This window comes from Paenibacillus sp. H1-7 (assembly GCF_022354825.1).
In the GTDB taxonomy this organism is placed as follows: Bacteria; Bacillota; Bacilli; order Paenibacillales; family NBRC-103111; genus Paenibacillus_S.
On the sequence record NZ_CP031168.1, the window covers coordinates 4609538 to 4667208 of the forward strand.

Sequence of the window (57671 nt, forward strand, 5' to 3'; positions counted from 1 at the left end):
CTAGTTCTTTCTTCCAAAAGCTAACTACTGTACAATCTTTTAAATGCATAGAAGCCCATTGGTTTTTTCGTTCGAAGCCAATTTCGTCCATCATCTTTATGGTTTCTTTTACATTAGAGTTTTCCACTCTTAATTCCATAGATACCGCACATTTCATGATATAGGACAGCTGCGTTATTTGGTCGTTGGTTGTTTCCTGTGTGTTCATCTTCGACTCAGCTCCTTCGTTCCTATTCACCATTATTTCCATTTATTGAGTAAAGTACTCCATAGAATTTATAGGACCAATGAGCCGATTTTTATACATATGTACAAATACACACTTATTGTGCAAATGTAGAATATTGGTTCATATAGTACAGCAAACATATGTTCCGCTTACAATAAATTCGTCTAACTGAAGTTATGTGTTGTCGGACTTCCGGTTTATAGGAGTGTTCATCCTGCCATTGATATTGTAGAACAATAAAAATAGCTCAGTCCGACGCACATCCAGACCAAGCTATTTTGCATCGAAGTTCTTGCGCCACTCCAGAGGTGTCTTGCCAACATGTTTGATGAACAAATCGTGAAAGCGGCTCGAGGAAGTAAATCCGATTTCGGAGGCGATGAACTCAACCGACTTGTCGGTATTTCTCAGCAGCCTTTTGGCTTCGTTCAAGCGAAGAGTGATGATGTATTGCTTCGGTGGTACACCGACCCGCTCCGTAAATTTTTTGCGGAAAATGCTTTCGGATAGAAAGCGGCGCGCCGCCAAATCGGCTATCTTCAAGGATGTAAAAAAAGTCCTGTGAATCTCTTGCAGTACGTCCTGGACCATCCGCTCGTCGCTATCCCCATCAGTAAGAGCTGGTTCCGAAGCGCTGAGCGCATTTGAATGATAGGTTAGCAGCAGTGTCTCTAGCGCATTGCGCATCAGATCGTCCGAAAATTCGTTCAGCCGCTCCCGCATGCCTTCCTCTTCCAATTGCAGCAATGCCGCTTTGGCTCTATGGAGATGAGTCCCGCATAATCGCGATTTCAAAATCTGATCCGGACGCTGCTTATATGCATGCTGAAGCAAATATTGGCAGTAGGCCGGGATTTCGCGGAAATCGTAGTGTACCGAGATACCTGCCCATGCTTTCAGGCACACGAATCCGTGATGAATGCCGGCTGGAATCAGGATCAGATCGCCTGCCGCGACCGATACGTTTTGACCCGCCGAAGTGTAATAGCCTTCTCCGTCAAGAATAAGCGTAATTTCGTCGGCACCGTGCGAATGAGAACGAAACAACCCTGCTCCCTGCTCTCCCGTAAAGCAATGAGGGGCGAAATGTTCGACGCTTTCCATAAATCCGTAGCTCATAGGGAATCCCATACCTTTAAAGTTAATGGCTTCCCCCTAATTGTAATGGATTCTGGACGCGCTTACAACTTCAGTTCAACCGGTACATGAGCCAAAATTGCGCGACCCCGTTGGGGAGTTCCTGCCAAGTCCCTACGCTTGCTCCACTGTCGATGCTGGCTCCGCCTACATCGAGTGCTTTGCCTGTCCGCACGTTTAGCAACTTACAATACCCGTTACCGGTGTCGACGAGTTTCCATTTTTGAGTGTCGAGTCCCTTATCCTCTGATACTGCCACTCTTCCCCAAGAAGCAGCTGGATCCATAACAGTCAGTGCTTTGCCGGAGTTTGAATTGATCAACGAATAAGTTTCGTCCAAGTTCTGGACTATTTTCCAGCGCTGTGCTGCCCCGCCGTCGGTATCACTCGACATCTGGGTCCAGGTCCCATCGGCCGTACCCGCTCCGGTCACATCGAGCGCTTTGCCGCCGTTGGGGTTAACGAGCTTATATTCGGCACCGGACATGACCAAGAACGTGTTACTGCCCGTTATCTCGATATAATCGATATCGATGGCATGTTTGCCCTTCGTGAATTCGATGACGTTATTGTAGCCCTTTTTCAGATTGATTTGAATTGAAGCGTTTGCGAACTGGTTGCTTCCCGTATGGGGGAAGGACATTGTCGTCTGCTGGCCGTACACCGAAACTTGTACTGTAGCATCAGGGCCGGCGGTGCTTGAATATCGAACCGATAATGTGTAGTCCCCTTCCTCCGGTACGATGACATCCTTGAGCCTCAAGGAGCTATTTGCATTATTCAGACGAACGATTTTACCTCCGGAAGCGGTTGCCTTGTCCTTCACTTCCGCTTTAACCGGAGTGCCTTCCTCCGCTTCTATCCGGTAGTCGCCGGACGGAACGGAAAGCGGACCGTTCGTCGGAACGCCGAAAAACGGAGAACCGTCATCGTTCCATGTAAAAGGCTGCACACGGGTCGGACGGGCGCCACAACCTTGGCCGGGACCACTGTTGCCGTGGTATACGATCAGATCTTGCGTGCCGTCCTTGGATTGGACGAACGAGTTATGGCCGGGGCCGAATACACCGTTTTCCGGAGATTTGGCAAATACTGGGTTCGCACTCTTCGTCCACGATGCGGGATCAAGCAAATCACTTGTATCGTTCGCAGTCAGGATACCGAGCGAATAATCGTCCTCCCAGCAGGCGCTCGCGGAATAAACGAGGAATATTTTTCCGTATCGTTTCAAGATGACTGCCCCTTCGTTTACCGGCATTCCTTTCTTTTCCCAGCCGTATTCGGGCTTCGTCAAAATCATGTTGTCGCCGTCCAATGTCCACGGATTGGACATCGGCGCAATGGCGATCGCACTTCCATGTGCGCCGGACCAATTCCCGTATGCCGCATACAGGAAGTACAACTGGTCGTTATGGTCAAATACCGTGCCGTCCAGACCAGCATACTGCGTATTCAGCTTTCCTTTGTCGGTCCATTCCCCCTGCAACGGATCCGGGGAATCATTCTCCAAGACGTACACTCCACGGCAATTATCTCCGCAGCCCGTATTCGCCGTATAATAGATGTACCATTTGCCTGCAATATAATGGATCTCCGGTGCCCAGATGTCTTTTAATCCGGAAGGGCGTGTCCATACCGTTTTCCGTTGTCCCAGATCGATTGCGGTCAGCGATCTCGATTTCCAAATATCCAATCTGTTGCCTAACGTGCGGGTAAAATAATAATATCCATCCTTATGCAGCATCACATAAGGGTCCGCACCGGCAGTATTGATCGGATTCGAGTAGGTCGAAGTGGATGCGGCGGACGAATCATCAGCCCCAAACGAAGTCAGAGTTAGCATAAGCATGAGAACAAGCGCCGTTAACTTCAAGCCGATTCCTTTAGCAGCGCGCATGAGTTCCGTACACCTCCGGCATATTAGGATGGTTGTTGCGATCGTGATCGAACAAGTACAATGATACACTGTAACCCGCTGTGAAAGTTACCGAAAGCGTTTGCTTAACGCGGTTAAACAAGCTGAAAATGAACCGGTTTCGACGGTCGAATTCGGTATCGACGATGGGGTATGTCGACAAGATTTTTCCATCAAAGGGGAATTGGTCAAAGAGTTTGAACCGTTCGCGCTCAATGAAGTCAACTTTCCGAAGGTGTACTGGTATTCAGTGATCTACACGCGGTCCTTATCTCCTTTGCACCAGCAAATGATCCAGTACTAATCCTGCCCTTTAACTTAATGACAGAAAGAGCAGTCGCCGCGGTGACAAACTGCTCTGGATGATTTACTTTATAACTCTTTACTTTCAGCATCAAGTGCATCCAAAACTTCATTCCTAATGTCTTGTGAAGGAAGTTCTCTAGATATAGCCCCCAAATTACGTGGCCACGCTTGTTCCCCACATACTAACTCATTATGATGATAACTAATTCGTCCGCCTCTCTCAAACAACTTAATAATGGGGTCATAAAGATCGTGAAACTGCAAAGCAATAGGAACTTGTTTGTCCACCACATATGCCCACTCAAGATAAAAAGTGCAAAGATACTCTGTTACCCAATCAACGTTGCCGTTAACTAATCCACTACATTCTTCTTTTACATGAAAGGGTATATTAAAATTAATTATTTCTGCTGCATTAAATACAGCACGTCTATTATCATCCTTGGAGTTGAAATCTAAAAAGAGATTACCTCTTCTAATAAATTCTGTTACTAAGATCGAATATGAAGGTTTGTCCTTGCCAGTACTTTCCCAATTGATGCTTTTTATTCTTTCTCTGACTTGTTCAAAGTTAAATTTCAAAATTTCCACCTCAAAATTCTGGAAACTTGCCGGATTGTGGTAGTGCTATCTTAACGCCTTTCCCAATTATTAGAAACATTTATGGCGATAATATATTAATTGTAGACCTTCAGTGGGTCAACTAAGGTTGTTCCTAGCTCCTCGTTTTCATTATGAGTTATTTATCGGAAAGTCCATCAATCGCTTGAACAGCTAGTTCCAACGCTTTAATTCTTCTTTCTAAAAGCGTTCTTTGCGGACTACCATCCTTTGACTTAACATAACTGTTTTCAATCGACGGAAATAAACCGGTAATAACATTGCGAGCTTCTGCTAGATCTTCCTGACTGTAATTATGGGGTTTTTGAATCCAAACGTTTTCTAGCGTGGCTAAGCCGATATTAACAGCTTTGAGTCGCTTCTTTACTAGGGTTGTACTAGTTCCGTTTTGAGTCATCTGGGACAAGGCATTCTCGAGTTTACTGATTGTCGATTGTAATGATTTTATAGCTTCCAATTTATCTAACTCCGTCATTTGTTTAATTACAATATCGTCTCTGTTCACCACTGCGTATCCTCCACTAACCCCACTTTTTTCACTTCGATAACACTATACCACATACTGGATAAACCTGCCGGTTAGTTCAGAAAACGGCAGCCGATCGCGGCTGCCGTCATAGGTTTATTATGCTAAGGTACCCGTTAGCTTAGTTTAAAAATGAAATGATATGCAGCTTAGTAGCCTTTATCTTGTAAGCTATTGTCGCATTAGCGGATCTTGATCGGACTATATTCTTGACACTCGACATGAAATTTGAAAAAGCATGAGCACGGTGCAATACCGAACTCATGCCGTTTGGAGCTTAACTATATTACTGTCTGAACTCAAGCTTCAAACCTACTGCTGACTGTAAAGCTTGTTCGCATCCCTAAGCAAAATTGCAGCTGCTGCTGCAGAAATATGTTTGCCGCTTTGCGCCTCCACTTCGTTAATGAAGCTGTCCAGGTTACCGTGTTCAAGCTTCTGCTCCAAGCTGTTCGCAATGCCTCCATTGTCGATCCAACCGTTTGCCCTAAATTTAACTATTACTGCTTTCAGCGAAGCGATACTCGTCTCTGTCGTGAATGGAACGGCGACACTTCTTGTATTGCCCGCCATATCCTTTGCCGTAATGTTCAATGTATGCGCTCCTAACGGCAATGTGTACAGCTGGATTACCGCTCCTTGTTGTACCGGATTGCCGTCAAGAGTAATGACGGTCAAGTCTGGATTCAATCCTGAACCGGTGTCCCCGACATTCACTTGAATCGTCAATTGCTCCGAATCGCTGTAACGTCCGTTGTTCACCGGTGCGATCGACTGAATCGCAGGACCGGTTGCGTCGTGCTGAATGTTTAACGTTTTTTCCGTTTCGGCGTTGCCATCCTTATCTTGCGAGTAATAATGGAACGTAAATTTTTCATCCTCGGTTATCGTGACTGGACCGGTGTACGGCAGCCATCCATACGTCGCTTGCGTAACGGTCGAACCGTACGTCGCACCGGTAACGGTCAGCTTATAAAAGGTCGAGGGTACGCCCGAGGAGTTGTCCGTTGCTTCCAGTCTTACACTGACAGCACCCGAATACCAGCCGTTTTGCTGCGTCCCTTCAACGACCGCCGTAGTAACCGGAGGAGTCGAATCCATTGGCGTCGCGCTTACCGGCGCTGTCGCCGGGCCTTCGCCAATTTCGTTGCTCGCTCTAACGATGTAATAGTATGTCTTGCCATTCTCTACTTCCTCGTCCGTAAAGCTGTTTGTGTTCAAATCGGAACCGATTTCTTCAAATCCGCCTGTCGCTGCCGTACTGCGGCTCACGTTGTAGGAATACGTTGCTCCCGTTACCGTATCCCAAGTGAGCGTTACTTGCCCGTCACCCGCAACGGCTGTCAAGCCTGTAGGCGCTGCTTGAGGAGGAGCCTTAGGCGTCGCGTTCACCGGCCCTGCTGCCGGACCGCCGCCACCAACGTTACCGGCTGTGACCGTGTAGTAATACGTTGTGCCGTTTTGTACACTTGAATCAGTAAAGCTGATCGAATTCAATTGAAGACCAACGATTGTGAATGGCCCGTTTGCCGACGTGCTGCGCTTTACGTCGTAGTACGTGGCTCCCGGAACTTTCCTCCAACCAAGCGTTACTTTCTTGTCTCCCGCTGTTGCGCTTAAACCCGCTGGAGCCGCGCTCGGCGACGGACCGCCTGTAACATAGTATATTTCTATTTCATCGATTGTAGGTTCAGCGCTGCTCTTAATCATGTTTAGCCGGAAATACTGGGACGTAACAGGAACAAAAACAAGCGTTTTATTCGCTCCAAGCGTTGTTCCCACCATACCTTCAATATCTGTATACGTCACACCGTCGTTGGAGTATTGCAATACGTACGACGATACTCGCGGGTATGAAATTTCTTTAATTACTACCTGATTGAATGTGGTAGACGTACCGAAATTAACCCCTAGATACTGGTTGTTGATGCCCGTTTTTACCGAGGACCAGCGGGAATTTGAGACGCTTCCGTCAAATGCCTTCCTCGGAATATATGTCGTACTCCATTGTGACGAAGCAAAGTACGATGCATCCGGTTTGCCTAAAGCTAAATTCACTAGCGTCGTTGCGCTAATGGTGCCGGCTGCCGATAGGTTGCCTGCCAAATCGATCGCTTTGACTTCATAATTGTACGTTGTTCCGCCGGTAAGACCATTGTCGCTAAAGGAAGTTGTATCTACCGTCGCGATTTTTGTGAGATTCCGGTATATTTCGTAGCCCGCAACAAAAACATCGTCTGTTGAGGCATTCCAGCTCAAATCGATTTGCATGTTGGATGGAACGGCAGCCTTCAAATTCGTGGGAGCAGTCGGCGCTTCCGTATCACGGCGATTCAGATCCCACGTCGTCGCGCTAACTGTGCTGCTCGCTGCGGATAAGTTGCCCGCCGCATCTTTCGCTTTCACCGTATAGCTGTATGCCGTTTCCGTATTTAGTCCTTTATCGGTGAATGACGTTGTCGTCGAAGTTCCGACTAACGTCCCGTTCCTGTAAATATTGTAGTTTCTTACGATTCTGTCGTCTGTTGACTCCGCCCAGCTCAAAATAATTTGGCTGCTGGAAGCCGCTACGGCTTTCACATTTGCCGGTACGGTCGGAGCGCCGGTATCGTTGTTATTGCTCAGTTTGTTTTTTGCCCAATAAAACCGGGATACGGATGCCATATCCATACTTGTGTTCGCTTTCATAACCGTGCCTGCCAAATCGTCATATTTATCTGGACGAAGCGGAGGCAAGAACAAATAGCCCGAACGAGGAGCTGAAGTTTTTGCACTGTTGCCCGAGCCGTCCGTTCCGTCAATACGGCCGGCGTAGTCGGTTGGCGAGCGCATAATGTTGTCAGCAAACGTGTTGGCAAACGGCTTCAGCATGTCTTCCGTAACACCGTAACGGCCGATCAAGTACGCCCGGTAAAAGCCCGCTACATCCAGTTGACCGTGGCTGGAGTCTTCAGGACTAACTCCAGGCCGAGGCAATCTTCCCGGATTATATCCCCATGAGTAAGATGGATTTCCTTTGTTACTAGGAACGATTGCTTTCGTCGTATCGTCTTTGAAAAACCAATCGATGTTTCTTTGAACGATGCCGTCATACTTAGTGACAAGAGACGGATTATCGCCCAAAATCTCATGAGCTGCCGCCAAATTTTGGAACGGATACAAAATCATCATAATTTGATTCCAAGGCATAACCCCGTTACTCATGTAAGGCGATAAGCCTGAAAAATAAAGCTTATTGTCTCTCGAAAGATCAATGAGATAAGGGAAAATAAATTCGTCAACAACGTATTCAGCTTCTCTAACGAACGTAGACGCGCGCTCCCGATAAGTCGCTCCGTGTCCATATGGATCGCCGTCAGGCACGACTGTATCTAAAATCCATGGCGTTTGCAAAATAAGTCTGCCCGTATAAGCCAAATGTCCGATCGAATCTCCCTGGGCGGAGTCAGCGGCAACTCCCCACTCTTCAACAGGGCCAGGCCATACCGGCGCAATCGTGCCCGTCCATATCGTTCTTTGTCCGTATGGAGCCGGAAGAATGTCGTTGCGCTGAGTTAAAAGTGTGCCCGTGAAATAAATCATCCGGTCGAGAATTTCCGTGTCGCCGGTTAATTCATACATCAGGCCGAGCGCTTTAATATTTTCACCGCTTTTTCCTTGAGCATATTCGGTCTGAAATCTTTCCGTAGTCGGATCCATTGGTGCGGCCCAAACCTTCGGCTTCTCGATCATCATGTGCTCTTTGAAGGAATTAATATCGTTCTGTGTGATAGGGCCGTGATATTCTTCGACCACCATCGCTCCCAAAGCTTGCGTTCCAGGCAAAAAACCGATACAACCGGCAATTAATGCACTGTACAGCAATTGCTTTTTGGGCAGTGCAGATACCCGACCGGAGGCGACCGCTAAGCGGGATTCCGAGAAGAGCGAAGTTTGCTTCCTTCCTATTATCCATACGAGCAATACACTAACACATACCATAATTACATAATACGTAAATATAAATACCACCCCTTGCTTACTCCATTGGCTGGAGCATTTTAAATTTGCGAGTTATAATAATAAACCACGGTTCCTTCGTTCGTGTCCTTCGATTTTCACAACCTTTCTTAACACAGTGTTTTAAAGCGCTTACTTCCCAAACATACCATTTCTTTCTATAAATAACTATGTCTATTCTTAACTGAAATAATGTTAATTTACTCCATTTGAATCTTTTATGCAGCCGCTTTAATATACGATGTGAAAAAACCACCCCATAGCCATGTTACAGGGCTGAGAGGTGGTATCGCTTTTAAATCATTATAAAAATAAATTTCTTTGCTCTACTGTTGTGCTTAACTGAACATTGTTTTCATGCAGCTGCAGGATGACAGTATTAGTTCCTACCAGTGTCAATTGTCAATGTGGCTACATACATATACTGCCATACTATTAGATTGATTGTGCCGTTTGATGAAGTACATTAAGCGGACGCGCCAGTCCCAAGTGCTCCCGAAGTGTCGAGCCTTCGTATGCTGTACGGAACAATCCGCGATTTTGCAGCTCAGGGATTACTTTATCTACGATTTCTGTGAGCCCGCCGGGATATATTTGCGGCATCAAGTTAAAGCCGTCGGCGCCTCCCTCCCTGAACCATCGCTCGATAAAATCCGCAAATTGCAGAGGAGTTCCGGCAAAGGTGACATGCCCCCTGGCGCCGGCTATGCGAAGAGACAGTTGACGGATGGTGAGATTTTCCCTTCGCGCCAGATCTACCATAACTTCGTATCGAGCCTTGTGCCCGTTAATGTTTTCCACGCCCGGCAAATCATCGTAAGGAAGTGGTCCGTCCACGGGATATTTAGTCAGATCTATTCCTAGCCATGAGGACAGCGAGCGAGCCCCCTGCTCCGGTGTCGTCAGGGCATGCAATTCCGCTTCCTTATCCCGGGCTTCCGCCTCCGTATCTGCAAGGACCGGACTGAGCCCTGGCATAATCTTGAGCTGATCCGGCGTCCTGCCGTATTTCGCCAGCCTCGATTTGACATCGCGGTAAAACCCCTGTGCATCCCCCAGTGTCTGCTGTGCCGTAAAAATCACTTCTGCCGTCCGTGCCGCAAACTCACGTCCTGTTTCCGAGGAACCGGCCTGCACGAGCACCGGATATCCTTGAGGAGGCCTTGGAATATTTAGCGGTCCCTGCACGGAATATGCCTTTCCTTTAAAATTAATTTCGTGCACTTTATTTTGCTGAATCTGTATACCGGCTCTCTTATCATTAATAAGCGCATCATCTTCCCAGCTATCCCATAGCTGCTTGACGACCTCGACGAATTCGTCCGCATACTCATAGCGTACAGAGTGCGCCGGATGCTCCGTCCGCCCGAAGTTGAAAGCCGCTGACCCCGCGCCAGTCACGATGTTCCAGCCCGCCCTTCCTCCGCTTATATGGTCGAGTGAGGCGAATTTCCGAGCCACATGAAATGGCTCGTTATACGTCGTTCCAACAGTCGCGATGAGACCGATGCGCTCGGTCACCATTGCGAGCGCGGATAACATCGTGAACGGCTCCAGCTTTCCGAAACGCCCCGTGTAGCCGTCAGCCAAAAACAAGGAATCGAGCAATCCACGTTCGGCGGTCTGCGCCAGCTCTTTATAATATTGAATATCGAAACCCCGTTCAGGCTGCGATTCGGGATGGCGCCAAGAAGATTCGTGATGGCCAGTTCCGGACAAAAAAGCGTTCAAATGCAATTGACGTTTAGACTTACTCATGACTACACCTCTCCTGATATAATATTATTAACTTTTTCAAAATATTGAGGCTCCCATTATTTCTTTGGTTATCCGTTAAAATTGTCGCGCCACTTGAGCAGCTTTTTCTCCAGAAAGCGCACCAGCGAATCTGAGCCCTTGCCAACAAACGCAAAAATCAAAATTCCTACAAAGACAACGGACGTTTGAGAAAACTGACGGGCATCCATGATCAAATATCCTATGCCTTCGCTTGAGCCCATAATTTCCGCAACGACCAAACCAAGCCATGCAACTCCGATCGAGAGACGAAGCCCTAACAGTACATTGGGCAGCGCCGCCGGTAATACAAGCTTCGTAATTTGTTTGAATCGGCTGAACTCCAAAACACGAGCGACGTCAAATAGTTTGGAATCGACATTGCGGATGCCAAGGAACGTTTGGACGTAAAGAGGAAAAAAGGCTCCTTTGGCGATAAGCAATACTTTGGAAAATTCCCCGAATCCAAACCATAAGATGAACAACGGTGTGATGGCAAGATGGGGAATGGTGCGCAGCATTTGAACAGACGGATCAACAGATTGCTCGAATTTGCGGAATAAACCGACTGCCGTGCCGAGCATCAATCCTAAACTTCCACCAATCAAAAATCCGACGGCAGCGCGCCAAATGCTGATTTCCAAATGCGTGAACAGCTGACCGCTGACCAGTAAATCGTAGAAAGCAAGCCATATTTCAAAAGGAGTCGGCAAAAGCGTCTTGGAAACAATACCCATCGAGCCGCAAATTTGCCATACTGCCAGCACTGTTACTGGCAGGATTGCTCCTCTCACAACAAGTTGCCATTTGCTTTCCCTTCTTTGCGTCTTGGTGCGCACCTCTTGAAGTGTAGGCACTTGATCCTCTATCCGCTTCTGCTGTATTCGGCTTTGTCCAGTCCCTGCTCCCGATCCAATGACCGTATCTGTCTGACTCATAAACTCACCCTTTCCTTGTAGATTAAATACCGGAGCTGTCTATAAGCTCTAGTTCTTCGACACGCTCGAATTCGCTCATCACCAGTTTCCGAAGCTCCTGAAACGACGACGACGTTTTCCTCCTTGGATATGGAAGATCGACTGAAATAATGTTCCGGATCGTACCTGGTCGTGCATTCATCACAACAACGCGGTTCGCAAGGAAGACGGCTTCATCAATATCGTGCGTGACGAGCACCATCGTCGTTCGGTTCGCCTCCCAAATGTTCAAGGTCACTTCCTGAAGGTGAGAACGAGTAAATGCGTCAAGTGCCCCGAAGGGTTCATCCAACAGCAGCACTTTCGGATTCCGGAGCAGTGCCCGTGCGATTGCCACCCGCTGCGACATACCGCCGGACAGCTCGCGGGGATATGATTTCTCGAATCCTTTCAACTTAACGAGTTCAATCAGTTCGTCCACTCTTTTGCGGACCGCTTCATCGGCAAGCGATAAATCGGCAGCTATGTTCTTCTCCACCGTCAACCAAGGAAACAAGCGGTGCTCCTGGAAAATAAATCCTTTATCGATGCCAGGTTTGGTCACTTGTCTTTGATCCAGAAGGACTTTTCCCTCATGATCCGTGTCCAGCCCGGCAATGATTTTCAGCAGCGTGCTTTTTCCGCAACCACTTGGTCCAATGACGGTAATAAATTCCCCTTGCTTGACGGCCAACTTAATGTCTCTGAGTGCTTCAATACGACCGCCATTCGGCGTCTGAAACCATTTGTGCGGTAAATCGATGTCAAGAGAAATGATGCTCATTGCCAAATCCCTCCCTTTGATTCACCAAGCAAAAAAGACTTCCTGTTTCGTTTAAAGGAACGAAGAGGAAGTCTCCAGTGGCCCGGTAGACATGGATGTAATTTTAAAATCGTAAATTCTAATTGAATTACTTGGTTATTAAAAATCTTATTGAGAATAATAGCACCCTGTTTGTGAATAGGTCAATACCCTTATTTGTAAAAATAAAAAATATTTCTCATTTTTCCCACTTGTATAATAGGATTAAAACTGCTAACATAATTTTCTAACAGCAACTATGGCCCATTGGTCCACCAAAGGCTCTCCCACTGCCGGCTTCAATCGTCTGGCGCGTGTGCGGAGTCTTTTTTAATGTTAAAGAAAGTTTCAGTTTGCCAAACCGACAACGAGAAATTTCATTACCAAGAAAAACTGCTGCTAAAGCGGGTCGCTCACCCTCGAAGGACTTCGATAGAAGTTTTTCTGATTTCAACACAAAATGATCTAAAAGGAGTCATGTACAAATGAAGACAAAATTGTTCAGAATCAGCTTCCCCTTCCTAACCATTCTTGTGCTGGGATTGGTACTTGCAGCTTGCGGAAAAGTAGGTTCAACCTCTTCAACAGAACCCGGCGGAACTCAAGGCATCTCGACTCAAGCAGATAATGTCAATGCCAAACCGAAGGAAAAAATCACTGTCAATATTGGAGTACAGGGCAAAACCGGGATTCTTGTTTATGCCCGTGAAAACGAATTTTTTGAAAAAGCTTTTGCAGCTGTAGGAGCTGATGTCAAGTGGAATGAATTTGCCAGTGGACCACCGCATTTTGAGGCATTGGCATCTGGTAGGCTCGATTTCGGCAGCGTAGGAGGCACACCGGTTATTTCTGGGCAGGTCGGCGGCATTGATTTCCGGGCGGTTGCCGTTACGGGAGATGGTAAGAGAGGCAATATGATCGTCATTCCGAAGAACAGCCCCATTAAAGAGCTTAAAGATTTGAAAGGTAAAAAAATCGCCGTGGCTAAAGGAAGCAGCGCTTATAACTTCTTATATATGGCTATCGATAAAGCTGGTCTTAAGGGCGACGACATTAAGGTGATCCAGCTTCAGCCAGATGAGGCAAGGCCAGCTCTGGATAGTGGTGCCATCGACGCTTGGGCGATCTGGGATCCGTATGCAACAATAGCTGTTTTTCAAACCGGCGCGAAAATCTTAGTATCCGGTGAGGATTTAAACATTAATGCCCCTGGCTTCTTGATTGCAAGAAGTAAATTCACACAGGAGCATCCTGATTTGACTGTGTTGTTTCTTAAAACTTATGAGCAAGCACGCAAATATTATTTGGACCATCAAAACGAAGTGGCGGAGCAATTCGTCAAGACGCAAAAGCTCGATCGGCCGATTATCGACACGGTTCTAAAAAACTCCTTTCCTCTGCTGTCGCCTATCACTCCCGATTTTGCCAAAGCCCATCAGGAACAGGCTGATTTCCTTTATTCCTCAGGAGCGATCAATAAAAAGCTCGATACGTCTCAGGTACTGGAAAGCAAGTTCGTTGAACAAGCACTTAAAGAACTTGGATCCCAAAAATAAAGCATAAATCCGAAAAGCTGCAGATCCATTCTGCAGCTTTTTCATAATTCCTTTTGCAGCTATATCAGAACTTGCGTTCGTAATACATCTTTATAAGACAGTAGACAAATTGCCGCCTAACCCTGATATAAAGAGCGTCCTTCATCCGTCTTTATAATAGTGCTGTTTGATGGGGGTTGTATGATAAGGACCGTTTTCGACCGCCCTGATTTTACACGTTAGGTCGGCTTATAGTCAATGCCGTTGCGAATTTATAAACTGAACGTCAGAGAATAGGCGGAATGAAATGAAAAATGGAAGTATTATGGATAAACAAAAGAGAATAGAAACCGTCTTTTTATATGGAGTTTTCATTTGTTACATACTTTTTTTAATTAAATTATTGTTCTTATCAAGAGCTTCACTTTGGGATTTGTTAAATAGTCAAAGGACTTTAGAAAGGTCAATCAATCTCATTCCTTTTTATAGTATAAAGGAATATATATTTAGCAACTCTGCCACTATAAAAAATTTCGCTTTTGCTAATGTGGTTGGCAATATAGTTATCTTTATTCCTCTTGGCACATATTTATCATTATTCAAAAACGATAAAAAAGTAATAACCAATCTGCTATATATATTCATAGTTAGTTTGTTTATTGAAATCATTCAGGGTCTCTTAGGCATTGGAGCATCAGACATTGATGACATAATTTTAAATTGTTTGGGTGGATTCGTTGGTATTTTAGGGTATAATTTTTTATTGTTTATATTACGAGATGGGAAAAATGTGCGTACTGCAATCACAATACTATCAGCAATAGGATTACCTGTTTTACTATATTATTTATTTGTGGTGAGATTGCGCCTCTGAATATCCTTGTTGCATATGCAAGATAATACCCTACCCTATTTGATCTTGCTTCTTGCCTAACTTTCCCAGTTCATACTCCGCAATTTCACGCATAAACGAGGGGCCGTGCATGAAGAGCAGATGCTTCGGAAAAAAGAGGCAGCAGACTTCAAAAAGCATCAAGGCCCCATAGTTTATTGATCTCTCCAATTATTAATTTATTTCTTAAAATGGAATAACTGTTCTGTCTGACTCTATCCAATACTTTTCTTAGCTTGCTCGAGTAAATAGGATACATAATCTGCTTTTTCGTCCGAATAAGACAGCAGTGTAGTATATCCTTTTTTGATGGCGTTGAGTTTTCTATCACAATATTGCTTGGCTACATGCGGTTTTCTCTTAAGTTCCCTTTACACCAGTTTCTCCGAATCCTTCATAACCAAGCTGTGTTAGTTTATCAGTTACGGAGTTGCTCAACTCAAGCGTTTTCACGCCTATCAAAACATTAATAATCGGTTTTGCAAACATCCCGTGTACCGAGGTACTGCCGAAATGCTGTATGTCGATAGCATCGTCTCCGAAAGCTTTAAGAAGATTTACTTTTTCGTTTTGAAATAAAGTAGTCCACTTTTCATCATAAGGAATTACACTAATAATTTCATCAATTCCCATCCCCAATTTCACTCCCTTTATTTGGTGTAATGTAGCAGCACGAAGCAATTGAGTCAAACCTAATGAAATGATCTCGTAACTGACAAATAGAAATTACGATATCATCTCAAATTGCCACTAGTTTGTCAAACGTTTTTGAATGATCACTGGTATTAAGCTATAAATGTCGTATCCCAGATTACTGAGTATTTCTAGCCCATCATGTCAGTTAGTCTCCTCTTGTCATCCGAGAGCCCTATATACAAAAACCCTCCTGCTCGTAAAAACCGGTTTACCCGGTTCTCTCGAACTATGGAGGGGTACTTTGTTGAATTGCGTAGCTTCATTCACATTTTCTCAGTGCTTCGCTCATGACACTTTTGCCGTCGTATAGGCTCTGAATACACTGCGGATGCCGTTAACCAAATGCCTGCTTCCGGCGCGAAAGCTTCAGCAGCTCGTACAACGCTGCTAAGAATTCGCCCCGGCTTACCGCGGCCTCGCTCTGCTCTTCAAGCCGTCCGTGGTAATCGACGCCGAGCGCTCGGCACGCTGCAGCCAGCCAACGAGCAGCCATAGTTCGGGATAATTCCGGTTTCTCCGCCCAGTACAATCGGTACGGTTGTTCATCCGCCAGCTTTCTCGGCCCGATATCCACTCCAGCCGGAGCTATTCGATTCGTAGCCGGAAGGGCAGGCAAACCGGTACCGCCCGGCAGCGCTCTGGCCATGTTTAACCATATCGAGGCATCGGCGACGGTGCAAGCGGCATTAGGCTCTGCTTCATAGCCGGTAAAAAACGATTTCGTACCGAAGTATTGCAGCGCCGGATGTGCTTGCTGATCGGCCTTCACATCCCGGAAGAAAGTAATGAGCTGACTGGCTTCGATCAGTTCGTCCTGAAGCCGGTCGATGCACAGTCGTTGGATCGGTACATTTGACGTTTGGCTCATGGATGAGGCAACTCCCGCAGCAAAGCCCAGCTGCATCCAGAACGGCTCCATACGAATCGTTCCAAAGCCCATATGGGTTGCGGATACAGCTACCGGTACGAGCAGATTGCTTACTTGTTCCGGCACCATGACGCCGTAAGGAATTTGATACACCTCGGTTAGTGCGCCAAAGCCGAGGAACCCTTCAAGCGAACGGTCTTGTCCAATCGGTTCCCGTTTGCGTGTCGCGTGCGAGTCGATCGCATAATCGCCGGTTGCGATGCTGTCATAATGAACGGGCGAACGCTGCATGCCGGGAGCAAGGCGAGCGTCATTCTCTGTAAACACGTACCGACCGACAATTCGTCGCGCTTCCCGCACGTAAATTTGCGGCGGAAAGTGGCCGCTCTCTGGAAATTCATCCGCCGCGTAGCCCCACTGTCGTGCTTGCGCCCGGATTGTATCCGGCAGCGCTTCATCCTCCTGCAAGAACCAAAGCAGCCCTTGAATATATTCTCTGTGACGCTTTACGATCCGCTCCCTTGCCTCGCGATTGCCTTCGGGATAACCGAGATTTTCGCCGGGCAGATCCGTCGAACACGAACAGTTATGATGATTGTTCGTATCGGTTTTGCCGTTAGGGATCCGCGACAGCTTGACGATCTCGCCGAAAGAAGTTAGTCGGCCAGCTGCAATATCGTCCAATAGGCTTGTATAGTCGCTGCGGTCGTAATTGTCAGGCTTGAAAAAAGGCACGCGATTGTCCGCTTGATCCGTCATGCACAGCCGGAAATTGTACGCCTGCAGCAGATCGTCTCCATAGCCCGTGCTTCCCGGCAGCACCTCCTTGGTGCGGTACTCACAGTACAGCGTTCCGGCGAATTCTTCGTTCCATTCGTCCCGCGATTCGCGGCCGAGCCGGTACGGGACGCCTGCCATAGCAGCCATATCCCCCTCATACGTAGCGTCAATAAACTGATTCGCTTCGTAGACCGCCCTCTCCCCGGACTGAAGATTCTCCGTCTCTACGCGTACGATCCGGTTATCCTCCATTTGCACCGAGGCAAGCTCCCTTAAACAAAGCACTTCGATGCGCGGCTCGTTGCCAAGAAGCTGATGCATGACTTTTCTTGCTATGGAAGGTTCGAATCTGAGCCCTCTGTTGCATACCTCCACCTGATGCGAGTTCTCCCCGTATTCGGAAACGTAGTGCCCGTAAACTCGAGACAGAAATTCCCCGAATATCGATCCGGACGTATCGACGGAGCGAATGTCCGTCTCTCCCAGACCGCTTGTCATCAAGCCGCCGATGAAAGCCGATGGTTCAACTAGGAGAACTTGCTTCCCGCGTCTTGCGGCCGCTATCGCCGCACCGATACCCGCTGGTGTTCCGCCATATACGAACAAATCTGCTTGCTGAATCATAGTCGATACACTCTCCCGTATACTGTGATTTCATATCTGCCGTAAAGCTGCTGTGCGTTTGACTAATTGCTCGTTCATCTGTTACTCATTTTATATGCATATTTCAAATCGCATCCAGTTTCATTTTTGTTTAAGTAATAAAACGGATATAGCGGGAATGTCCGCATTGACTGGCCGAAGCTTACATTCATGTAGGGGCTGTTTGACTTTATAGCTTGGGGATAGACTGGAGCGATAAACAAAAAGGCCAACCAGAAGCCTCTGGCTGACCTAATCCTGCAACACAAAAGTTATAGTGGGTCTGTTTTCACAAGGTGTTATTTAGGTATTGAGGGTCTTTCCAGACTGCCAGGAGTTGTTGCTTTACGTCCCCAAGGCGTTCCGAGGTAAGGCAATGCCCAACGGTCCAGACCGTACCAGCCGGCATTTTTCCATGCAAGCACGAGCCAGGTTGCCAAGATGAACAGGATCGGATTCGTACTTAAGGCGCCTGCAAACAAAAAGCTGACATTCATTACTCCGCCGAAAAATGCCGCTATTCCCGTTAAAAGCCCCAAAATCAACCCTAGTCCTACAAGCAGCTCCCCAAAGGCGACTATATATCCCATTATCTTCGCATTAGGAAGCACCACATTCTCAAGAAAATGTGCATACCAGCCTGTAACATCCTTGCCAGCCTCTGCTTTGGTCAAAGCCCCTTTTATAAAGCCTTGCAATGCAGTACCTGCCTTAGCACCCGTCCAAGCCTCATTGGTCACTTTACCCCAGCCTGAAGTAACCCACGAATATCCGACATATAAGCGGACTATCAGCCATATCACTCCAGCTCTGGTGCTGCTGAATAAAAAGCTCGATACCGGGTTCTCAGGAATCAAAATTTCGTTTTTAGCCATTCATACCCCCCCTTAGAAAAGAACATTTTTGATTATGTATATTGTGCTGCTTAACATCATTATACTGGATATTTATTTTTAAAATGTGATATTTGTCACTCCAGAACTTATTTTCGAAGTCTTTAATTCATTAGCAAAAAAAAAGCAGAAAACATCTGCTTTCTGCTTTTTATGTTAGTTCTTTGCGAGCCATCATCGCCTCAAAATTATCCAATTCCATTTATTATGGCAACAAAATTACTTTTCGCTGCGTGTCGCACCCGGGACTATAGCCCTGAAAACCATTAGTTGCTCGCGAAGCTCACTGAGCGGCACATCGCGTACAGATATGTTTCTATCCGCTGCGATTGCCGCAGCCATTCCCGCCGCCTGGCCGGTCGCCATACAGCTTGCTTGCACGCGAAAGGCGGAATTAGCCATCCGATCTCCCGCTGCGCAGCGGCCGGCTACGAGCAGATGGTCGCTTCCCTTCGGAATAAGCGCCCCGTACGGGATCGTCGGCACAATGCCCGGAGCGATCATTTTCTGCTCGATACGAAGATCGCTGTGATGGTGCAGGTCGATCGGATAGAAGCTGTAACTGATCGCGTCCGGCCATACATATCCGCTCGTGTAAGATTGCTCGTCGACCTCGGTTTCTCCCTCGATGCGCCACGTCTCGCGGATACCGCATTCGTTTGCGAAATAATGGACGACGAGCCGCTCGCATCCCGGAACTTGTCTCAGCAGCGTAACGGTGTCCAACAGCGTACGCCTGGCCTGAACTTCCGCCATCGTCTTCGATTCGGAGCTCGAGCCATCTATCCCTTGCACATGCATACTGATTCTTCCCGCCTTCAGCTCGTTGTACAATCCGAATCTACTCGCGCCTAATTGACCGCTGCGCAGCGCCTTCTCATATATCTGATCAAGAAGCTTTGGATCGATATCGGCCAGTTCAAAGCCGGTTAGATCGTTTATGAGCGTCCCCGGCTGCAGAACGTCTCCTTTCTTTCTCGCGTAGCCCATCATGCCTGTCACATCCGCATCGCCGGTCGCATCAACCAGCTTGCGAGCTTTCAGCCATTTCAATCCGGACTTGCCGGTTACCGCGACATAGACGCCGTCTTCCGTCTCTTCGATGAGCGAAGGCATCTCATGCAGCCGCAGATGGACGCCTGCGTCTAGGCACAGCCGATCCAACACCGTGCTGTAGATAAACCGATTGACCAGTATTTGATGCTGCCAATGTTTGGCCGGCACGACGGTGAAGTCCGGAAGCTCAGCACCGCCCAGCTCGACCGTTCGCTGTATCGCTTCCCAGCCGATACCGGCGATAATTTGCTTCCCCCAGGCATGAAACAGTCCGGGAAAATTGACGGAGGCGACGACTGTCGTACCGCCAAGCACGCCGTTTTTCTCGACGAGCGCGGTTCGTCTACCTGCCCGGGCCGCCTGTACAGCCGCCGTGCAGCCTGCACTTCCGCCTCCGAACACAATAACGTCATACTCTTCATGAACGGTTACGTCCATTGCGAAACGTGTAATTGAATCGCCGGCCGTTACCGGCTGCTTGCTAATCCGAATCATTTCTTCACCGCTTCCATCGCCTTGTTCGCCTGTTCTTCGGCGTCTCGGAGCGCCGTATTCAAATCGGTTTCGCCCGTCATGACCTTCATTAAATTGGATTTGAGAGGAGCGGTAACAAGCCCTTCCATATCGGAATGGTAGATTGGACGAGCCGGCTTATTCGTGAACATCGCCGGTATTAGCTGCTTATCCTTGAATGCCGTATCTTTGGCAAACACGCTCCTGACCGCCTCACTCTTGACGACAGGGACGAACCCTTTGCGCGACAGCATCGTTTGGAACTCATCCGAAACCGTATATTTCAAAACTTCCATCGCCTGGTCCTTATATTTGCTGATATTCGTCAGGAACAAGCCGTTTGGGTAAGGCTGAGTGCCGACACCAGGCAAATCCGGGAATACCGGAAGAGAAACCATATCCCAATTGAACGTATCGAAGTCGGGCTGAAGTTGTAAATAAAAGTTCATGACGAACATCGCGACATTTTTTTCCTTCATAAAATCATCGTTGTTCAACGTCCGTTTGAGCGTTGCCAAATGCTGCTGGTAGCCTTCTCCGGAAATCGGGTCGATGATCGACTTGCTGACAAGCTTACGGTAAGCCTCGTTATTCAACGCTGCCTTCCCTGTCGTCTCGTTCACGAACGGAAGCGAATACGGATTCATCATCAGCATATGATCGACGGAAATACCCAGACCAACATATTGACGCCCGTCGAACCGGGTTAGCTTCTTGCCCAGCTCGATCGCTTCGTCCCATGTCATACCGTTCTTCGGATAAGGCACGCCGAATTTATCGAATATATCTTTGTTATAATAAAGCACTAATCCGCCGTCATGAAGCGGAAGACCGTAAAGCTTCCCCTGCACGGATACCGATTGCAGAACAGAAGGCTCCAGCCGGTTCAAGTCGACCTGATGCTTCTTGATCATCTCCGCCAAATCGTAGCCGTAGCCGGTGTTGACAATGTCGGCATTGATGCCGCCAATCGAATCGTGGATGAGGTCGATTGTTTGACCAGAGGCAATCATGTTCTGGATCGTGTTCTGACTGTTCCTCTGAATATACTTAAACGTATAATTCGGAAACCTCTGTTTCAGCGCCGCGCCGAACCGTTCGTTCCACACCTGCTCCGTGTTGCCAACCTGACCGAAAATAACTAGCTCAGCCGGATCGTTGGCATTCACTATAGCCGCTTCCTCTTTGTCCTTCTCTGCCGGCTTGACTACGGAATTCCCGGCACTGCCGCCCCCGGAACATCCAGTTACTGCGCAAGACAGCAGCAGCCCTAAGCCGCATGCGACCGCCCCTATTTTATTCATTCGACCATTCCCTTTCCCTAACGATTATCGGGGTCCGCAGGCCTGCTTCCCATCCTTATTGTAGCGGGAAGCGCTTTCGTTTAGCCATGCACTATTGTAAACTGAACTATATACGATTGTGCTTGCGATGTATCGGAGCCCGATCTGTTTGAAAAGCGCAGCCGAGTGGAGGTTAATATTGATGAACAGCTATGCGTTGTACGAGCATATTCCGAAGCTAACGTACTACCGTCGTCATGTGCGGCGCGAACAATTTTTCGAGTATGAGAGCGTGCAGAAGGAATGGCTGGCGTTCGCCGTCGAGGACGGTTCGTTCTATTACGAAATCGGAGATCGGCAAGGAAACGCTTCGTTCGGCGATCTCGTCTTCTGTCCGCCGGACGTCCCGTTCCGCCGGGTTGTTATTTCTCCCGTTACACTGTTCGTGCTGCGGATGAACTGGGAAGACGATAGCGGGCATCCTTTTCGTCCGGAAACACTCAACCGTCTTCCGATCGGCAAAATCAGCTTGCACGATACTGGACGTCTCACTCAAGACTACGCCGATCTAAAGAGGCCATTCGCCGAAGAAGACAGACGGGGGATGATCAGCAGAAATCACTATTTCCATCATATATGGATGATGATTTGTGAACAGGAAGAGCCGGTTCCAACCGTGACGGAAGTCCGACCGATCGATCCGCTCATTCAGCAGGCAGTCAAGCAAATTCAATCACAAGCGTTCGAACGGCTTCATCTGTATGATATTGCCGCTTCGATTGGAATAAGCCGGTTTCAGCTGTGCAAAAAATTTCACGATGAGCTCGGAACGACGCCGAGCAAATATTTGACCTCGCTTCGTCTCGACAAAGCGAAAAAGCTGCTCACGGAGACAACTTTGACGCTGGATCAAATTTCGGAATGCTGCGGCTATCAGAACGGTTTCTATTTGAGCCGCGTGTTCAAAAACAACTGCGGGATGACGCCTATGCAGTACCGGAAGGAGCACGGCTTGTAACTCCCGCTCGGCGTTCGAACCAATTTTCCCATATTCTGATCCAATGAATATATTGCTAGCCTTTATGAAAAAAATGCCCCACAGCAACGGGCTGTGGGGCTAAGATTTATATTTAAAAAGGGGGTTAACTTTTATTATAGGCTGTATTTATTAAAGCAACGTGAATAAATGATTTCAAGTTTATTTCAAGTTTATTACAGTAGCTGTGATTCTTGTTGTTGTTGAAGCAGTCTGCCGATTACTTTAATGTAAAATTGAACAGGTAGTTTCTCATCACGTCATTCGTCTCGAAATTAGCCCTTACAGGTAGCCCTATCTTCTTCCAATAGATCCAACCCTTCGTTAATCCAGTCACGATCCTCGGCCTTTAGGCCTTCTATCAGATAACTTACTTGATCGAATGTTACAAAAAGGGAGACTTTTCTCATCAGCTCGTCCAAGCCAACCTCACCTCTGCAAGCCATCACTTGCCGTGTAAACGGCTCGCCGCAATCCTCCAAAAGATATACATAATCGTAAACAGGATCACTTACCGCGGCATCTCCGAAATCGATGATGCCAGTTAATGATGTCAGATGTGGATCCAACAAAAAATGATCCGGCGACAAGTCGCCGTGAATAAGCGCCGGTGTATATCGATGAAATCCCGGATGCTTCAGATAGGATTGGAAGCGGAGGGTAAGATAGTCTCGTAAAGAATCATTAAGAAGTGGGAACGCCTGCTGCTCCACCGCTTCTTTTAGCAAGAGAATTTCTTTCATCGGATTACGAATAGGTACACCAGCATGAAGCGCAATTTCAACGGGAAATGAGCTCAATACATTCATGAAGTCAGCAAGCTGCAGAGCGAATCGATCTTTTACATAATCAAGGAGAGTGTTCATTCCGTCCTCCCCCAATATCTCGCCCTGGACTTTCCGATAGCCTACGAAGGGAGATCCATCGCTTTGTCTTCCAATATATACAAATTGTGGAATGCTAACCTTAACACAACCGACCAGCAGAGGTAGCAATTGAATTTCTTTATTCAACTCATCTGCTCCTTGTTGACTTTTCGGAAAACGGAATACCCACTCTCCATTAACCAGGATTGCGTAGTTCCTGAAGCCTTCGCCAAGCGATTCAACGGATTGAATGCTCATATCGGGGAACTGATCTTTTATCATTGATTCATATTGGTCATTACGTTTCACTGATGCACCTCCAAGGGAATACAGCAAAGTACCGTTCATTGCCAAACAAGTAACTTGACCGGTCTTGCGTCGGATTCTTAGACGATATAGCCATTCGCAGTATGTGAAGAATCATCAGAACGCAGATGACCCTTACACTTTTCGACCAAGCTTTTTGCCTAAATGTATGGAATTTCCTTTCCCTCTACTAAAGCTTTTAAATTGGCTAGCGACTCATCGAAGCCCCTCATGTTGGTCGAAACTCGGGTTCCGCCGTTTTCTCTTTCTAGAACGAAGGAAATAAGCGTTTGATTGGAGTCCACATAAAACGAAAATTCATGTAATGGGATGACCTTTTCAATGGTTAAGGACATTGGCAGCTTCTCGGTTAGCTTGTTATGAGCATTAGGCTTTAAAGTAAAAGTCATTTTTTCTCCAGATTTCAATTTGGGAATTTCCCATGGTGAGCCCGGCACATACCACTGGGTAAGTTTGCACTGGTCCGTTAAAGCGTTCCATACGGTTTCAACATCACCAACAATCAAAATGGTACTATTCGCTTCATAGCTCATCGTACACCATCCCTTATTGTTTTATTATAAGGATTCGCAAAAATATCATAAATTCCTCACCGGCTAGCGATATTCTAGCTGTCGAAATCCGTCTTTCGGATAACCAGTCTGCAGCAGAGGGGCGCAATTCTCTTTCCTCTCGATCTGTCTTATCTTCACTTCACCGTACTGGACTGTGGTAACTCTCTAAACTTTTCTTTCTTCGTTTTTATACCCAGTAAAATGATAACGCCATAGATTACGATAGCAATCGAATCAATTAACGTATCCATAAGTGCCGAAGCATCCTGATATGCTGTAATACCAAGAATGACCATTAACCTTACGAGCAGAAGCAACACGATCGTCCATGCGGCAGACCGGATTTTCGATTGCTCGCGTTGCAATGACATGAAAATGAAGACAATGCCAAAGACCAGATTTTCCGCTGTGATCATGTGCCAGACGTACATGAATACTATCCGGGTATCCATGGCTATCGAGCTCATCTGAAGCGCCGGCAGCACAGTGGATTGCCCGTTCCATACGTGTGTAATGGCAAACAGTACCGCAAGAACCCCGGCAAACAGATAATATAAATTTCTAACCCTGATGCCCATGACATCCCTCCTCTGGTATTCCAGGTTCCTTCTTACGAATATCCAGGTAAATCTCTCGAACGGTCTTTGCCAGACGCTGATCGCTTTCATGGTTATAGTCCCTTAGCGTCTCGGCTGCTAAGTCGAGCAACTGACTAACCTTTTCCAGATGGGCAATCTTCTTGCGAGTTTCCGCATTTTTGGCCTCGATGAATTCAGCAACCTCCCTGCAATAATCGGGGTCTACTTTCCCCAGCCTGTGGAAAGCAAACTTCCCCTTGATTTCGTCAAGAGAAAAATCTGCATACTGCATGATTTGAATATTCATCAAGTCGATGAGGTCGTTCGTCGAATATTTGCGGTATCGATTGCCTTCTCGTGACGGCGAAACGATTCCAATCCGATCATAGTACCGAAGCGTATCCTTCGGGATGCCAAGCTTCTGCGAAACCTCTTGTATCGAATAATGTTTTTCCATGAATTAAAAATAACATTGGAGTAACCTCTAATGTCAAGACACTTTTTCATTTTTTCTTCATGTGTAATCAAGCAATCTCTAAAGTTTGAATTAGTGCTTACTCATTAAAAAAGAAGATATTGTATCTATAAAGAAAAGGCACGCCGATTACAATTAGAGCGCCTTCTATCCACTTTTAAGTAATCTCAGCTTTCGTTGCTAACAACTCATATAAACCGTACGAGGGCCGATCTGCAATCGCTCCTGGAAGGCACCTTGAGTTATCATACCCGTTATATCTGCCGCCAACTGCTTCTTGATTTCAGGATTTTTGAGCGGCGACATCTTGCTGTACTTCCGTGCAATCTTAAGCTGGACCTCATCGGAGGTCATCACTTCCACGACTTTCATGGCAGCGTCCTTGTTTTTGCTCTGCGGGGTAACCACTTTAAAGTGAGCGTCAAGATATCCGTAAGTTCAAATTAAGCAACCAATAATAGCAGTGCAAAGCTTACTGCCGAAATGAAGAACACGGTGACGAGATACTGCAAAGTCAATCCTTCCGACTGTCCTTTACTCAAGGCAAGCAGCAGAGATCCCCAATGACCGACATTGCAGCTCCAAGCGTATCGAATTTCAGATTGGTCACGCGGCGGAAAAGCCAAATTTCGTGGTATTAGTAATAATGACCAAGTATGTGTACTCGTTGCCCGTGACCGTCAGTGTAATTCTTGATAGAATAAATTTGAAGATGATCAGGTAATAAATTTGTACACATAAGGAGATAAAACTATGGCAGAAAACAAATTACTAAGAATGGATAATGTTGGCATCGTTGTAGAATCCCTTGATGGAGCAATCTCTTTCTTCGAGGAGATTGGCTTGAAGCTCGAAGGGCGGGCTACTGTCGAAGGGGAATGGGCTGGTCGTGTAACCGGGCTGGGTTCACAGTGTGTAGAGATTGCTATGATGGTTACCCCAGATGGCCACAGCCGACTTGAACTTTCACGATTTCTCACCCCGCCTACAATATCAGATCACCGAACTGCTCCTGTAAATGCCCTCGGTTATCTACGCGTCATGTTCACCGTAGAAGACATTGACGAAATGGTATCCAGACTCACTAAGTATGGTGCTCAGCTCGTTGGCGAAGTGGTTCAGTACGAGGACTCGTATCGGATCTGCTACATTCGTGGAAATGAAGGACTTCTAATCGGTTTGGCGGAACAACTCGGTAAAAAATAAAATAGAAACATAAATGCAGTGTGAAAGTATCTTTAAGAAGTCGGGTGCATCAAAAAAACACCGCATTCACGCTCCGGGTCTTGGTGACCCTCGGTCCCAGGAAACAAGGAACGAGGAAGTAACTGCCGGGACATATCCGCAACGACTAACCGCATCGCGGCCGGCAGCAAGCTGCCTTAACTCGGATGGGACTTCGTGATGCATGAACTTTAATGGAAATCAATGCAAAACCAAATTAAAGGGACTCAACTAACGGATACGATAGCTCAATAAGCCGCCTCTTCAACGAGGCGGTTTTCTTATCGTAAAAATCTACTTCAGGATTAACATAGACTTAGGAAAAAGAAGCTAGGTATTGCAGCAAGGACATCAACCGGCACATTTATAAAGAAACAGCGTTCTCCAGCTGTAATACTGAATTCCGAAACTTTTCCTGTGAATGTTTTTCCGGCAGATTGCCGACTTCCACTTCAATGTTGTAGCCGGTTTTGATCTTGCTGATCTGTGCCTCTGGTACGCTAAGCTCCACTTGAACCTGGTTCATCTTGATAATTCCAAACTCGCGATAAGCCGCCCCGCATCAGCTTGCAAAGCCACGATTATGTTGTCCGTCGCATATGAGCACATCTCTAACATGATTTCATACAAATTTTGTTATCGATTGAAACAATGTCGACACTTTCAGATCTTTCTTGGATCGGGGTTGCATATCATCTCCGATAGTTTGCTTAATATAAAGTATGACACTTCAACTACTTGTCATGTACAAGTACCTCCTGATTACATGTTGAAAAACGGATAATGTTTGTGCCGTCTGACAACTAACATATTTCGAGTCACTGCGAATGAAAAATCATTTTTTCTCGAAAAGGCGGCCAAAAAGATGACCGCCAAGACAGGTAACGTTATTTTCTGCCCGCCACTTCAAATAATGAGAGTTTTCCTGCTTCGATCAAAGGAGTCATATCGACCATGAGCTCCCCCTTCTCGTTGAGTCCTGTTTTTAATTTGAATTCCTTACGATCAATACCTACGGAGATAAACTCAGGGATAACATTTCCTCCACCGCCTCCGCTGCCTCCGGCCCTTGCAAACTTTCTCCGGATTGCATCCTGCAGATCAGAATAAAGTATCCAGTTGCCTTCACCAGCCTTGACTTTCGGCAAATGATTTGTTTGGGGTACCGGTTTGTTTTTCACTTCATCTAATGTCACAATTTTCGCTTCAATTAATGGAGTAATATCGAACAAAATAGTATCGTCGCCGCTTTGCGATTGCTGCAGCTTATATTCGGTTCCGTTAATTGTATAGGTGGTTGTTCTGCCTCCTCCTCCGCCATAACTTTTTATTTTTTTTCGATCTAACGTATTCATCAGATCGAAGAATTCGACCCAATTGCCGTTACCGACCTTAGCTTCTGGCCGATCTTCTATTTTTGCTGCCTTGTCCAACCCCACATCCGTGATTTTTCCGGCTTCCAATTTCACTATACCCGCTCTAATTAATGGTGTTATATCGAGCAAATCAGAAGAATGTTCCAGTTTAAACATACCTAGCCTTTCGGAAAGCGAAAAACTGACAAAGAATTCCTCATTATTAACTGGGCCAAGTCCAAAAGAAATTTTATTGCTTATAAATGCCTTTTCCAGATAGGAGGCATAGACCCAGTTGGCTTCTCCAGCCTTGGGTACCCGCATGTTTTCCTGACTATTGCCCTTCGCCTGTTCCTCAGAAGCGGGCTCCGGTTTTTTTTGCGCAGCATCTGCGGATGGAGGAGAACTCGGGGGGTTAGAGTTCAAATCAATAGTACGAGTCTCTTCCGTGTAATCCACCTCATACCCCGTTAGCTTTGCAACCTCCCGCACAGACAAGTAAGCTGTGCCCTCATAAACAAGCGGTGTCTTATCCAGCTTCTTCTCCACTCCGTTCACTTTAAAGTTGAACGATCCCAGCAGTGCTTTCACCTCCTTGTCGATATCTTCCGCAGCAAAAGCCGTTGCAGCCGAGCCGATCATTATCCCTGCCATAAGTCCAACGATTAATTTTTTCATTTCTTCAACTCCTTAACTTTATTTAGTTAACTATATTTAGATTCATAAATTTAGACGACAAATGGTGGAAAAAATTTCATAATATGAATAAAATAATTAATAAGCAGCGCACTAATCACGATTCCGGCGGCAACTCAAGTTAACTCCAAGTTGTTGCGAAAAATGCCCACTAGCATAACGCGGCTGCCATTTATGCCGGCAACCGCGTCCTTATTGTTTATTAAATTATCGTACCCGTTAGCATAATGACCTCGTTTTTATACTTTTCAATAAACGATCATTAGAATATCTAATGTTGTTTACCTCGAGAATTTGTCATTATCAGGGTTATCGCGAGCAATGACATCGTACCTGTAAGTTGAACGCTAAACCCCGTAGTTTATTATAAAAACAGTATTGTCTTTTCTTTCCAGTAAGTCACCGATCCTAAAGACAATGTCCAGACAGTCTGTTCGAAACTGATCTTCTCTTGTGTCCGACCATTCGGCCTTACCTACCGAAAAGCGCCTCTTCAAGTAAACTCTCTCCGTTTCCAATGTCTCTTCTACAGTCAGCCCTATTTTCCTTCAAAGAATCCTGATGTCTTCCACTCTAAACTGCCCTTTAGCTTAAATGAAATGGAGCAGCTGCCGTCGGCAAACTGCTCCATATAAATTAATCAATGGGAGGTTGGTAAGCGGTTATAAACAGATGAGGAATGAGGAAAATGTACAATGGGTGAAAGCCGATGGGCTGAAGCTTCAGTTCGAAAACGCTCCTCGTGGGCGCAATTTCGGCGGGATTAATACTGAGCTATCGTGCCTGTTAAAGTAAAGACTTCTTCATTCTGAAATTCATTAGCTGAGTGTTATTGCGTTCAACGATTTGCGATTTTACTAAGATGTACCCTTTTCTTTCAAAAAAGGGTCTAGCGGTAATACTCGAATCGGTTTCTATATCGATTAAACCTAGTTTTTTGCCTTCATATTCAAGCGTGTCTACTAACGCAGAAGCAATTCCTTGCCCTTGATGCTCTTTGTGAACAAATAGTCTATCCAGGTAACCTTGCGGACTCATGTCAGAAAAGCCCGCGATATAACCATTCATTTCAGCAACATATGAAATATTGGTAGTTAGAGCTTTCAACCAGACCTCTTTCCTCTGCTTCATATCCGCCGGGGAAGCCCATGCATTTACTTGTTCTTGAGTGTAGTCTTGCTTATTGATCGTGTGTACTGTCTCATAAAATAAAGTGATTATCTGGTCAATATCCGTCTCATGAAATCTTCGAAGAAGCAATGAAACTCCCTCCTACATGTCTTGTATTAAAACTGGAAGCTGTAAAAACATCTTTTTTACGAAGATATTTGAAATTTCATCATAATTTCAACTAATAGCCTGATCTATTAGAGTGTACTGTTCTACTTTTGGTAGCAAGCTTAGTACAAGCTCTTAAGCTATCCGCTGGCACAGAGTTAAATAAAGAACGAAATTGGTTGACCTCTTGTTCGTTTAAGTCGACATCCACATGCTCAATTCTTGGTCCCTTATAAACAACACCCCCATCAAATAAAATCAAACATTTAGCAAAAGAAGCACATTGTTTTTGATACTCCAAATTATAACCAAGAAATAAGTATTCAGGAACTGGTTTTACGGGTCATGTTCTTGTCTTCCAACATAATATAACTGCCCGTTTGCGTAACAAGGCCCATCCAAATGTCCGTCAACCCGCCATAGTCATGTTGCTAACTAACACTTATAATTAATTAATAATTATTTGCATGAGGGGTGACTGAGCTATGGGTACTACTGACTTTCATCAGAACTTTAATCTTCTCTTTGACGGTCTTCAAATGCACAGGCATACGGATAACCGAACTGAACAGATGAAGCTCCATTCAAGGATAGGCGTGGGCTCTGTTCATCGCTTTGTACCCCGTTCTGATGTTGGGTTAGCAATTGCTGAGTTCAAGCTGCATCACGACAGTAAAGTGAACTTTCACACAGAGGTACCCATGGTGGAGCTGAGCTACTGCTTGGAAGGCACTAGAGAAATCCAAGTCGCTGGTGTGCAGTACGAGGTAGCCCCTGGCAGCTACACTCTGCAATTTGCTAATCCTGCAGAGGCCAGCATGTATTTTAACAAAGATCAATCGGTTAATATGCTGAGTATTGGTATCTCCGTGTCTACCTTTCATCACTTTGTGGAAGAGACAGGCGGTGCTCGATCGGTCGAATTTGATCGAATCATCGGTGAGAAGCCATACCGCATGTTCCAGGAAACTATAGATCCGGCGACGTTCGTCCTCCTCAAACATATGATGCAATCCGCCAGAGGTCAGGGCATACGAAACCTTGAGATAGAGTGTAAAATCCTCGAATTGATGTCTTTAGCCTTTGGCTCCTTCTTAATGGACGATAAGCCAGCATCAACCAAGTTATCCAGGACCGATATGGCGAAAATTGAACAAGCTCGGGCAATAATTTTGGAGCAGATGACGGACCCGCCTTCACTTATGGATCTGTCTCGATTGATTGGCCTGAATGACTATAAATTAAAAATTGGCTTCAAAGAAATGTATGGCAGAACGGTGTTCGGCTACTTAAAGGATCAACGTCTGGAAAAAGCGTATCGCTTGCTGCAGAATGGTAGCACCAGCGTGATTGAGGTGTCTTACGCCGTGGGTTATTCGAATCCCAGTTATTTTGCGGAAGTATTTCGTGAGAAATATGGCTTCAACCCAGGCCAGTTTGTTCGACGTCCGCTAAGTTCTTCCCCAAACACTCCTTGAAATAGTTTTTTGTTTGTAATGATGCAAATAATCCCGCTAACCAGCACTTGTCTCCGCCTACAGGTAGAAGCAAGGTTAGGAGAATGTTACGATTTACATATATTAGGGAAGGAGAGATGGACAGTGGCAAAATATCTAAAATTGCAAGATGAGTTGGATGCGCAGGCGAAGCATGGTCTGGAGGTTCTACCTAGGGAGTTCGTTGAGGCCTTCGTGCATTCGACCCAGGAGCTTCGGGAATCGGGTACCGCTAAAGGTCTAGCTATTGGAGCAATAGCGCCTGACTTCACCTTAGGTAATCAAATAGGGAATAATATTACTTTATCAGAAAAAATCGCGAAGGGTCCTGTTATCCTTACCTTTTACCGCGGGGGATGGTGCCCGTTCTGCAATTTAGAATTAAGAGCTTATCAGCGAATCATTGACCGCATTCATGAAGCCGGCGCTCAACTGTTGGCCATCAGTCCTCAAAAACCGGACCATTCGTTAAGCGTCCATGAAAAGAACGGATTGAGCTTTCATGTCTTGAGTGATTTGCACAATCAGGTGGCGAAGAAGTATAAGATTAATTTCAAGCTCCGGGATGATCTGCATGATTTTCATCGATCACTCGGCGCTGCATTAGATGAACATAACGGCGACGATTCATGGGAGCTTCCTGTACCTGCCACATTTATCATTGATAAGCAGGGGGTTATCCGTTTTGCGAGTGTGGACCCAGATTACACAAAACGGACGGAGCCTAATGAAATATTGAACCTTCTTCAATCGCTATAACTGTGGTGCTTTTCTTTATCAAACAGCTATTACGTAGTGAAATGGTTGGTAGAAAATTTTCGAATGTCCTAAACGAAACAAGCTATCTTTTATCACAAAAAGATTAGCTTGTTTTCGTTTGGGGTTGTAGAGTAAATTCCTAGCTTGATGGTTATGGGCCTGCACCCCTTATAAATTATTTGGGCAGCTATGTCGAGTAATCAGGAAAAAACGGAACCCGTCTTTTTCGCGTAGGGGCAATTTATATATCAATGTTCTTAATAACTTTTGCTGGGTTCCCTCCTACGACAACATTATTGGGAACGTCTTTTATTACTACTGCTCCCGACGCTATAACTACATTATCACCGATTGTTATACCAGGATTTATTACCGCTCTCCCTCCTATCCAAACATTGTTACCAATCGTTACAGGCTTCCCGAATTCAGCACCAGAAACCCGTTCAAAAGGGTTTAGTGGGTGTGTGGCAGTATAGATATGTACGCCCGGTGCTATAAAACAATTTTCACCGATACGGACTTCACATACGTCTAAAATCACACAATCAAAATTTGCATAAAAATTATTACCTACATGGATATTGTAGCCGTAATCACAACGAAACGTGGGTTCAATATAGAGGCTCATGCCTGTTGATCCGAAAAGCTGCTTGAGGATTTCTGCTCGCTTTTCATACTCGGTCTCAAAGGTTTGATTGAATAATCGAGTCATTCTCCTGGCATTTTCACGGTCTTTGGTTAACTGTGGGTCGGAAGCAAGATATAATTCTCCTGCTAACATTTTTTCTTTCTCGGTTTTGTTATCCATTCTAGACTTCCTTTCTTTAAAAGCTAAATTCGACTAAATTCATTATACCCCTAACGTATTCTGCATAACTGCCCGTTACTTCAATGAACATCGAAGAAGAGCTGTCTTTGCGGCAGCTCCATACTATCGTAGCCGTTAGCCGAACACTATCCATCCTTCCGCTTCAATTATGTTCCGTTCTAATTACTTGTGTTCTTCCAATTTGATCCCCTATCCTCTTATTAATAATAAGTAAAAGGATTATTTCTAAAGGCCAAATAACTAGTGGAATATTTCGTATAAATAACCTAAACTTATTTGGTACTTGATTTAAATTATCAACATCTCTTACTGCAAGTTTAAAAATCCTCTTACCAATACTTCTCCCGTTAAAAATATCCTTCATGAAAGAAGTAAGTAGTGTTACAGCTAACAATGGATAAAAAATTTCAAACGGTTTATTGAAATTAGATTCATTGGGAGTTATTAGAGACTCCCAACTAAGAAATATTAACACAACAGAATAAACAAATGAGAGTATCAAATGATCTAATAAGAATGCTAAGAATCGGTAGGTTTTCATGGGTATTCCTCTTTCTACTATTGGTTAAACAATCCTCCCAATACTTTAATAAACAAAACCGAGGAACTTGCTAAGTGCTAATCTCCTCCATTATCGTACCCGTTAGCATAACACTTGAACATACTTTATTGTTACTTTCCTCCAACATGAAACACACCAATTACGGTTTCGCCATCAACGTCATACAGGGGAATATCACGACCACCTGGTGACCTGCTGTTCTGTATCGCAATGGCTTCCTCGGGTGATTTTGGTTGCTCACCGTCTAAGTCTTTTTTCAGTACATATCCTTGTGTGCGATCCACACCTATAGCACTGATTAATTCAGGTTCCGTTTCTGGAGAAGTAGCATCTGTGGCAGAACCGTATGTCTGCCCGTTTTTATTTTTAGGATAGAAGTTCATATTCTTAGCACCGCCAATATGAACAGAACCAATTATGGTCTTCCCATCAACATCATATAGCGGGACATCACGGCCAAGTTTTTCGAGATAATCTTTTTTCAACACATATCCTGCAATGCCATCCACACTTCCTGCATGGATTAAGTCAGGTAGCATTTCATCGGGAGTGGCTTCTTCCTTAGAACCGTAAGTTTGTCCATTTTTATTTTCAGGATAGGTGTGAGTATGGCTTTGATTAGTCGCACTTTTAGCATATGTGCTTTGGAATGCTATTGCACCTCCCATTAGACAAACGATCAAAACCACACCAATCAATATTTTGTTGCCTTTAGAATACATCCTCACATTTGTTCACTCCTAAACGTTTTCTCGATCTTCACTATATAACCGTTCGTCCCATCCGTTTCAATTACTTAGACGCGCCAAATAATGGAAGGTTGCACTGATCTACCCTATAACTTAAGAAGGCCGCCCGATTGATTCGTGGCGGCCTTATGATGATTATGTTGAGCTATCGTACCTGTTAGTTCAATCATTAGATTAATGTTAGTAATTTCTCTCAGAAGCCATTGCAATTGCTTTCGTTTCGTGAACTGTACCATATGGATGCTCAGGCGGCGCATAGATAACGTAAATTTTAAGTGGTTTATTTCCCGTATTGGTTACATTGTGCCATTTCCCAGCAGGTATCATAATCGCATAGTCATCATAGGCCATTTCTTGAAAATCTAATTTATCCTTGCTATCTCCCATTTGTACAAGTCCCTGACCTTCTTCAATACGTATGAATTGATCCGTTGTCGGGTGGACCTCTAAACCGATGTCATCTCCAACGTTAATACTCATCAGAGTCACCTGTAAGTTTTTCCCTGTCCATAAAGCGGTGCGATAATTATTGTTTGACTTAGTTGCTTGGTTAATATTTACTACAAATGGTCTTGTTCCATAATCTTGTAATGCGATGTTTCTATAATAAGTGTTCCAGGTGTTAATGTTCCAATTGTAATAATGAGGTTTCCAATTATAACTCGAATAATTATTCCAGTTGTTATGCAATGGATTATGCCGCTGATAGTGACGGCAAGAATTACTGTACATTTGCATTCTCCTCTTATTTATTTCATTATTTACCGCTTTATCCTATGCAACTGCCTATTTAAAGGAATGTAAAAAGCGCAAAAATGGGCAAATTGGTTAGCGGCTCTAGGCGGTCGCGCCGTGGAAACAATAATATGAATTCCAGAATCATAACATCTTTTAACAGTGTGATAATTTCTTGCTTTCTTGAAAAAAAGAAACTGCTTCATAATGAAGCAGTTTCTAGATTATTTATTAACTTGTTATTTACCATTCTGAGTCTTGTAATTTTTTACATACTCGTCTTGAACTGCCTGGCCACCCTGACCCATGTACTGTTGAACCAATGATTTATACAGGCTATCCACTTCGGCAGGCTTAGCAACAATTAGTTTTGCCAGCATTTGAGCTGAAAGATTCTTAAGCTCTGTGTTGCTTTTGGCATCAGCTGCATTCGGTATGGAATAGAAGTATGTAGTATAATTGTCCACCATACCTACCTTTAAAGCATTCTCTACATCTTTTTCATAACCGGGATATCCTGCAGAAATGGCTGCAGTATTCTTCTGCTGATCACCAAGTTCGATACCGTTTGAAAGTATATCATAGTCGAGGTTGTTTGCAACAGTCATCATTTTATCCCCGGAATTTGTTGTTCCTGTCTGTTTCGGAACACCATTAACCAAATTGTAGTCCACGCCTTCCTGACCGTTCTGGAGAAAGAGCGTTACCTTGGGATCAGCCATCCAGTTGAGGTATTGTATTGCAAGGTCAACATTCTTGCTTGTTTTAGGAATAATGATATACATCCCATTCGGGCTGTACACGTTCTTAGGATGTTTACCTGCATCATTCTGCCATGGATCGATAGGAATAAGCTGAGCACCAGGAACGTTCTTTGTAAGGTTGGCATAGGTGCCGGGAGCTGTCCTGTACGGACCGTCCCAGTTAGTCTGGAAGGCTCCGACTTTTCCATTGGAAATATCCGCGTCCAGCAGTTTTCCATCCTTGTCAGTTGCGAAATTCGGGCTAATCAAGCCTGCATTAAACATCTTGTTCATATATTGAACAGCTTTATCAAACCCTGGCATATTCCAGTTTGTCGACCAGATAGCTTGCGGCTGAAGTGTAGCAAACTGTTCTTCAGTAAGATTAGATGGCTTAAAGGCTTCTGGTATATAGCCCAATCCGGGACCTGAAGGCTGCAGGGAATAACCATAAGGAATGACACCGCTTACATTTCCGGGATTCTTTTCTTTAAATGCAACCATGGTGTTATAGAACTGTTCTGGTGTCGTAGGAACAGGAAGTCCCAGTTTATCAAGCCAGTCTTTACGGATAAACGTATTCGAACCTGCGAGAACAGTCCTCTTGCCCGGTACAGAGTACTGCTTGCCATTAAATTTACCATACTTTAATACATCATCACCAAGATACTTTGTAAGAGTAGTTCCATACTGCTTGAGAACTGAATCCAGCTCTGCCAAACCACCCTGCTGTACATAATTATAAACAACACCCTGCGTGTAGGTGTAGGAAATGTCAGGTGCCTGGCCGGCTGCCATCAATACGTTCAACTTGTCTACTTCCTGGGCCCTAGGAACTGAAACAAAGTTTACTGTGGCATTAAACTGCTTGCCAAAATTATCGTTGATATACTTTGTCCAGAAGTTATTATTCAAATCCGGCTGTCCGGGTTTGCCTCTGTCGAAAACTTCGACAGTTAATGTTCGATGTTCTTTTGTAGTGCCTGCTGTATCGTTTTGTGTGCCGCTTGATGAATTTGAATTACTCTGACAGGCGGCCAATGTAGACGCGAAAGTTAGCGCCACCAAAGAAACACTGATAGATCTTTTTGCCTTTGTCTTCAAAGAAACCACTCCTTTTGAAATCTAATATTTAGCAAATTGATTTATAAATTCGCGAAATAGATTAAATATCCCATTTCACGTACCTATATCAGCCTTTAACAGCGCCAATCATAATACCGGATACAAAATATTTCTGGAGCCACGGATACACAAGAAGAATCGGAACGGTACCAAACATAATACTTGCCGCTTTCAATGCCTCTGAGGGCAGATTGACATTGACATTCTCACCAGACATTTGCTGCGAAATATTGATAACATTATACAGCTTAAGCTGTATCGTATATAAATTCTGGTCTGTAATGTAGAACAGAGCATCCTGAAAATAATTCCACCTGAATACGGCATATAGTAAACTGACTGTGGCAAGTGCCGGCTTGGAAAGAGGCAGCACAATCTTAAGCAGAATCTGCAGTTCGTTGCATCCGTCCAGGTGTGCAGCTTCCTCTAGGCTCTCAGGCAAGCTTTGGAAGAACGTTTTCAATATGATCATATAGTAGACGCTCATCATACCCGGAAGAACCAATGCCAATGGAGTGTTCAAAAGACTCAGATTCTTTACATTCAGATAATCCGGAATCAAACCACCGCTAAAATACATGGTAAATAGCATCATTAGCAATAAACCATTTCTGCCCTTGAGTCTTTTTTTAGTTAACGGGTACGCCGCCAATATGGTAACGGTCAATGCAAGGAGCACAAATACAGCCGTCAGGATCACCGTATAGAACAATGAGTACAACATACCGGCATCACCGAATACAACTTTATAGGCTTCTATATTAAAGTCTATAGGATAGATGGTAACTGCATGGGATATAATCGCCCTATTTGAGCTTAGTGATTGCGAAAGAATATAGAGAAAAGGAACCAGGCATATAAAAACCGCAACTAAAATAATAAATGCTGCTGTATAGTCAACAATTCTATTTCTTGAATTTTGTGACATTTTCATTGTCAGTACCTCCTTACCATATTCCGTTTTCGCCCAATTTGCGGGTAATGTAGTTGGAAGTTACCAAGAATATTAAGCAGATAACAGACTGGAACAGTCCGACAGCTGCACCAACTGAAAAGTTCGCAGATTGTATACCGACACGATAAACATAGGTGCTGATAACGTCACCAAAGTCCATAACCAGGTTGTTTTGAATGTTGAATGGACGGTCGAAGTTAATTGCCATAATATTACCGAGCTGCAGTATCAGAAGGATCGCAATGGTTGGTCTGATACCTGGCAACGTGACATGCCAAATCTTCCTGAATCTCCCTGCGCCATCTGCGTCTGCAGCTTCATACAACTGCTTGTCAATTCCCGTCATTGCAGCAAGATACAAAATGGTACCCCATCCTGCGTTCTGCCATACTCCAACTAAAGAATAAGTTGCAACCCATGCAAATTTGTTCGTGAGGAACGGTAACGGTTGCCCCCCCATATCGCTAATTAAGGAGTTTAACATGCCTGTGGGAGAAAGCAGCTGAGCAACAATTCCGCCGATAATAACCCAGGAAAGGAAATGCGGCAGATACAGTATTGTCTGGCTCACCTTTTTAAACTTATTCCATACCAGTTCATTTATTAAAATAGCCAAAATGATCGGCGCTGGAAATCCCACAAGCAAATCCAAACCGTTAAGCAGCAGCGTGTTTCTAACAACCTGAAAGAATTGTACTGATGAAAAAATTTGCTTGAATGTTTCAAAATTATTCCAAGGACTCATGTTGACGCCCTGAAAAATGTTGTAATCCTTAAATGCAATCTGTATGCCATACATGGGAGCGTATTTAAATGTCAATATATATGCAACAGGGATAATCAACATAAGGTAAAGTATAAAATCATATTTGATGTAGTAAAACAATCCTTTCTTTTTCTCCAAAGCCTTTCCAACGCTATCCCTTTTATCCAGAGCAACACTACTATTCATTGCTTTCATAAACTACAACCTCCATTTTACTTGTTTCTCAACTCGCTCAGAAAGTAATCATGTTATTAGAATAAAACTCTTATAGAGCCTGTTTAAAAAGCAGCTCATAAGATGGGATAAAAACCGTAGAGAGGAATGGTAAAATGAAGGTCTCCCAACCAATGGCACCGTGATACCGGTTACAAAACCGGACATATTATCGTCCGCAAGACTCAAGTATTATTGTTTTACACGCCTTCAATCATTTTGGCATCACGCTGCGCCGTCAAGCAAAGCAACCAATCGACGTATAAGTATCCCGTGGAACCGTTGTCGCCCACCATGCTGCATGTTATTTATGATAATTGCTGCCGAGCGTAATCTCGTTCTTCGAGAAAGAAACTACCGATGAGGTCTTCTCGTAAAAATGCGGAGCGTTCGCGAGCAAGCTGTCTCTAGAATAGAACAGGCTGTCCTTCGTTAAAGGCAGGTTTACGCTCTTGCCTGTAGCCGCCGCTTCATAAACAGCCGTGATCAGCTCCAGCGTTTTGCGTCCTTCACGGCCGTCAATGAGCACCTCAAGCGAGCCGCTTTCGATCGCCTTCATCACATCATCGATTTGTCCGGCGTGCCCGGTATACGGGAGATCCGCCATGCTGTTGTACGTGTTCTCAAGCTCCTCCTCGAGCGCCGTGTTCCGAGACGGAAATCCGTTTTCCTTGGAGGTGGATGCATAAACCTTCCAAGGTGCGGAAATTCTTGCCTTTTCCCCTTGGAATATAAGCTGCTGTTCCTCTCCGTGATGCACGACAGAGCTTGTAATTTGCGCCAGGCTTCCGTTGCCATAAGAAAGAATGGCTATGGAAATGTCCTCGACTTCCGCGTTATTATGCGACGTATTGCTCATTACCGCATGGACTTTGTCCGGCATCCCCATCATCCACTGCAGCATGTCAATATGATGAACGGCGTGGTTCAGCGTACAGCCGCCGCCTTCCTTTTCCCAAGTGCCTCTCCACCACAGATCGTAATAGCAATGCCCTCTCCACCAGTGGGAATCGACCTGTGCATGCACGATTTTACCTAACTTTCCGGTGTCGAGCGTGCGCTTCAGCTTCATGATCGGATCCCTGAACCGGTTTTGCCCGATTACTGACAAAATCCGCTTCGACTCTGAAGCCGCTTCCAACATACGGTCACATTCTTCCAAGGAAGAAGACATCGGCTTCTCTACCAATACATGCTTTCCGGAGCGTAAAAAGTCGATAGCGATTTGAGCATGCGTATACGGCGGAGTACAGATCGACACCAGATCGATATCGCTGTCCAGCAGTTCACGGTAGTCATGTTCGACCCTACAGTCGAGCTGAAATTTCTCTTTATACCGGACTGCCTTTTCCTCGTAAATGTCACATAACGCAACGACTTGGCATCTTCCCTTAAATGAGGACACATACGCCTCTAGATGCGAATTTGCGATTCCGCCGGTACCGATAACAGCTACTTTAATCATCGACTTTCACTCCTTAGATTTATTTAAAAAATTTGGCGTACTTCTGTTTTAAATTTTCTTTTTCAATCACTACCAGCTCCAAATGATCCCTCAGCACTTTTTCCGCTTGGTCGGGATTCTTCTCTTTGATGGCGCGAACAATTCCATGATGTTGGGCAAGAATGATTTGCCAATCGGAATCGGAAGCGAGCCGTAAGAACCGGATGCGATTGTCATGCGTTGCCATTTGTTGAATAAGTCCCCACGTACGGGCCCGGCCGCAGCCGATCATAATCGATTTGTGAAACTCTTCATCGAGCTCAAACAGACGCCCGTAATTCTGTTCGGATTCGCACAGTTCCTGCAGCGAGATGAGATTTTGCAGATGAAGCACCTGTTCCTTGCTGAGCAGCTCACATGCTTCCCGAACAACGGCGGATTCCAATGTTTCTCTGACAAACCGGGATTCTTCCGCATGCTGCAAATCGATATGCGATATGATGGAGCCCTTCTGAGGAGTGGTTGCGATTAGTTCCTCCTGAGTGAGTTTAACCAATGCTTCACGAATCGGCGTCCTGCTCACTTGGAGCATTTCGACGAGTTCTTTTTCCGAGATAAACCTCCCCGGCTCGAGTCGCAGCTCCATGATGTTTTTCTTCAAGGTTTCGTAAACGAAATCCCGTATGAGTCCTCTTTTGTCTCTTAAAGCGTCAATCTGAATACTCATAAGACCCTCCCGCCCGCGGAAAGACGAGTCCCACCCATCCTTTAAGCGCTTACAAAAAAATAGGATGACTAGTTACCCTAGTATACTAGCTTAAGGGGAGTGAACCGGATAGCTTTATGAAGCTGAAACGGCCGCCCTCTTTGCATGGATTCATTCTTCCAGCCACCATATGCTGATGACAACTTGCGGATAGATTTTTTTGCTGACTTTGTTTATTGATAATACTAACATACCACCATTACAGCGGAGTTGACGATGTGCTTATCGCGAAAAACATTTACCCATTTCTTGCATTTCCTCACAATTGAAAACGCTGTATAATGAGTTTGGGAATAGATTGGATGAACAAGGGGGATGTATACTATGTCTGTAATCATCGCCGATTCAATTGAACTTGGCAGGCTTTCCGACGTTCGAATGTCCTTTCATCTGATGGGGCTGCATGTTCGCGAAGTGGATTCTCGGTGGACATATCCATCCCATGAACACCCTATGTACGAGCTTCATTGGATGATCGAAGGGGACATGCAGATGGTCGTCGAAGGCCAGATTTATGATCAAAAAAAGGGAGACCTGCTTTTCATACGTCCGGGAATCATCCATTCGTGCAGGTCGGCAGGCTCGCATGGCTTCACTTATTTTTGCGTGCACTTCAGCGTAGCAGATCCCGCATTCTCCAAGGAGCTGGAGCGCCATCAAGCCGTCTGCTTCGAGGCCCCCTCTCCCCTTGTCAAGGAATTGGCCCCCTTCCTAACTGACTTATGCAATCTTGCGACTGAATACAAGAGTCGTTCGCTTTCTGCCGCAAAAAGCATGAAGGTGTACGCAGCCGTCTTTGAGCTTTTGGGAACGTTGGTGGAGCAGCTGTCACAAACCGACAACGTCGTGCTTACGAAAAAGGAATTATTGGCCGGTCGCATCGCCGAAAATATTGAGGATTCGATCCGCAGCAGCCTGCTTCATGGCCAAATGGAAGACAGCGAAAGAACACTCGTCCAAGATATTGCCAAATCACTAAAATTGAGTCCGTCCCAGGTGAATCGGATATTTCAACAGGTTTACGGGAAAGCTCCCCGCAAATATATGTCGGAAATTTTGTTAAGTGAGGCCCAGCGCCTGTTGCTTCAGACGGACCTGGTCATAGATCATATAGCCATGATGCTCGGGTATAAAACAAGCGCCCACTTCAGCCGCCAATTTAAGCGCTGGACCGCCATGACCCCGAGCAGGTACAGAAGCAATGCAGAGCGTGAAAGCCCGAACGAACATTAAAGCGGTTCCGGTTCGGAGCCGCTTTTTGCTGTTTCTTTATCCAGCCTAGCACTTTTTCCCGGCTTCCAGAGCTTGAACGATCCGTTCCACACCGTGACGTCAGTGTGGCTAGATACATGTATTTTCGTAGTATCGCATCTACTTAATCTGGAACGGTTTTATTCCTTGTATCGAATCGTAAGGATCTTCCTATTTTCCCATCCAATTCGTTCCAGTAAGTATAATGAAAATCTCCCCGTTCGTCACAATATTCTAACAGTGATACTTCAAACTCCGCTGTTTCAAAAACTTCTAAGAAGGTTATTGCGTGCTCTGCCAAAAGAACATCAACACTCTCCGGTTTAAACAAACTGTTCCAACTTACTAAAGAAAGTAAATTGAGCTCATTCTCTTGGGTACTGAGATTTTACATTTTATGGATTAGTATGGGATGGACTTTTGTAACTCTAACATGGAAATATTTTGGTAATTATTATACTAATCTGCCGGTACTTCTATGAACATCAGTTTCATGTTCCAGCATTTTAAGCTCAAAGAGTCGCATATAACTCGGCATATTCGTAACTACGATAAGAACCTTATAACATAAAAAAATAAGCCGTGTTTTAAGCGGCTTGTAATGTAATCAAGTTCTTGTCAACCGACAGATTGTCCGTGATAGCCGACAAACTGCACTCCGGCCCATCCCTCTTCTGCTCAGCTCGCGAAGTAACCGGGAAAATCCTGCACGCATTCTTTGCGCAGCGTATACAATTGAACCGCCAGCTTATCCCTCATCATGTGGCTTCCTCTCCCCCGTATTTCGCTGGACCTCATTGCTAAGCTACTTGCCTTGACGAACCAGCCGCTCCTACAGCTCATCCATATTCATGCTGTGTGTGCTGTAGAGGCTTTGTTTCGTCAGCAGCGCCGCTGCGGTTTCGGCCGCTTCGCGGAGCATTTCGGCATCACGCGAGTCGGGCCTTGCGTCGCGCGGTCCGTCGAAATCGTGCTCCCAGCAGCGACACAAGCGACCAAAGTCTACCTTAAAATGCTTTAATTTACGGCGATGGAAACGAATGCATTTTCCGGTACTTCGAAGGATTCATTTTGAAATATTTCGTAAACATCCGGCTGAAATACAGACCGTTCTCGTAACCGCATTGCCGTGCGATCCGGTCGATCGAATAATTCGTTTGTACAAGCAGCGACTTAGCCTTCTCCATCCGGATCGAGTATAAATATTGGGAAGGCGGCATAGCGTACACCGCCTGGAACCGGCGTGTAAACTGTACCGGGTGTATCCCTATAAATTCCACGATATCTTTCATTTGGACATCGCGAAAAGCGTGCCGTTCGATCATATCTTTCGCTTCTTTCATCAGCGGGTCGCTCACGACATTTCCGAATTGGGCGAGCGCTTCCGCTTCCATGCAGAATAGCAGCCACAGATCGTAGACGAAGTGGGAAGACCATCTTAAATTATCGTTCCGGCTCATCCGGCTGGCCCGGAGCAAATGCCGGAAATTGTTGTACAGCCGGTCCCGCTCGGAAGAAGTGAATTTGAAGGAAAACAGGCGTCGCAGCTGCTCCGATAACTGCGCTTCCCCGCCGTCCTCTCCGGCATAATAAAACTTGATGTAGAAAAAAGAGAGAGGCGTAATCATTTCACGGCGAAAATCTTCATGCGGTGGACATAGGACGATATCTCCTTCCGCAGCTTCGCCAGACAGTTCGCCGATTCCGTACCGGAAACGGCCGGCTTCGACGGCGATCATGATCCAGCACCGCTCGCGCTCCACCTGCTGTACGAATGCGGGCTTTTCTTTCCAATAGCTGTTGCTGATCAAACGAATCGGATGGATGAGCATCGCCGGATTCTCCGTTTCATATGCTGAACTTTCATCCATGGTACACCAGTTTCGTCCCCCTATTCAATAGCGCTATCGGATCACAGTGCCTTCCAGTCGCCGGCGCCCGTTCCGACCTGAACGGCGATGTATTGGTCCGAGCCGTCGGCGCTCCTTATGATTTCCCCCAAATGCTGGGCGTTAAACGCGGGGATACCGGAGAAAGACCGCCTTGGAACAACTTTCGTCGTCATCGTATCGATGTTCCTGTCCAAACAGTATACGATCGGCGATACACCCGGTGAAACTCCGGAGTAGCCGCTACCTGACCCGCTCCATGAATTGCCTATCGCAGTAAGCTCGGACAATATTTTACCGCTCCCGCCCGCGTTGATATTGACGCACTGCGATGTAATTCCCGAGCAGCTGTTGCCGTCGATCATCAGTTTCCCGGCATCGCCTCCGGCAGCGATATCCGCGTACAGAAGCCGCAATCCGTTCCGTACGGTATTGCCCCTTATGCAGAGCTCGGCAAAAGACTCGGTACGAACCGCGTTCAGCGTATCGAAAAATTGATTGTCGCGAATGACGATGCCCCGGCTTCCCGAGCTTCCGCGAAACCGGACTCCCCCGTAGTTTTTAGTGGCATCCCCCGTGTTCAAGCAATAGAAGCGGTTATCCGCTACCGTGACGTCTTGAACGTCAAATGCCCCCCAGGCCGGAGAAAAATTGACCATCTGCCTGGCGTCCGAACCGGCGGTTACCGAACGTACATCGTACACCTTGTTGCCGCTTATATCGAAGTTACGGGGGTTTCCCGCCGGAGAGCCGTAGCTCCTCAGATTAATGACGCTGCTTCCCGTCGTATTGAATATTTCATTGCCGCAAATTCCGATATCCCGCAAAGATTCGCTGCTGAAATTATCGTCGTTGATTGCCTCGATCGGAATATTGGCGCAGCCTTCTATAACATTGCCGCGCACTAAGCACTGGCTCGATATGATAATGCCTTTATTGTTCAGCAGCCGCTTGCTGGCATTGTCATCGAATGCACCGCTCCCGAATGTCTGGCCGCATGTAATCTGGTTATCGGCAACGATCGAATAATATCGTCCTTGCATCGAGATCCAAGGTCCCCCGATCCGATCGACGCCGTTGCCCGAGAAGCCGACGACGCGTATTCCGTCAGGCGGCATGTCTCCAGGCTGTACAGCTTGCGTCATAATATCATTGCCGCATATCGCAAATTTTCCGAAATCGCCCCATATGGAGGTCGGGGAATAACTGCCGCTTCGGCGTTTGTAGCCTACGTTGCGGATGACATTATCCGTAATGAGGCATTGTTCGCAGGAGCGGACGAAGAGGGCGATCACCCCGGCTTGGTCGCTCGTATTGCCGCGAACGACAATTTGCTTGTTCCGTTCAGACTCGGCTATGGAGATAACGGGTATCCGTTCCGTTGCAGCCGTGTAGTCACGAGGCCATTCCCGGATTTGCAGCTGAGCCCTATCCCCTTCGTACCGGTCGGACGTGTAGATGTCGCTCCATCCGTCCCGCCAGCTCGTATTCCCCTCGAACAGAAGAGAGGAGAGCCCGGCGCCGCCGAAACCGTTGATCGTATTGTTGGCAGAATAATTGTTACGGATAGTGACATTACCGCACTGGATGAACATGGCGCCGCTAAGGTAAGCGTTCTCAAAAGAGCACTGTTCGACTAGAGCCTTCTGGGTCCGGTAGACGCCTCCGGACGGACATACTTCGAGTATGCCGTTGGTTCTTCTCGGAACCGTGCCTCTGCCGAAGTTATTTTTTGTCGCCGGATACGTTTGGCCGTCCCGGTTGCCGTCAAAGGCGACGCCGCGAATGGTGAATCTCTTCCCTCCTTGCACGCGGAGAATCGCCTTGTGATTGCTGTAATCCGCATCAGTATTGACAATCGTGCCGGCAGCAAGCCGAAACCGGCAATCTCCCGATATATCCAGCTCTCCCTCTTGCCCGAGATCGGCGACGCTTTCGCCGCTGAAAACGTATATTCCGTACGCAGTTAGCACCGGTAGAGGGTACGCGAGAGCGGCTTGCATAGCGGCCGTATTATCGGCTGCGTATGCATCGTATTGCTCCCGCAATCCGACCGACGCCAGATCGACTGCACCGCCGCCGCTTAATACGGCCACATTGCCGTTCGCCAGCAAATGATCGATATAGCCGTTCCCGTTGAGTGCACCTTCCGGACCGAGCGAATTTTCCCGCAGCGCATCGTAGTCGGTACGGGTGACGATCCGATATAGCGCCCCGCCCCGGGGCGAATCCGTCACCGCGTTAGCGATCGCGTAATAGGATGTGGTCCGCACGCTGATACCGGCTTGCAGCGAAGCCGCTTTCATGCTTCCGACCGATTCGAAATGCAATCCGCTCGTAGAGCAGCCCCGGTCGCCCGTATTCCCGTAGGTAGCTGTGGTGACCGTAGCGTTGCTCGGAACGAATGGGGTGGCTCCGGCCATTCCGGCTGCGAGCACGGCACCCGACGCACCCAATGTATAGGACAAAAACGTCCGGCGCGATAAAATGTTTCGGCTCTCCTTACAATCCTTCCGCTGATCATCGTTCATCGGTTGCTCGCTCATCCGCTCTCGTTCCTCCTCGAATTTATGTGAATCGTACAACGATAATCCGCTTTCCCATTCCTACTTCTTCATTTCCGAATCGATATATTTATTAATCTGCTCTTCCGCTTCACGCAGCGCCGTGTTGATATCTTTTTTGCCCTGATACACAGGCACGAGCGCGGTATTGGTAAAAATCGACTTCGCCTGCCCGTCGTACGCCGTCGAAGGTACCGGCTTTGCTATCGCATCCTGGAAAAAAGCGGCCAAGTTTTTGCCATCCAGCCCTTTCAAATCTTTCGCATACTCTTTCTTGACGTTCTCCGAATTGATTATCGGAATGCGGCCCTGACGCGCCATAATCGTCTGTACCTCGTCGGACAACAGGTAAGCAATGACTTGAAATGCGGCATCCTTATGCGGTGTGGACGGCGGAATCGCATAGAACGGCGCGTTCATCTGGGAGCTCGAACCGCTCATCCCATTAAAGCGGGGCAGCGATACGAAGTCGACGTTTAAGCCTGCTTCCATCGCCGCAGGCAATTCGGTAATATAATTCGGTCCGGTACGCATGGCTACCGTCTGGTTTTTCAGGAAATTGACTTTCTCATCGCCAGCCTGGGCATTGCCGTCAATTTTGTAGAACGAGGTCATGACGTCCAGCCAACGTTGCCAGGCGTCGGTGTTGATCGCGGCCTTGTTCGTCTTCGGATCGACGAAGCCTTGCGCCAATTGGTCCTTGTACACGACGTTAAGCGCATTATATTGGAAGCCCTTGTATTGAACGCCGCTGTCGGTTCTGGTAACCATCTTGGCGATATTGAGCATCTCTTCCCAAGTCATGCCGTCCTTCGGATAGGGAACTCCGAATTTATCGAATATGTTTTTGTTGTAGTAGATCGCGTTGTTGTTCAGCTCGAACGGCATCAGTAGAAATTCCCCTTTGTCGGAATACGATTTTACGGTATCCACGGCGCCGGGAACCAGGCGCTCCAGGTCAAAACGGTGGTTCTGGATTAGTGGCGTCAAATCGCTGAGCAGATGCAGAGTTCTCAGATCCTGCAGGCTTCCGAGTGAATAGGAGATCAAATCGGGCGTTTGTCCCCCGTTCAAGAGATCGAATATCGATGTGCCTTTGCCATCCTTTATCGTTTTCAGCGTAACGTGCGGGAATTTCTTCTGGACGAGCAACTCGATCGTTTCCGCCAAGACGATCGAATTGCCATGGGTAAAAAAGGTGAGCGTAACCGGGGCAGGAGGCGCCCCGGATTCGACTTCTTTGCTTTTCTCTCCGGTCTTGTCGGAATTGCTGCATGCCGAAGTCATGATAGCTGCAATGCTAACGCTAACAATTAAACCGAATAACTTACGACCCCTTTGCATCACGTTTGTCCCATCCTCTCTTTGCTCATATAAAGAAGCTAAAGATTTAACGCAGACGTGCTCCTTGTTTCACTAACGATCGCTGTACGTTGCCTACATGAAGTTGTCGGGGATTGATATTATCCTGCGCGCAAAGCGCCGCTGCGGTGCCCGCTGCCTGTCCGATCGCTATCGCGATCGGCTGTACTCGAATAGCCGAATGCGCTTCATGCGTGGCTGATATCGGACGGCCGCCGATAAGCAAATTTTCGATTTTCAACGGGATTAACGAACGTAGCGGAATATCGTACCATTCGCCAGGCTTCAAGCTTTGGATGATGGTTCCGCTGCCCGTCGGATTGTGGATGTCGACAGGGTATGCACCCCGAGCGATTACATCGTCGAACTTGCATGCAGATAGAAGCTCTTCAGCGGTCAACACATGCTCTCCGATTATCCGGCGGGATTCTCGTATGCCAATCTGCGGTGCGGTCGTTTGCAAGTAAGCGTTCTCAAATCCTGCGATATCTCGTTTCAAAAAGGCTACCAACTGCTGAACTTGCCGTCTTCCTTCGATTTCAGCCTCGGTCAACTGCCACGGATCGGTAGCGTCCTTCAGAATGATCCGGGTCGTATTGAAATGGATGACATCAGGTTGATTCGCATAAAACCATAACACGTCTTCGCGCGGGCAGTCCACTTCCCCCCGCTCTTTCGCTTCCAGGAATAGACGCGTGATTTCATTTTTGTCCGGCATGCGCTGAATATCGACATCGGCCATTCGGAAGTTGAGCGTCATCGGCTGGCAGTTACTGTCCACTTCCCGGCCCTTCTCCACGACCGCACCGGCCAGCGCTGCCAAGTCTGCATCGCCCGTAGTATCGACGTACATCCGCGCCTTCATTTCAATGAGCCCCTGCTTGTTGGCCAATTGAATCGATCGGATCCTCTTTCCGTCCTCATCCATCTTCGCGTCCGCCAAAAAAGTATGGTACAGCAAAGTAACGCCCGCCTCGATACACAACTGCTCGGCGACGACTTTTAGCGCCTCCGGATCGAACGCATTTCTCGCTTTCGGATGCCCGTACATGCCGAGCTCGCTCATACCGTCGATCAGCTCCTGCAGCACGCCGAAAATGATTTGCTCCCCTCCGTTTCCCGCTCGATATGACATCCACGGGTTGACCATCATCGCCGTTCCTGCTCCTCCGAGAAAACCGTAACGTTCGATCAGAAGCGTCCTGGCCCCTTCTCGGGCGGAAGCGACCGCCGCTGCGATACCGCTTGGTCCGCCCCCTGCAACGATTACATCGAAATTGGTAAGATTACTTTCCACCTGTTCCATCTCCCATCCTGGTGAATATGCATTTATTTAACAATCCCTTTTCAGTATAAAGGTATCATTCCAAAAAAAACGATACAGGAATTTAATAAAATATGCATTTTTTTTCACAACTGACTGAAATACGAATCAACCGCAGCTATGGATGAGAAAAAATAACGAAACCGACATCCTCTTTTAGCAAAAGGAGTCGGTTTCTATTTGGAGGATTCAAAAAAATACGTTGGCTTAAACATGTACTAATCCAATTCAACTTCAGGATACGGAATACTAGACTTGAGGACATCCATCATAGCTATCGTACCCGTTAGCGGATTGCTTGCTAATAGCATCGAAACAATCCATCGATTTCTAAGCACAATTTCTTGTTAGCGTATTTCCAGTGACCACAACTTTATTCCACTAAACCCAAAGAAGCCGCGATTTACGCGGCACTTAATGAGATAAAGTTCTTGTCAACCGACAGATGGCTGTTGATAAGTCAGGTTAAGAGACCCTAAGCTCTTTTCGTTTATAAAATTAAAACGTAGTATATACACTTTCACATTCTTCCGCGGTCGGTTCATAAAAACAGTGCTTCTTCCATCGTCCTGCGTGCGGCTGATTATACCAAGTTGGCGGACATGGTCCGGGATTTTCAAACGTTCCTGGACGGAAATACCATAGGGAGAATTTGGCTGGCCAATTCCGCTCCCCATTCACAGACCGTTGCGCCAGACGGCGTTCTCTATCTCTAGCGCTTTGATAGTACAAACCATGTTGCAACGCTTCGAACGCATGTGCCTGGTTGATCATTTGGGGAATTGTCCGGATTCCTTTAAAATCGGAGCAATTCGCTCTTACTCGGTTAATGCCAACATTTCCAACAAGGAGCATACCCATTTCGCCTTCGGTCTCAGCTTCAGCTCGAAGCAACCTTGCCAGCATATCAATATCCTGCTTCCTGGCTTTTACGACTGCCATTGGCTCACCTCTTTAGACTGTATTTCTAGACTTATTATATTGTAGGTGAAGCGGATGTATTACTCAGGCAAAATTGAGAGCGATAATAAATAGCCGTTACCCGTTAGCTCAACAAGAACCAGAACCAAGTCCGCATGCAAAAAAGGTCTAGCCGGCAATAAATCCAACTAGACTTATCTTTACGAAACTATAAATCACGGATATACCATACGTCACATGCAAAATGACTGGAACCAGCAAGCGGTGCTTCCAGCCGCTGAAAGCCGTATTTCGTATAAAAGCGGTTAGCCGCTTGCATATTTTGCAGCGTCTCTAGATAGCAGGCTTTATAATGTGCTGCTTTGCAAACCGGAGGCGGTCTGTAACAGATCCACCGCAATCCCCTGTTCCTCTAGCTTCCGGAAGCAAATACATCTTCTGCAGTTCACAAATCCTTTCCTCAGGGGAACCGAATTGCGCGATCCCGCAGCCGCCAAGCAGCTTGCCACTAGCAGCGATCGCAACCCAATATGCCCTGCGCTCCTGGTAATAATAATCGGACAGACGGCTTAGACTTTCGTCTTCCCATGCTAACCCTGGACGATTCCCACCAAACTCGATCAAGCAGTGCCTGATAATCGATTCTATAGTGTTGTTATCTTCAGTTTGAATACTTTTTTATCCTTGACTGGTTAAAATGCTTAAAATGCTCTTTGGAAAAACCATATGCAACCAAAGAATAACACTGCTGTGGATATACTAGGCAAAAACCACTTAACCGATAACCGTTTTGTTATGAACATGAGTGTTGGGAAAACTAAAGATACAATGAGAATTTGACCCAACTCAATGCCCACGTTAAAAAACAACAAAGACGTAGCCAAATGGGCTGTGCCTAAATTCAGTTCAGCTAAGATTCCGGCAAACCCAAAGCCGTGAATGAACCCAAAAGCAAAGGCTATCCAAGGAGCGTGTTTGGATTCAGGTTGAAAGATGTTTTTAAGGGCGACATAGATAATGCTTAACGCAATTGCAGATTCAACTAACTTTACGGGTAATTGGACGATATCTAATGTTGCGAGGGCTAGTGTCGTATTGTGGGCAATTGTGAATGCCGTGATTAGAGCAAGGATATGACGGAACGTCACGGCGCCAATTAGTAAGCTGATAACAAATAAGATATGGTCATAGCCCGTAAAGATATGTTTTAATCCTAACACAAGAAATTGTTTAGCACTGGTGATAAAGCTCATCTGACCGATATTTAATTCTCTGACTTCATAGGTAAAGATAAATTCCTTTTGTTTTCCATCCATCTGAATTCTTGTCATGTTCGCATGACTTGGATCGCTTTCTTCAAAGAACGCGTTGTATTGAACAATTACACTTTCCGGAGTTTGATTGACAGTATAAGACATTTTTATATCTGCAAATATTCGATCCTTTATCTTCGTAATAGACGTTTCATTAATGGTTCCTTCAGCAGGAACGCTGTGTCTATTGTTGAAAAACGAACCGCTTTTGATTTCCCATTTTCAAAATGGAAAGATTCGCCATAGTAATTCCAACCCTCTCCGGAAGCTCCGTTAATATGCCCCACCTCAGACCGTTAAATCATTTTCTGATTTTATATTAATAGCATCTTGTAAAAGTCTTTGGAGAACAGCAGCAAAAACGGCGATCACCATAGAGGCGAAAATAATGACCAATCCTATTGGTATGAAACTTGGAGGGTCAACTCTCTTCCCCATGAGATAGTAGAGTGGCATACCTAGCAGGTACAAGGTGCTGATTGTGGTGGCACAGAATTTTATATTCTTTAAAGCTTTTGCCGATAATTCCGAGAACGCTTGGTTCTTATCAATATAGTTTAAAATTTTAAAAGCTTGATACAGAGCAAAGGAAAAAGGAATCGCTGCTGCGTACATATCGATTAAAACGAGAGGTTTCATATAAACCATTTCTGGATACAATTCTCCAGCAAAATTCCCAATCTTAGGCACTAAAAATATGCACAAAGCGAGAATTGGGATTCCAATAAGAATAACGGCCATCTTTAAAAATAGTGTTGTTCCTCGTTTCATAAATTGCACCTCACTTATTTAATTTCAGTTTTTACTTTACCGCATAATTTATTGTTTTACAATAAATATATATCGTTTATTATGAAAAATAAAAAGCATTTCTCATTACAAAGAAATGCTCTTACTCTAACGGGTTTCGTTTTGGAGGAGAAAATGTAAATTTACCTTCCAATTTACATACGATTTTGCTCGGCAAATAACACTGTATTGTTTCTGGAATAAACAAACAAATGGCGTGCCGATTAGCACGCCATTTAGCTTTGCATTCAAAGTTTCTTGAAATTAAACTAAAGCCCCCGCATAGTGGATGGGACTATTCGTATCCAGGTGCACCGGTGTATTGGGCTATTCGTGAGCGACCGTAAGTTACTGTCGTTGGCGTTTATTTGCTTCGCTTTGACGGACGATCGCGTCAACGACGTGCGCGATCGGTGCGGTGGCATCGATTATAATTCCGTTTTTCGGAATGTCTTCTTTCGTTTGGTGCAATCGCGCAATGAGTTCCCGTTCCGCACTCTTTGCGCCCCACTCATTTTCCGGTCGCTCATCAAGCCGCCGGTTCAATGTGTCAAGGTCGACCTCGAGGACAAACACGCCGTCAAATAGATCTATGAATTTCGAAAAGTTCCTAGAACCACCGCAGAAAAAGGTTAGCGCCTCATCCTGATTGGCGACCAAAGCTTTTACTTTATCTACATGCCATATGTGGTGCTCGTGCGTGACGCCATCCGTCCGTGTACCCGTTTCTGGATCGCCTTGATAAGCCAATTCACGGTCACCATTAATGGCATGGTAGCCGCGCCGCTGCAATTCTTTGCAGACCGAAGTTTTGCCGGTGCCGGAAACGCCTTCAATTAGAAAATTCCTAATGCCCATGGCTAGACCCTCCTTTCAACAGAAATAAAGGCGTCACTAAGTTAGGCATATGCCCGTGGACGAATGCCCATCATTTTCATATATATACATAAAACATGTGTGAGCAGAAGAGGGAGATCTATGAGCAAGAATCTGTTTGATATCCAGACCGCCATTTTATTGTCCGCACTTTGCAGCCAAAGCTATCAGCAGTTTGAAAGCGCCGATGGAACCTTTGTTCTGCCGCGACATTACCAGTTGGTTACGGAATTTGAAGCCGCGTCATTTACAGGCAGAAAAGAACCGTTCGGCTTTATCGCCGAAGCAGCGGACCGGATCGTCCTTGTGTTTCGCGGAACGAATACCAAATCGGAGTGGATATCCGATGCAATCGCCAGACAGACCACGTTTCCCTATGTGAAGAACAGCGGCTCCGTGCACCAGGGGTTTCTTGGGATTTACGAGTCGGCTCGGCAACCCGTCTTGTCAGCCTTGCAGTCTCTTTCCCGCCATAAGCCGCTATATATTACAGGGCATAGCCTTGGCGGTGCGCTTGCCCATCTTTGCGCCGTTGACACCGCAGTGAATAGCGGCTTCAGCGATCCTATCGTATATACGTATGCTTCACCTCGTGTGGGGGACCCTGAATTTTCCAGCACCTTCAACCAATTATTCGACCGGCACCGAATTCACAACCCGTTCGATCTAGTCCCGCAGCTGCCGCCCATTCTCTATAAATCTCCGAAAACAGGCCAAACCTACACCTATTTACACGCCAAAAAAAGCCGTGAGCTGCCTTTCCAAAAGGGCTCTGTCGCCGCCAATCACAATATTGCCAACTACTTCACCGAGCTTGCGCTGCAGGATCCCACTTATGCGCAGCTGCTGTGCACGAACAATCCCGGGTTGTGTCCAATAACTCCAAACCAATGTTGAGTACCCGTTAGCGCAATGACAATTATTTATGCTGGTTTTACCTGAATGAACATATCGAGCTCACTTCCGTCTTCTTCACCCTTAAATCTTTCATCATATACTTCGAAACAGACGACATCGAATTGCTCATAATTATTAGTGCTGAGCCAGTAAATAAGTTTTTCAAACGTCTCGTTAATCTTACTTATGGGTCCTCTATGAGTTACTCCTGCATATAGGCCAGCGGGAATTTTATACATAAACATTCCTTCTGGCACTTCGCTTAAAGAATCGGTTTTCACACCTGCTAGATAGCCGTGTTCATTTCGTTTGATTAATCCAATTGTCTCATGATGATTTATTCGATCTGTTACTTCGTTTATTCTGGTGAACAAAGCTGGCCAGACATCCCCAGGATTGGTCGGTTTACCAATATTTCCAAAACCAATAATCTTACATTCAGGAAAATCAACTAAAATTGGCTGCATTTTTCCACTCCTTTATAAATGGGTATGAATTCCTATTCGTTAGACTGGAATAAAGTTCCTTCTCATAGTACCCGTTAACGCAACCCTTCTCCTAGTTGGATAAACGTATATTTATGTCGTAATTAGAGGTGTTCAGAAGGCTCAAGCTGAATAAAATTCAAATGTTTCATTCGGTTTATGACAGATAATACTTCATTAATTCTCGGTAATTCAAGCCATCTTTCGAAGCCAGGAAAAAAGGAAGAAAATACAATATCCACTCCTTCTCTCTCCATATCTTCGAGAGCTTTTTTGATCTTTTCATGAAGAAAGATGAGGCGATCCTGATTACTTATAGCGATTTTTCGAATTAAAAAGGCAATAGCTGCAAGCTGGGCGTGTGATGTGATATTGTAAAGCCCTCTGATATCAATTTGTTCATCACCTATCATCATGTATCCCATGGCTGAAACCATCAGCTTTTCTGTACCACTGCCCTGTGGATAGCTCGAAAAGTGATCGGTGGTTATATTTCTTTCTATCTCCCATTTTGTAAGGGGGATACGTTCGCGCGGTTTGTCGTGTTCACATAATTTTTTTGCTTCCCGGGTTACGTTTTTTGGCACAAAATTGTCCATCAGGATGATTTGATCGGCAACGGATAAAAATTCACCGCTACCTCCAATAACAAGAACGGAAGATACGCCAACAGCATCATAAAGCTCCCTTACACGTTCCGTAAAAGGTGTAATGGGTTCATGCTTGATTAATGAACGCATTTTGATGTCTTGAATCATAAAATTCGTCGCACTTCTGTCTTCATCAATAAGAAGAAGCTTACACCCGAAGTTGATTGCCTCCATAATATTTGCGGCTTGAGATGTGGAACCCGAGGCGTAGTCAGTCGAAAACTGTTCGGTCGAACTATTGGGTATCCATTTTATGAAAGGCGTAATATTGATATTTTTTATGGAACGGCCTTCCTCTGCAGATATTTCCATTGCACTTTGATCTGTAATTACAAATTCTCGTCCGTCGCCTATGATGTGATTGTAAATCCCCGAATTTAGTGCGTCCAGCATTGTGCTTTTACCCGAATAACCACCGCCGGTGATCACCGTCACACCATGCTTTATTCCCATTCCTCGCAAACCACAAATTTCAACTTCAACATCTTCGGGGGATGTAAAAGGCAAGGCAACCTCCAGTGGCCCGCTGTTGTCATTATTTCTTGGCAAAATGCTGCCATTCGCAATAAACGCACAATAATCGCTGGATTTCAGCCATTTGCGAATCATATTTTGTATTTTCACCAATTCATAAGCAGCATTTAATTTGATGAGATCAAACTTGGCAATAAACTTCTCCACTTCTTTTGGAAGCATTTTGCAGAGCATACGCATAGCTTTATTATTATCTCTGAATGGAAGTTGAACTGTAATCATTAAGCATAGATACCATTTTTCAGAGATGACTTCGACAAAGGATGCATTACGTTGCAACACCACATTGGTTGGACGAAAACAATAAAAAGCACCATTTTCTTTATCAGAGCGTGACCGGTTATAAATCAATTCATTTAATGCCTCAATATGATCAACCCATTCTCTTAATGCAAAATCTGAGAGAACAACTTGATCCATATTTTCATCTAAGCCGAGACGGTCAAAAGGTATTTTTATGGTGATACATGGTTTATCCAGTGTGAGTTTATGTGTCCGTTCAATGTAATAGGCAACATCATTATTCCAATAGATTGGGTCTGGTTCATAAATCATACTATAAGATGACTGTACGGATTGTAATGAGCGAAAATATTGAGCGAGTCTTTTAATAAAGCATCATCCTTTCATATTTGGAAAGCGGTGAATAACGGGAAACAATGCCGAAGTTGAAACGATATCTCAAGAAGGGGGCCCCTTATCCTTTGGAACAAGGTAACGACGAAACGGATCGCCCCCTAATCTCCAGGTATGAGCCTGCTCAAACATAAGCCGGCACTGTTTGAAATTTTCCGAGAAAAATGAATTCAATCCTAAGTAATTCAAGTCAATACATATTCCCCCTAATAAAATTCGGATCAATTTGTAAGACAAACGATTAATTCCTAACCAATTTCAAAAAAACACTAATGTTGTCTTGACCAACCTTTTGTCCAAAAAAAATAACAGCCACTCCGTAAGTGGCTGTCATAGTCCGGCAAGAAAGCTTAAACGTTCCTTCTGCCTAAATATAAAAGCCCTGAGAGTGAATCCTACCCTCAGAGCCTAATGTATTCGTACAAAATTAACTAAAAAGCAGCATGAGGATACGACGTATATTTTTTTGATTTCATTATCCTCACCCCGTTACGATTTATTTTTACAGCAACACAATCATAACATTAAGATCATCCACAATATAGGGAAAGATTAATTATATTTAACTCAAACCCTGAAATAGGTAAAAGATGCCCCATAGAATGAAAACCCCCAACCGGCACAACTACGGGAGGCTCAAAGCATCCTCGAAGTGAATAGCGGGAAGTCACGAATTGTCCCCAGTGGAAATAATAACCTCTCCGCTTCGATAATAGTCAATGCGGTGGCGTTCCGCCAAGATTTCAATTTGCCTTTAAAAGGAGTCGTTTCACAAACAGAAAGGCCTCAATTTTCCATTTCCGCTTTTCTTTCAGCCTCTTTATGGAAGAGCTGCGTATTCCTGCATTCAGTTTCGCTCATCGGCACTCGGACCGTAAATCCCCGGAAGCGGCACATCAAGCAATCGAAGATAAACCGTCAACTGTCCACGATGATGATACCAGTGATTGAAGAGTACCGAGCGCACTTGCTCAGGGCGCGATGTTTGAAATAAAGCCATACCTTGCATGGTCCATGTAAATGTCTCGCGAAGGCTGCCATCTTCCCATGAACTAAGGATATTCTCCGCTGCTGCGCACTGCTCCTCCAAAGCGGCAACAATTTCCGAAACGGATCCCGCTTCCGGGAACGGCACGTTCGGAACTTCACTAGACGGGGCATTTAGCAGAGCCGCCACTCCTCCAGGCAAGCCGGCCGTATGCAAAGCCAACTGCCCAAGCGACA

At 45.7% G+C, this 57671-nt stretch carries 53 protein-coding genes and 1 pseudogene (2 of these 54 running past the window's edge); 8 read left to right on the forward strand and 46 right to left on the reverse strand.

Annotated elements, in window-relative coordinates:
- The 10 genes from DVH26_RS20450 to DVH26_RS20500 all read right to left on the reverse strand — a co-directional run.
- Positions 1-208, reverse strand: the 5' portion of a protein-coding gene (locus DVH26_RS20450) for a hypothetical protein (RefSeq protein ID WP_239624734.1). 11 nt of this gene lie to the left of the window's left edge; only the first 208 of its 219 coding nucleotides appear in the window; the start codon lies at positions 206-208; the stop codon falls past the left edge of the window.
- 294 nt (positions 209-502) lie between these two features.
- Positions 503-1333, reverse strand: coding sequence for a helix-turn-helix domain-containing protein (locus DVH26_RS20455; protein ID WP_239624736.1), 831 nt, complete (start codon positions 1331-1333; stop codon positions 503-505).
- An 85-nt stretch (positions 1334-1418) separates the two neighbouring features.
- On the reverse strand, positions 1419-3263 hold the full coding sequence (locus DVH26_RS37165; protein ID WP_345774005.1) for a family 43 glycosylhydrolase: 1845 nt from the start codon (positions 3261-3263) through the stop codon (positions 1419-1421).
- Entirely contained in the window at positions 3250-3444 is a 195-nt protein-coding gene (locus DVH26_RS20470) for a hypothetical protein (protein WP_239624739.1), read from the reverse strand. The genes DVH26_RS37165 and DVH26_RS20470 overlap by 14 nt, the downstream gene beginning before the upstream one ends.
- A 209-nt stretch (positions 3445-3653) precedes the next feature.
- The gene (locus DVH26_RS20475; RefSeq protein WP_239624742.1) at positions 3654-4169 is read right to left on the reverse strand and encodes a hypothetical protein; all 516 of its coding nucleotides are present in this window, start codon (positions 4167-4169) and stop codon (positions 3654-3656) included.
- Positions 4170-4326: 157 nt separating this feature from the next.
- Entirely contained in the window at positions 4327-4683 is a 357-nt protein-coding gene (locus DVH26_RS20480; protein WP_481857614.1) for a hypothetical protein, read from the reverse strand.
- Between the two features lie 363 nt (positions 4684-5046).
- Positions 5047-8745 (reverse strand): fibronectin type III domain-containing protein, encoded by a 3699-nt coding sequence (locus tag DVH26_RS20485; RefSeq protein ID WP_239624745.1) that lies wholly within the window; start codon positions 8743-8745, stop codon positions 5047-5049.
- Between the two features lie 423 nt (positions 8746-9168).
- Positions 9169-10491, reverse strand: coding sequence for an LLM class flavin-dependent oxidoreductase (locus DVH26_RS20490; RefSeq protein ID WP_239624747.1), 1323 nt, complete (start codon positions 10489-10491; stop codon positions 9169-9171).
- 68 nt (positions 10492-10559) lie between these two features.
- Complete coding sequence (locus tag DVH26_RS20495; RefSeq protein ID WP_239624750.1) at positions 10560-11447, reverse strand: ABC transporter permease; 888 nt, start codon at positions 11445-11447, stop codon at positions 10560-10562.
- A 22-nt stretch (positions 11448-11469) separates the two neighbouring features.
- Complete coding sequence (locus DVH26_RS20500; RefSeq protein ID WP_239624752.1) at positions 11470-12249, reverse strand: ABC transporter ATP-binding protein; 780 nt, start codon at positions 12247-12249, stop codon at positions 11470-11472.
- Between the two features lie 503 nt (positions 12250-12752).
- On the opposite strand from DVH26_RS20500, the gene DVH26_RS20505 reads away from it, so the two are divergent.
- Positions 12753-13823 carry an aliphatic sulfonate ABC transporter substrate-binding protein gene (locus DVH26_RS20505; RefSeq protein WP_239624755.1) on the forward strand — a complete coding sequence of 357 codons (1071 nt, stop codon included), beginning with the start codon at positions 12753-12755 and terminating at the stop codon, positions 13821-13823.
- A gap of 286 nt (positions 13824-14109) precedes the next feature.
- Positions 14110-14676, forward strand: a complete 567-nt coding sequence (locus tag DVH26_RS20510; protein WP_239624757.1) for a VanZ family protein — start codon at positions 14110-14112, stop codon at positions 14674-14676.
- A 378-nt stretch (positions 14677-15054) separates the two neighbouring features.
- Here DVH26_RS20510 and DVH26_RS20515 read toward each other — a convergent pair whose 3' ends face one another.
- From DVH26_RS20515 to DVH26_RS20535, 5 genes are all read right to left on the reverse strand, one after another.
- Positions 15055-15327: a GrpB family protein gene (locus DVH26_RS20515; RefSeq protein WP_239624760.1), complete on the reverse strand. Its 273-nt coding sequence runs from the start codon at positions 15325-15327 to the stop codon at positions 15055-15057.
- Between the two features lie 397 nt (positions 15328-15724).
- Positions 15725-17662, reverse strand: coding sequence for an FAD-dependent oxidoreductase (locus DVH26_RS20520; protein WP_239624762.1), 1938 nt, complete (start codon positions 17660-17662; stop codon positions 15725-15727).
- Between the two features lie 317 nt (positions 17663-17979).
- Complete coding sequence (locus DVH26_RS20525; protein WP_239624765.1) at positions 17980-18555, reverse strand: DoxX family membrane protein; 576 nt, start codon at positions 18553-18555, stop codon at positions 17980-17982.
- A gap of 237 nt (positions 18556-18792) precedes the next feature.
- Entirely contained in the window at positions 18793-20124 is a 1332-nt protein-coding gene (locus tag DVH26_RS20530; RefSeq protein WP_239624768.1) for an FAD-dependent oxidoreductase, read from the reverse strand.
- Positions 20121-21446: an ABC transporter substrate-binding protein gene (locus tag DVH26_RS20535; RefSeq protein WP_239624770.1), complete on the reverse strand. Its 1326-nt coding sequence runs from the start codon at positions 21444-21446 to the stop codon at positions 20121-20123. The genes DVH26_RS20530 and DVH26_RS20535 overlap by 4 nt, the downstream gene beginning before the upstream one ends.
- A gap of 181 nt (positions 21447-21627) precedes the next feature.
- On the opposite strand from DVH26_RS20535, the gene DVH26_RS20540 reads away from it, so the two are divergent.
- A complete protein-coding gene (locus DVH26_RS20540) occupies positions 21628-22443 on the forward strand; it encodes a helix-turn-helix transcriptional regulator (RefSeq protein WP_239624772.1) in 816 nt (271 codons plus the stop codon).
- Positions 22444-22736: 293 nt separating this feature from the next.
- On the opposite strand, the gene DVH26_RS20545 is transcribed toward DVH26_RS20540, so the two are convergent.
- The 5 genes from DVH26_RS20545 to DVH26_RS20565 all read right to left on the reverse strand — a co-directional run bounded on the left by DVH26_RS20545 (position 22737) and on the right by DVH26_RS20565 (position 25633).
- Positions 22737-23609 (reverse strand): phosphotransferase family protein, encoded by an 873-nt coding sequence (locus DVH26_RS20545; RefSeq protein ID WP_239635442.1) that lies wholly within the window; start codon positions 23607-23609, stop codon positions 22737-22739.
- Between the two features lie 185 nt (positions 23610-23794).
- Complete coding sequence (locus tag DVH26_RS20550) at positions 23795-24187, reverse strand: SRPBCC domain-containing protein (protein WP_239624775.1); 393 nt, start codon at positions 24185-24187, stop codon at positions 23795-23797.
- A gap of 155 nt (positions 24188-24342) precedes the next feature.
- Entirely contained in the window at positions 24343-24786 is a 444-nt protein-coding gene (locus DVH26_RS20555; RefSeq protein ID WP_239624777.1) for a hypothetical protein, read from the reverse strand.
- Positions 24770-25243: a MerR family transcriptional regulator gene (locus DVH26_RS20560; RefSeq protein ID WP_239624780.1), complete on the reverse strand. Its 474-nt coding sequence runs from the start codon at positions 25241-25243 to the stop codon at positions 24770-24772. The genes DVH26_RS20555 and DVH26_RS20560 overlap by 17 nt, the downstream gene beginning before the upstream one ends.
- A 198-nt stretch (positions 25244-25441) precedes the next feature.
- Positions 25442-25633, reverse strand: a complete 192-nt coding sequence (locus tag DVH26_RS20565; protein WP_239624782.1) for a hypothetical protein — start codon at positions 25631-25633, stop codon at positions 25442-25444.
- 381 nt (positions 25634-26014) lie between these two features.
- On the opposite strand from DVH26_RS20565, the gene DVH26_RS20570 reads away from it, so the two are divergent.
- On the forward strand, positions 26015-26467 hold the full coding sequence (locus DVH26_RS20570; RefSeq protein WP_239624784.1) for a VOC family protein: 453 nt from the start codon (positions 26015-26017) through the stop codon (positions 26465-26467).
- Between the two features lie 382 nt (positions 26468-26849).
- On the opposite strand, the gene DVH26_RS20575 is transcribed toward DVH26_RS20570, so the two are convergent.
- The 3 genes from DVH26_RS20575 to DVH26_RS20585 all read right to left on the reverse strand — a co-directional run bounded on the left by DVH26_RS20575 (position 26850) and on the right by DVH26_RS20585 (position 29796).
- Entirely contained in the window at positions 26850-27011 is a 162-nt protein-coding gene (locus DVH26_RS20575) for a hypothetical protein (RefSeq protein WP_239624787.1), read from the reverse strand.
- A 361-nt stretch (positions 27012-27372) separates the two neighbouring features.
- Entirely contained in the window at positions 27373-28518 is a 1146-nt protein-coding gene (locus DVH26_RS20580; RefSeq protein ID WP_239624790.1) for a stalk domain-containing protein, read from the reverse strand.
- An 804-nt stretch (positions 28519-29322) separates the two neighbouring features.
- Positions 29323-29796, reverse strand: coding sequence for a GNAT family N-acetyltransferase (locus DVH26_RS20585; protein ID WP_239624792.1), 474 nt, complete (start codon positions 29794-29796; stop codon positions 29323-29325).
- 503 nt (positions 29797-30299) lie between these two features.
- Between DVH26_RS20585 and DVH26_RS20590 the strand changes: the two genes are divergently transcribed.
- Entirely contained in the window at positions 30300-31292 is a 993-nt protein-coding gene (locus DVH26_RS20590) for a helix-turn-helix domain-containing protein (protein WP_239624795.1), read from the forward strand.
- 123 nt (positions 31293-31415) lie between these two features.
- Complete coding sequence (locus DVH26_RS20595; RefSeq protein ID WP_239624798.1) at positions 31416-32069, forward strand: peroxiredoxin-like family protein; 654 nt, start codon at positions 31416-31418, stop codon at positions 32067-32069.
- A 241-nt stretch (positions 32070-32310) separates the two neighbouring features.
- Here the strand turns inward: DVH26_RS20595 and DVH26_RS20600 are convergent, their stop codons facing one another.
- From DVH26_RS20600 to DVH26_RS20635, 9 genes are all read right to left on the reverse strand, one after another.
- Entirely contained in the window at positions 32311-32877 is a 567-nt protein-coding gene (locus tag DVH26_RS20600) for a maltose acetyltransferase domain-containing protein (protein ID WP_239624802.1), read from the reverse strand.
- Positions 32878-33040: 163 nt separating this feature from the next.
- Positions 33041-33439, reverse strand: a complete 399-nt coding sequence (locus DVH26_RS37355; RefSeq protein WP_481857527.1) for an RDD family protein — start codon at positions 33437-33439, stop codon at positions 33041-33043.
- Positions 33440-33570: 131 nt separating this feature from the next.
- On the reverse strand, positions 33571-34188 hold the full coding sequence (locus tag DVH26_RS20605; protein WP_239624805.1) for a hypothetical protein: 618 nt from the start codon (positions 34186-34188) through the stop codon (positions 33571-33573).
- Positions 34189-34389: 201 nt separating this feature from the next.
- Entirely contained in the window at positions 34390-34941 is a 552-nt protein-coding gene (locus DVH26_RS20610; protein WP_481857528.1) for a cupin domain-containing protein, read from the reverse strand.
- Between the two features lie 242 nt (positions 34942-35183).
- Positions 35184-36791, reverse strand: coding sequence for an extracellular solute-binding protein (locus tag DVH26_RS20615; RefSeq protein ID WP_239624810.1), 1608 nt, complete (start codon positions 36789-36791; stop codon positions 35184-35186).
- Between the two features lie 88 nt (positions 36792-36879).
- Positions 36880-37740: a carbohydrate ABC transporter permease gene (locus DVH26_RS20620; RefSeq protein WP_239635443.1), complete on the reverse strand. Its 861-nt coding sequence runs from the start codon at positions 37738-37740 to the stop codon at positions 36880-36882.
- A gap of 19 nt (positions 37741-37759) precedes the next feature.
- The gene (locus tag DVH26_RS20625; protein WP_239624812.1) at positions 37760-38728 is read right to left on the reverse strand and encodes an ABC transporter permease; all 969 of its coding nucleotides are present in this window, start codon (positions 38726-38728) and stop codon (positions 37760-37762) included.
- A 322-nt stretch (positions 38729-39050) separates the two neighbouring features.
- Positions 39051-40211, reverse strand: a complete 1161-nt coding sequence (locus DVH26_RS20630) for a Gfo/Idh/MocA family protein (protein ID WP_239624815.1) — start codon at positions 40209-40211, stop codon at positions 39051-39053.
- A gap of 19 nt (positions 40212-40230) precedes the next feature.
- The gene (locus DVH26_RS20635; protein WP_239624818.1) at positions 40231-40917 is read right to left on the reverse strand and encodes a GntR family transcriptional regulator; all 687 of its coding nucleotides are present in this window, start codon (positions 40915-40917) and stop codon (positions 40231-40233) included.
- 363 nt (positions 40918-41280) lie between these two features.
- Between DVH26_RS20635 and DVH26_RS20640 the strand changes: the two genes are divergently transcribed.
- Positions 41281-42189 carry a helix-turn-helix domain-containing protein gene (locus DVH26_RS20640; protein WP_239624820.1) on the forward strand — a complete coding sequence of 303 codons (909 nt, stop codon included), beginning with the start codon at positions 41281-41283 and terminating at the stop codon, positions 42187-42189.
- 850 nt (positions 42190-43039) lie between these two features.
- Here DVH26_RS20640 and DVH26_RS20645 read toward each other — a convergent pair.
- The 11 genes and pseudogenes from DVH26_RS20645 to DVH26_RS20685 form a co-directional block, all read right to left on the reverse strand.
- Complete coding sequence (locus tag DVH26_RS20645) at positions 43040-43198, reverse strand: hypothetical protein (protein ID WP_239624823.1); 159 nt, start codon at positions 43196-43198, stop codon at positions 43040-43042.
- A gap of 31 nt (positions 43199-43229) precedes the next feature.
- Positions 43230-44078 (reverse strand): AraC family transcriptional regulator, encoded by an 849-nt coding sequence (locus DVH26_RS20650; RefSeq protein ID WP_239624825.1) that lies wholly within the window; start codon positions 44076-44078, stop codon positions 43230-43232.
- A 41-nt stretch (positions 44079-44119) separates the two neighbouring features.
- On the reverse strand, positions 44120-46642 hold the full coding sequence (locus DVH26_RS20655) for a right-handed parallel beta-helix repeat-containing protein (protein WP_239624828.1): 2523 nt from the start codon (positions 46640-46642) through the stop codon (positions 44120-44122).
- A gap of 60 nt (positions 46643-46702) precedes the next feature.
- The gene (locus tag DVH26_RS20660; RefSeq protein WP_239635444.1) at positions 46703-48004 is read right to left on the reverse strand and encodes an ABC transporter substrate-binding protein; all 1302 of its coding nucleotides are present in this window, start codon (positions 48002-48004) and stop codon (positions 46703-46705) included.
- Positions 48005-48050: 46 nt separating this feature from the next.
- Positions 48051-49319, reverse strand: coding sequence for an FAD-dependent oxidoreductase (locus DVH26_RS20665; protein WP_239624830.1), 1269 nt, complete (start codon positions 49317-49319; stop codon positions 48051-48053).
- Between the two features lie 525 nt (positions 49320-49844).
- Entirely contained in the window at positions 49845-50288 is a 444-nt protein-coding gene (locus tag DVH26_RS20670) for a cell wall hydrolase (protein ID WP_239624832.1), read from the reverse strand.
- A gap of 312 nt (positions 50289-50600) precedes the next feature.
- Positions 50601-50891, reverse strand: a complete 291-nt coding sequence (locus DVH26_RS37170; RefSeq protein WP_345774006.1) for a GNAT family N-acetyltransferase — start codon at positions 50889-50891, stop codon at positions 50601-50603.
- A gap of 77 nt (positions 50892-50968) precedes the next feature.
- Positions 50969-51685 (reverse strand): HupE/UreJ family protein, encoded by a 717-nt coding sequence (locus DVH26_RS20675; RefSeq protein ID WP_239635445.1) that lies wholly within the window; start codon positions 51683-51685, stop codon positions 50969-50971.
- 77 nt (positions 51686-51762) lie between these two features.
- A pseudogene (locus DVH26_RS37175) lies at positions 51763-51872 on the reverse strand (helix-turn-helix domain-containing protein); the annotation flags it as partial.
- Positions 51869-52351, reverse strand: coding sequence for a DUF2975 domain-containing protein (locus DVH26_RS20680; protein ID WP_239624835.1), 483 nt, complete (start codon positions 52349-52351; stop codon positions 51869-51871). The gene DVH26_RS20680 and the pseudogene DVH26_RS37175, both read right to left, overlap by 4 nt.
- 366 nt (positions 52352-52717) lie before the next feature.
- Positions 52718-53227: an AAA family ATPase gene (locus DVH26_RS20685; RefSeq protein WP_239624837.1), complete on the reverse strand. Its 510-nt coding sequence runs from the start codon at positions 53225-53227 to the stop codon at positions 52718-52720.
- A 120-nt stretch (positions 53228-53347) separates the two neighbouring features.
- Here DVH26_RS20685 and DVH26_RS20690 point away from each other — a divergent pair, with 120 nt between their 5' ends.
- Positions 53348-54142: a lipase family protein gene (locus DVH26_RS20690; protein ID WP_239624840.1), complete on the forward strand. Its 795-nt coding sequence runs from the start codon at positions 53348-53350 to the stop codon at positions 54140-54142.
- A gap of 26 nt (positions 54143-54168) precedes the next feature.
- Here the strand turns inward: DVH26_RS20690 and DVH26_RS20695 are convergent, their stop codons facing one another.
- From DVH26_RS20695 to DVH26_RS20705, 3 genes are all read right to left on the reverse strand, one after another.
- Positions 54169-54609 (reverse strand): GyrI-like domain-containing protein, encoded by a 441-nt coding sequence (locus DVH26_RS20695; protein WP_239624842.1) that lies wholly within the window; start codon positions 54607-54609, stop codon positions 54169-54171.
- A gap of 122 nt (positions 54610-54731) precedes the next feature.
- Positions 54732-56366: an ABC-ATPase domain-containing protein gene (locus DVH26_RS20700; RefSeq protein ID WP_239624844.1), complete on the reverse strand. Its 1635-nt coding sequence runs from the start codon at positions 56364-56366 to the stop codon at positions 54732-54734.
- Positions 56367-57294: 928 nt separating this feature from the next.
- A protein-coding gene (locus tag DVH26_RS20705) for a DinB family protein (protein ID WP_239624847.1) crosses the window boundary here: on the reverse strand, positions 57295-57671 show its 3' portion. 115 nt of this gene lie beyond the right edge of the window; 377 of the gene's 492 nt are visible here — the last part of the coding sequence; the start codon falls outside the window, past its right edge; it ends in the stop codon at positions 57295-57297.

Bases quoted from the DNA above. Each gene is read 5' to 3' on its own strand.
- DVH26_RS20455 (WP_239624736.1), bottom strand. From the start codon at position 1,333: ATGGAAAGCGTCGAACATTTCGCCCCTCATTGCTTTACGGGAGAGCAG.
- DVH26_RS37165 (WP_345774005.1), bottom strand. From the start codon at position 3,263: ATGCGCGCTGCTAAAGGAATCGGCTTGAAGTTAACGGCGCTTGTTCTC.
- DVH26_RS20480 (WP_481857614.1), bottom strand. From the start codon at position 4,683: ATGACGGAGTTAGATAAATTGGAAGCTATAAAATCATTACAATCGACA.
- DVH26_RS20490 (WP_239624747.1), bottom strand. From the start codon at position 10,491: ATGAGTAAGTCTAAACGTCAATTGCATTTGAACGCTTTTTTGTCCGGA.
- DVH26_RS20495 (WP_239624750.1), bottom strand. From the start codon at position 11,447: ATGAGTCAGACAGATACGGTCATTGGATCGGGAGCAGGGACTGGACAA.
- DVH26_RS20500 (WP_239624752.1), bottom strand. From the start codon at position 12,249: ATGAGCATCATTTCTCTTGACATCGATTTACCGCACAAATGGTTTCAG.
- DVH26_RS20505 (WP_239624755.1), top strand. From the start codon at position 12,753: ATGAAGACAAAATTGTTCAGAATCAGCTTCCCCTTCCTAACCATTCTT.
- DVH26_RS20510 (WP_239624757.1), top strand. From the start codon at position 14,110: ATGAAAAATGGAAGTATTATGGATAAACAAAAGAGAATAGAAACCGTC.
- DVH26_RS20515 (WP_239624760.1), bottom strand. From the start codon at position 15,327: ATGGGAATTGATGAAATTATTAGTGTAATTCCTTATGATGAAAAGTGG.
- DVH26_RS20520 (WP_239624762.1), bottom strand. From the start codon at position 17,662: ATGATTCAGCAAGCAGATTTGTTCGTATATGGCGGAACACCAGCGGGT.
- DVH26_RS20525 (WP_239624765.1), bottom strand. From the start codon at position 18,555: ATGGCTAAAAACGAAATTTTGATTCCTGAGAACCCGGTATCGAGCTTT.
- DVH26_RS20530 (WP_239624768.1), bottom strand. From the start codon at position 20,124: ATGATTCGGATTAGCAAGCAGCCGGTAACGGCCGGCGATTCAATTACA.
- DVH26_RS20535 (WP_239624770.1), bottom strand. From the start codon at position 21,446: ATGAATAAAATAGGGGCGGTCGCATGCGGCTTAGGGCTGCTGCTGTCT.
- DVH26_RS20540 (WP_239624772.1), top strand. From the start codon at position 21,628: ATGAACAGCTATGCGTTGTACGAGCATATTCCGAAGCTAACGTACTAC.
- DVH26_RS20545 (WP_239635442.1), bottom strand. From the start codon at position 23,609: ATGATAAAAGATCAGTTCCCCGATATGAGCATTCAATCCGTTGAATCG.
- DVH26_RS20550 (WP_239624775.1), bottom strand. From the start codon at position 24,187: ATGAGCTATGAAGCGAATAGTACCATTTTGATTGTTGGTGATGTTGAA.
- DVH26_RS20555 (WP_239624777.1), bottom strand. From the start codon at position 24,786: ATGGGCATCAGGGTTAGAAATTTATATTATCTGTTTGCCGGGGTTCTT.
- DVH26_RS20560 (WP_239624780.1), bottom strand. From the start codon at position 25,243: ATGGAAAAACATTATTCGATACAAGAGGTTTCGCAGAAGCTTGGCATC.
- DVH26_RS20565 (WP_239624782.1), bottom strand. From the start codon at position 25,633: ATGAAAGTCGTGGAAGTGATGACCTCCGATGAGGTCCAGCTTAAGATT.
- DVH26_RS20570 (WP_239624784.1), top strand. From the start codon at position 26,015: ATGGCAGAAAACAAATTACTAAGAATGGATAATGTTGGCATCGTTGTA.
- DVH26_RS20575 (WP_239624787.1), bottom strand. From the start codon at position 27,011: ATGAACCAGGTTCAAGTGGAGCTTAGCGTACCAGAGGCACAGATCAGC.
- DVH26_RS20580 (WP_239624790.1), bottom strand. From the start codon at position 28,518: ATGAAAAAATTAATCGTTGGACTTATGGCAGGGATAATGATCGGCTCG.
- DVH26_RS20590 (WP_239624795.1), top strand. From the start codon at position 30,300: ATGGGTACTACTGACTTTCATCAGAACTTTAATCTTCTCTTTGACGGT.
- DVH26_RS20600 (WP_239624802.1), bottom strand. From the start codon at position 32,877: ATGGATAACAAAACCGAGAAAGAAAAAATGTTAGCAGGAGAATTATAT.
- DVH26_RS37355 (WP_481857527.1), bottom strand. From the start codon at position 33,439: ATGAAAACCTACCGATTCTTAGCATTCTTATTAGATCATTTGATACTC.
- DVH26_RS20610 (WP_481857528.1), bottom strand. From the start codon at position 34,941: ATGTACAGTAATTCTTGCCGTCACTATCAGCGGCATAATCCATTGCAT.
- DVH26_RS20620 (WP_239635443.1), bottom strand. From the start codon at position 37,740: ATGTCACAAAATTCAAGAAATAGAATTGTTGACTATACAGCAGCATTT.
- DVH26_RS20625 (WP_239624812.1), bottom strand. From the start codon at position 38,728: ATGAAAGCAATGAATAGTAGTGTTGCTCTGGATAAAAGGGATAGCGTT.
- DVH26_RS20630 (WP_239624815.1), bottom strand. From the start codon at position 40,211: ATGATTAAAGTAGCTGTTATCGGTACCGGCGGAATCGCAAATTCGCAT.
- DVH26_RS20635 (WP_239624818.1), bottom strand. From the start codon at position 40,917: ATGAGTATTCAGATTGACGCTTTAAGAGACAAAAGAGGACTCATACGG.
- DVH26_RS20640 (WP_239624820.1), top strand. From the start codon at position 41,281: ATGTCTGTAATCATCGCCGATTCAATTGAACTTGGCAGGCTTTCCGAC.
- DVH26_RS20650 (WP_239624825.1), bottom strand. From the start codon at position 44,078: ATGGATGAAAGTTCAGCATATGAAACGGAGAATCCGGCGATGCTCATC.
- DVH26_RS20655 (WP_239624828.1), bottom strand. From the start codon at position 46,642: ATGAGCGAGCAACCGATGAACGATGATCAGCGGAAGGATTGTAAGGAG.
- DVH26_RS20660 (WP_239635444.1), bottom strand. From the start codon at position 48,004: ATGCAAAGGGGTCGTAAGTTATTCGGTTTAATTGTTAGCGTTAGCATT.
- DVH26_RS20670 (WP_239624832.1), bottom strand. From the start codon at position 50,288: ATGGCAGTCGTAAAAGCCAGGAAGCAGGATATTGATATGCTGGCAAGG.
- DVH26_RS20675 (WP_239635445.1), bottom strand. From the start codon at position 51,685: ATGTCTTATACTGTCAATCAAACTCCGGAAAGTGTAATTGTTCAATAC.
- DVH26_RS20680 (WP_239624835.1), bottom strand. From the start codon at position 52,351: ATGAAACGAGGAACAACACTATTTTTAAAGATGGCCGTTATTCTTATT.
- DVH26_RS20685 (WP_239624837.1), bottom strand. From the start codon at position 53,227: ATGGGCATTAGGAATTTTCTAATTGAAGGCGTTTCCGGCACCGGCAAA.
- DVH26_RS20690 (WP_239624840.1), top strand. From the start codon at position 53,348: ATGAGCAAGAATCTGTTTGATATCCAGACCGCCATTTTATTGTCCGCA.
- DVH26_RS20695 (WP_239624842.1), bottom strand. From the start codon at position 54,609: ATGCAGCCAATTTTAGTTGATTTTCCTGAATGTAAGATTATTGGTTTT.
- DVH26_RS20700 (WP_239624844.1), bottom strand. From the start codon at position 56,366: ATGATTTATGAACCAGACCCAATCTATTGGAATAATGATGTTGCCTAT.